This is a genomic window from Planctomycetota bacterium, from assembly GCA_021414025.1.
Lineage (GTDB): Bacteria > Planctomycetota > Phycisphaerae > Phycisphaerales > SM1A02 > SYAC01.
Genome location: JAIOPG010000005.1, coordinates 56,055 through 112,052, shown reverse-complemented (window position 1 = coordinate 112,052; position 55,998 = coordinate 56,055). Strand labels below are relative to the sequence as shown.

Here is a 55,998-nt window from a genome sequence, read left to right as displayed (position 1 = left end):
GCAGCATCTCAAAGCCCTGCGAATAGTCATGCTCAAAGTCGCACTTGCGCAGCTTGCTGGTGGAAACGAGCTGGTCCATCACCGGCTGCAGCTTCTCCATCGCCTGGCGGCCGCGTTCGATCTCCTTCAGTGTGGGTTGTTGGCTGCTCGAAAGCATGGAGATCGCGTCCCAGTCATCGTCGGTCATGTGCAGCGGATTCTTGTCGCCGGAGCGAAGGTTAGGAAAGAGCTCGTTCCACGATGCGGCTGCGTTGTTGGAGGCGCCGGCGGTTTTGGGATTGTCCTTGGCGGGCGCGGTTGGCGGATCAGCGCGCGCTCCTGCATTCATGCTGAAACACAGCAACGCAGCAGCCACCCACCGAGAAAGAAAAAGATGGCCGATTGTGCGTACCGACATGAAGCAAGCCTCTCTTTTGCACAGTGTATCGGCTTATCATTTCTTCCAAGAGTCACGAACCATTCCGAATGGATGGCGAAGAAGCAGACTCCGCCACGCGCTCGAGCGAAACAAACGCAATGCCCAGCCTCGCCTACGACCGTCAAAGCTTCATCTGGAACGGCCGCCGTCTCTGGATGATCGGCGCGAACCTTGAATACACGCTGCTCGCTCCTGAGCGTTGGAAGCCCGCGCTGCTTGCATTGAAGCGGATGGGTTTCAACACGATTCGCACCAGCGTGCCTTGGTGCCTGCACGAGGCGCGCGAGGGCCGGATGGATTTCACCGGCGGCCTGAATGTGGCCGTGTTCATCGATGCCTGCCGCGAGCTGGGATTGCACGTGGTGCTGCGGATCGGGCCGGTGGCGGGCGAGCCCTTTGACGGCGGCGGTTTGCCGGCGTGGCTCGCGGACCAGCCCGACATCAAACTTCGCGTCGCCAACGAAACATTCCTGAAGCATGTCTCCCGGCTCTATCAAGCGGTGGGCAAGGAAGTGTCGAAGCTGCAGGCCACGGTCGAGGCGCCGCGCGGCGCCGGCTTCGCCGGCGGCAGGTCCAACGATGGCGGCGCGCTCTGCGCTGTTCAGATCGAACATGGCTGGACCTGCGGCAATGAGGAAGAGGGGCAGAAGTATCACAAGGAATTGCTGCGCTTCGCCCGCGACAGCGGCTTCACCGTGCCCGTGCTGACCAGCAACGGCCTGTGGATTTCCGTCGAGGGTTGCGTCGAAGTCTGGGAGGGCTGGAACGATCTCTTCGCGAATCTGCGCCAGCTTCAGTCCATCCAGTCCGACGCGCCGCGCCTGGTGGAGATCCGCGAAGAAGCTGCGTGGGCCGCCTGCACCGGATGCGACAAGGATTCGCCGCGATGCGTGAAGCTGGCCGGCGATCTGGTGCGCGACTCGTCCGGCGCTTCCGCAAAGAGGAGCTCCTGGAGCGCCGGCATGGAAGAACTGCGCCGCGTGGGGCAGATCCTCTGCGCCGGAGGGCAGCCCACATTGCCGGGGCTGGCACGCACGGATCGAATCAATGCCGTGCCCGCATTGCTCGACTCGATCGGGCGACCTGATGGCAGCGCGCGTGCAATCCGTCGGCTCGCGAGTTTTGCCAACAGCTTTGGATTCGTGCTGGCCGGCGCCGATGGAACCAAGCAGGCCGCGGTGCAGAATCTCGACGCGCTCGAGCCGGGCTCCTTCGCGGTGGTCACCGTCGAGGGCGCGGGCAACGTCGTGTTCGTCTTCCGCGGTCCAGATGAGGCGGGCAAGCCTCGGCGCGACGCGGCGACCATCATCACGCCCAACGGCGTGCGCATGCCCGTGCATCTGGGCGATGCGCCGGTCGGTTGGTATCTATCAAACGTCAATCTGCAGGGTGCCGGCGTGCTGGACTTCTGCAACCTCTCGCCCTTCGCCTTGATCGAGAAGAAGTTGCTGGTGCTGCAGGGGGCCGCAGGCACCATGGGCGCACTCTCGATCGATGGCGCCGCGATGGAGTTCACCCTGCCCAAGGCGGGCGAGGGCGCCAAGCCGCTGGTGTTCGCGCACCAGAAACTCACCGTGGTGGTGTGCAACCAGGAGCAGATCGACACGGCGCTGATCGAAGCGACCGGCCTGACCCTCGGCGCGGACGATGTGCGCGGCACAAACGCCGTGTTGAGCCCGGGTTTCAACAAGGCGTTTCGCATTTCGCTCTCGGGAGAGATCGCAGAGCTCCGCGCCGCCGCGCCGTCCAAGCCGACGGAGCGCGCGCTCAAGGATTGGCAGGTCGCCGAGTGCCGCGAATACGTCGATGGCAGCAGCGATCGCTTCGCAACGCTTGCCGTTCCACAGAGCCTGGACAAGTGCGGCGTGAATTCGGGATGGGGCTGGTATCGGCTCAGCGTGAAGCCGGAGGGCAAGTCGTCCGAGGCGGTCAGTGCGCACTTTCCGGCGGCGTTCGGATTCATGCAGGCGTGGAGCAATGGAAAGTCCCTCGGCGTGCTGGGCGGCAAGGGCGCGACGCTTCCCCTTGCGATTCCCGCGGAAAAATCCTCGAGCTCCGGCAAGAGCGGCAACTCGCGCACCTTGACGTTGCTCGCCCGGCAGGGCGGTCGCAGCGCCAACGACGCCAGCCGCAATCACTCGGTCGGCATCTCTGGAAATGCGCTGGCGGTGTCGCCGCTGAAAGCCAAGTCAAAGGTCATCGATTCGCCCAGCGTCGATCCCTTCAAGGCGGCGCCGTTCCTGCCCGGAGTCGCACCGGGGCATCTGCTGTCGACGCACGCGGCGCACTTTGCCTTCGACTATCGCGGCAAGGGCGTCATCATGCTCGACGCGCCGGCCACGCGATTGCGCGCTGTGGCGATCCTCAATGGGGCGGTGATCGATTTCCTGGACTGGCACGGCGGCCTCGGCGACGCGCTGGTGCTGCGTCCCGTGCCCAAGGCCTCGAAGGAGAAGTCGAAGAGCGGCGCGAAGGAAAGCCCGCGGTTCGGACTGAAGAACGGCGTGAACGAACTGGTCCTGGTGCCGATCGATCCCGGGACGGAGGAGAAGAAATCTTCGGAGCAGTGCGTGGAGAAATTGGCGAAGGCGATTCGATTCTTCCAATCACCGGAGGCGTCGCTGGGATCCGGCGCCACCTGGAGCTTCGCCCGCTGGGAAATGCCCGGAAGAACATCGCCCGCATGGAAGCCGCTGAAGTTGGCCAAGGCAGCCAAACCCGGCGAGCCGCGCTGGTTCACGACCACACTGGTCAAGCCCGCCGTTGCTGGGGGATCGATCGCCATTCTCTGCAACGGTCTCTCGCATGGGCATGTGCTGCTCGATGGAAAAATCGTCGGCGACTACTGCGCCGCGGAAAAGCGACTTCGCATCGAGCTGCCGATGGAGGCAATCCCGCCCAACGCCACGCTGAGCATCTTCGATGTCGATGGCCGCTCGCCAGCGGGAGTGAAACTGCACATCACGGGGTGAAGCGGGGGGCCGCATTGTCTCCCATCCTCGAAATGTAATTTGGGGCGATCACTCCGCGCTGAGCGGATGCCAGGTGGTCTTGTATTCCACCGAGCCATGGAAGGCGCCGGGACCGTCGCAGGTTTCGCTGGTCCAGTCGCGCTTTGCGTTCAGGATGCGGACGCGCTTCAGATTGTCGGCGCCCTGGTCGCGCAGCACAGTGGCGTGATCGTTGTCCACCGCGGCGATGACGCCGTCGATGTCGCGGTGGCTGCCCAGCGGCTTGAGCAGCTCCTCGCGGAACCCGGTGAGCAGGTTGAAGACGCCCGCGGGCACATCGGAAGTCGGCATGCTCTCCGCCATCAGCAGGGCCGGAAGCGGGCAGCGCTCGCTGGCCAGCACCACCACCGTGTTGCCGGCGCAGAGCGCGGGCAGCCAGAGCGAGACGAAACCAAGCAGCGGCGAATCATCCGGCGCGACGATGCCCAGCACGCCGATCGGCTCGGGCGAAGTGAAGTTCCAGTAGGGGGCCGCCACCGGATTTTGATTTCCCAGAATGCTGACCATCTTGTCGGCCCAGCCCGCGAAGCAGATGGTCCGGTCGATCGTGGCGTCGACCTCGGCGCGGGCGCTTTTGGCGCCGGCGTCTGTGGTCTCGCGCAAAGCCGCGGTGAACTCCTCGGCGCGGCCTTCGATCATCTCGGCGAGGCGATACAAAATCTGCCCGCGCAAATAGGGAGTCGATGCCGCCCACGCCGGCTGCGCGCCCTTGGCCGCCTCGACCGCCTCGCGCAAATCCTTGCGGCTGGCGGTGCAGAGCTGGGCCAGCACGCCATTGTGCTTGTCGCGCAGCGGGTGCGTGCGGCCGCTCTCGCCGCGCGGGAACGCGCCCTTGATGAAAAGCTTGTGGGTCTTCAGAACTGTGAGTCGATCTTCATTCATGGGAAGCCAATGTCATTGCTCGGCGCTCAATGCGCCATGTACTCCATCAAGCCGTGCCGCCCGCCCTCGCGGCCGAATCCGCTTTCCTTCATGCCGCCGAAGGGGCTCGCGGCGTCGAACAGGTTGAATCCATTGCACCAAACCACGCCGGCGCGAAGGCGCCGCGCCACGTCGAACATCTTGGCGCTCTTCTCGGTCCAGACGCCGGCGCTCAGGCCGAAGGGCGTGTCGTTGGCGCGGCTGACCGCCTCGTCCACGGTGCGGAAGGTCATCAGGCAGACGACCGGCCCGAAGATTTCCTCGCGGGCGACGACATTGGCGGGCTGCACCCCGGCCAGCGCGGTGGGCCTGCACCAGAAGCCCTTCTTGGGGATCTCGCCTGTGCCGGACTCGAGCACCTTCAAGCCCTCCTCGCGGGCGATCTTCACATAGCCCTGGATGCGCTTGAGCTGCGGCGCGGAGTTGATGGCGCCGACATCGGTGTTCTTGTCCATCGGATCTCCAAGGCGAAGCGAGGACATGCGGTGCAGCAACTTGGCCTGGAAGATGTCCGCGATCGATTCCTCCACCAGCAGACGGCTGCCGGCGCAGCAGACCTGACCCTGGTTGGAGAAGATGCCCTGCACCGCGCCCTCAACCGCCTGGTCGATGGCCGCGTCGGCGAAGATGAGATGCGCGCCCTTGCCGCCGAGCTCCATGGTCAGGCGCACGGAGCGGCCGGCGCAGCCCTTCACGATCATGCGGCCGACCTCGGTGCTGCCGGTGAAGGCGATCTTGTCGAAGCCCGGATGTTGGGCGATGGCCTTGCCCGCCTCGGGACCACCGGTGATGATGTTCACCACGCCGGGCGGAAAATCGCAGTCGCGGAAAACTTCAGCAAGCCGAATGGCGGTTAGCGGCGTGGTCTCGGCGGGTTTGAGCACGCAGGTGTTGCCGCAAGCGAGGGCGGGCGCCAGCTTCCAGGCTGCCATCATCAGCGGGAAATTCCACGGGATGATCTGTCCGCACACGCCCACCGGCCCCGGCTCATGGCCGCCGGGCACCGCGTAGCGCAGCTTGTCGCACCAGCCCGCGTGGTAGAAGAAATGCTTGGCCGACTCCGGCACGTCCTGGTCGCGGCTCTCCTTGATGGGCTTGCCGTTGTTGAGCGTCTCGAGCACCGCGAATTCGCGGGCGCGCTCCTGCAATTTTCTCGCCACCCGGAAAAGAAGTTTCGCCCGCTCGCGCGGCTTCATGCGCGACCAGCCGCGGAAGGCCTTCTTCGCGGCTTCGCAGGCCCGGTCCACATCGGCCTTGCCCGCCTCGGCCACCTTAGTCAGGTGCTCCTCGGTGGCGGGGTTGATGACATCCATCTTGCGGCCGCTCTTGGCGGGCGTGAACTTGCCATCTATATAGAGGCCGTGCTCGGGAGCGATCGCCGGCTTGAAACTCTCGGGGGCGGGGGCGTAATCCCACTTGGCGGCCTTGGGTGGCGGTACGGCGGTGGACACGCGGGCACTTTACCACGATCAATTGCCAAGTTTCTCTTGACTCGAAAGGTTTTCGGGCTATAGGTGAAGGGCTTGCTTGCCGGATTTGCGGTGGTCCATCCATTGCTGCATGCATGCGATTCAGGTTTTCACTTTTGAATTCAAAGGAGATGAGGATGAAAAGGACTTTGTTTATTGCTGCCTTGGGTATGACCCTGACGGGCGCGGCCAATGCCGACGCCGTCACAACGTGGTCGTATCTCAATTCGGATCTTCGCTATGTCGATCTTTTGTCCGACTCCGACTTACCGGTCTGGAGGGCATACAACCCGGGACCGACCGTGGGTTCCTCTCCGCTTTCAAATGGAATCAAGCTGCATGGAGGAGGAAGTCTCGAGGACAAAATTTTCGCACTTACTGGAGCGGACTATGTCCCAAGCCCCGTCAGTGACCCCGATTTCCGAGGCAATCTGCTCGTGATCTACGGCACGGGCACGATCGATGGCGCGATGTGGACCCACCCCGACGATTTCATTCGCACCTCATTTGGCTTCGGCTTTGATTTCTCGGGTGGCACGCTCGACATCTACAAGGTCGAGACATCCTTCATCCTCTTCGACAGTTCGCACAATCCACTCATCGGAGTTGGCAGCGGTACCGGTCTGGGCATTCACGAGCCAGGCGGTTACGGGTATGGCTTCGCGTTCGAGGATCGCTTCGGATCCAACTACCAAACGGCAACAGCCATCGAATGGCAAGTCACCTTTGGTTTCGACTGGACCGGCATGTCCGCCGAGGACACTTTCAATTTCTACATTCCGCAAAATTCGATCGACATCCAGGCCGTGCCCGAGCCGGTCACGATGTCCCTGCTGACGCTGGGCGGCCTGGCGATGCGGCGTCGGCGGAAATAATTTCCGACCATTGCTTCTTTGAATTCAAGCCCCGAGCCTGCGCTCGGGGCTTTTTCATGTCGCGTCACATGTCATCGATGGCGGCCGCGCGGCGAGTCGGAACCGCGGTGCATGCGCTTGGAAAACCAGGCGCTGCCGGCGGGGTCGGCATTCAAGTCGTGAAGCACGCGCTGCAGTTGTCCGTGCAGCTTCTGCAGATGCAGGTGCGCCAGCGAGTAGACCAGCCGCGGATCGACACGGTCGTATGCGTGGGCCAGCATGTTGCGGAAGTCGACCAGTTCGTCCGCGTGATGGATGCCCTCCGAGAGCTCCGGGTGGAATTTGCGCAGCCGGCCCAGGGCCTCGCCCACGATCATGCATTGGCGCTCGACCATGGATTGCAGCATCCAGTCGCCGATGAATTGCTTCTCAGTGACGTTGCGCATCACCTCGTCAATACGGGCCGCGGCGGTTATGGCGTCGTGCAGCACGACGCGGGCGTCATGCCGCATAGAGCTCCCGGGCGTCGCGGGTCAGGGACTGTTGCAGGTAGGGATTCTCGATACTGCGCACCGAGATCAGGTCGATCTGATGGCCCACCAGCGAGGCCAGCTCGCGCCGCAGCGTCATGTAGGCGCCGAAGTAGTCGAAACCGGGGATGTCCTTGAAGTCCACCAGGAAGTCCACATCGGAATGCGCGGGGTCGAAGTCGTTGCGGGCCGCGGAGCCGACGAGGGCCAGCCGCGAGACATTAGCCCGGGAGCACAGCGGCTTGACCATGCCTGGCAGCAACGCGAGGGGAACCATGGGCGAAGTATATCGGTGCGTGATCGCAGCCATGCCGAGTCGCGTGTCACTAAACTTCGGCTGTGCCCATGCCGATCATCTTCACCGTTGGACACTCCAACCACACTATGGAGAAGTTCATCGGTCTGCTGAAGCGGCACCAGGTCACGGCGATCGCGGATGTGCGCAGCGTGCCGTTCAGCGGCTTCAATCCGCACTTCAACCAGCAGGCGCTGGAGGCGTCGCTGCGGCGAGAGGGCATCAGTTACGTCTATCTCGGCAAGGAACTCGGCGCGCGGCGCGACGAGCCGGAGTGTTTTGTTGGTGGCCAGGCCAAGTACGAGCGAGTGGCGAAGTTGCCGAAGTTTCGCGAGGGGATCGAGCGGTTGAAGAAGGGCGCGCAAGATCAGCGCATCGCGCTGATGTGCGCGGAGAAGGACCCGATCACCTGTCATCGCACGGTGTTGGTGGCGCGGGCGCTGCTGCGCGAGTCGATCGATGTCCAGCACATTCTGGAGGACGGGCGGCTTGAGTCCGCGTCGGAAGCCGAGGAGCGTATGATGGACGCCACCGAGACGCCGCGCAGCGACTTGTTTCAGAGCAGAGAAGATCTGGTCAACACCGCGTATCAGAAGTTGGGCGAGGAACTGGCGTGGGTGAATGAAGGAGACGGCTCTTCAACGCACTGATTCGGTGTCGCTCTCGTCGCGGGCGCCGTCCACGACATCGCCCGGCAGCTCGCGCTTGGTCTTGGCGCCGAGATCACGGATCTCCTGCACTCGCCGCACGAGATTGCCGCGGCCGGTCGAGAGCCGATTCATCGCCAGCGAGAAGGATTCGGAGACCTTCTCGAGACGGTTGCTCGCCTCCTGCATCGCGTCGACAATCAGCGACACCTGGTCATAGATGGCGCCGGCCTTCAGGCCGATCTCCTCGGCGTTCTTGTTCTCCTTCTCGCGGCGCCACACCTGCACGATCAGCTTCAGGGTGGTCAGCAGGGCGTTGGGGCCGGTGATGGTGACGGTTTTCTTGGATTCCTCGATCAGCGAGATGTCCGTGGTCACGGCGGCCTGGTACGCGGGTTCCAGCGGCACGCACATCAGCACGAAGTCGAGCGTGCGGCCGCGCATGCCGTCGAGCTGCAGATAGTCCTTGCCGGACAATTCGCGGATGTGCTTGCGAACTGATTGCACATGCTCGCGCAGCGCGGCCTTGCGATCCTCGGGGTCCGTCGCGTTGCAGTAGCGCACATAGGCGGTCAGCGAAACCTTGGAATCGATGATGACCACGCGATTGTCGGGCAGATAGACATAGAAATCGGGGCGCAGGTGCCCGCCTTCCTCTCCGCGGTCGGATTGCTGCACCTCGTAGTCGCGGCCGCGCTCCATGCCGCAGGTATCGAAGATGCGCTGCAGCGTGAACTCGCCCCAGTCGCCCTGCATCTTGGTGTCGCCCTTGAGGGCGTTGGTCAGGTTTACAGTGTCCTGACTGATGACGGTGGTGGCCAGTTGCAGTGACTGGATGTGTGTGCGCAGGGCGGCGGATTGCTCGACATCGGTCTTATGCACTTCGTTGATGCGGGTCTGGAACGCGGCGAGCTGCTCCTTCAGAGGCTGCAGCAGCGCGTTGAGATTGGTCTGGTTGCCTTCGGTGAGCGTCTTGCCCTTGGCCTCGAAGATGTCGTTGGCGAGTTTGGCGAACTGCAACTTGAGGCGCTCCTCGGAGTCTTTGAGGAACTTCATCTCGCGCTCGTTCGATTCCTTCCATGCTGCCATCTCGCGATCGGCGGTTTCCTGCCGGAGAGCGGCTTCCTTTGTGGTGGCGGAAGCCGCGGCGCGAAGCTGCTCTTCGAGGCGCGCCTTCTCGACTTCGAGGCGCGACTTCTCCTGGGCGAGCAGTACCGCTTCCTGGCTGTTGACGACGGGCGCGCGAAGAAGGCGCAGTGCGACAAAGCCGCTGACCAGCAGGACAAGAATCAAAAGGATGATGATCGCTTCAAGCATGGATTCTGGAACAGGGGAGACTGTTACAGATTAGCGGCAACGACTTGCCGAATTGTCGTTGCGTGCAAGCAGTAAATGCATGATCATTCCGCTACGCTTTCAGCATGCAAAAACCATCTCGTGATGGAAGTATCGGGCACACATCCGCGACGAGCGACACTCGAATCGCAACAATCAAAATCATCGACATCAACGATGCATCCGGCAAGGTGATCACTCCCGAGTGGTTCGCCAAAGCCGAGTCGGTTCACCGCCAGCTTCGCACGCATCTGCCACCGGACTACGCCGCGAAAATGCAGCGAGTCTTCGCGGACGGCGGCCGCATGTGTGTGGCCGTCCGCGGCGATCGGGTCGAGGGCGTCGCGGTTTACCGCATCTACGAGAACACCTTCGACGGCCTGCACATGTATGTGGACGACCTTGTCACCGACGACACCCGGCGCTCGACTGGCGTCGGCAAGGCGCTGATGGACCATCTCCAGGACATCGCGCGCAAGGCCGGCTGCGAGAAGTACACCCTCGACTCCGGCACGCAGCGCACCCAGGCGCACAAGTTCTACTTCCGCGAGGGCATGACCGTGCTCGGCTTCCACTTCGCGAAACCGTTGAAGTAACCTCGGGCCGCATGCCCGCGACTCGCACCGCCAATCCCGCGCCGATTCCGATTCTGATGTACCACCAGATCGAAGTCGCGCCGCCGCGCGACGCGCCCTTTCGCAGCCTGTACGTCTCACCGCAAGCTTTCTGCCGCCAGATGGCCCTGCTGAAATTGCTCGGCTACCGCGGGCTTTCCATGTCCGCGCTCGCGCCCTATTTGCTGGGCGAAATGACCGGCCGTGTGGTCGGCATCACCTTTGACGACGGCTACCTGAACAACCTCATTAACGCCCTGCCGACGCTGCAGGCGCACGGCTTCTCTTCAACCTGCTACGCGGTGAGCCAGCACATCGGCCTGACCAACAAGTGGGACCACTCCGTCGGGGTCAGGTCAACACCGTTGATGAACGAGGCGCAGATGCGGAAGTGGATCGAGGGCGGGCAGGAGATCGGCGCCCACACAATGCACCACGTGCGCCTGACGCAGGCCGACGCCGCGAACAGCGCCGCAGAAATCCTCTCCTGCAAATCGCAATTGGAAAGCGCGACGGGCTCGCCCGTGCGCCACTTTTGCTACCCCTACGGTGACTTCACGCAGGAGCATGTCGCCCTGGTGCGGGCCGCGGGATATGAGTCGGCCACAACCACGCAGCGAAGCCGCTGCCAACCGGGCGAGGACTTCACGCAGCTGCCGCGCATCCCCGTCGTCCGCTCGACCAGTCTGCTGCACCTCTGGCTGAAGCTGGCCACGCGCTACGAAGACCGGCGGCGCGCGTAATGGGTCCGTCGAGCGACAACCCAACCCGTCGCCTTCGCATCGCCGTGCTCAATCGCGTGTTCTCGCCGACCGGCGGCGGAGCGGAGCGTTATTCCATCGCGCTGGTCGAGCAGCTCGCGCAGCGCCACGAGATCCACGTCTTCGCCCAGCAGATCAATCACAAATGGCCGGGCGTGACCTACCACACCGTTTCGTCGCCGCTGAAGAAGTCGAGATGGATGAACCAGCTCTGGTACGCGAACGCCACAAAGAGGGCCACGCAGCACGGCTTCGATGTGGTGCAATCGCACGAAAATTGCTGGAGCGGCCAGGTGCAGACCGTGCATGTGCTGCCGACGCATTACAAATTGTTTCACGGAGTCAGCGGGGGGCAGCGGTTGATGCGATGGCTGAAAGTGTGGACCAGTCCGCGCCTGATGACCTACATCCGTCTGGAGCGCGCGCGATTTGCACCCATGCACAATCGCTGCATCGTGGCGACATCAAAAACTTTGATGTCGCAGATGGCCAGCGCCTTTCCCGACTCCGCGAGCTTGCTGCAGGTGCTGACACCTGGCGTCACGCTTCCCGCTGCGCCATCGACGCCTGTCGCGCGACTCGCCGCGCGGCAGCGGCTGGGTTTGCCGGCAGGGGGGAATGGCCTTCTCTTCATCGGCAACGACTATGCAAAGAAGGGGCTGGACACGCTACTTGCGGCGATGGCCAAGCTCGACGCCGACACCTGGCTCGCCGTCGTCGGCAATGCCGTGCACATCCCGGAGTATCGCGATCACGCGAAGGCGGCTGGCATCGAAGCCCGCGTTCACTTTCTCGGGGCATTGAATGACATCAACGATGCGTATCTCGCCGCGGATTGCCTTGTGCATCCAACGCTCGAAGACACATTCGCCATGGTGGTGATGGAGGCGATGTCGCATGGCCTGCCCGTGGTGTTGAGCGGCGAAAAGTATTGCGGCATTTCAAGCATGCTCGCGAATGAATCCAACGCGTTGATCCTCAAGGATCCACGCGACACCACCGAACTGTGCACCGCACTGAATCGCGTGTTGAAGGATCAATCGCTTCGACAGAAACTGAGTGCCGCCGCTTTGGAATTCGCCTCCGCGCACCAATGGTCGGCGGTCGCCTTGCAGCAAGAACAGATTTATTTCGCGGTCACTGGTGATCGCTGCGCATAGCTACCATCCGCGAATGAACATCCTCTCGATCGACATTGGCGGCACGCATGTCAAGATCCGCGTCCCGACAGACCCGCAGAAGCGCGAGTTCGACAGCGGCCCCACGCTGACGCCGCGCATGATGGTGGATGGCGTGAAGGCGCTGGCGGCGGGCTGGCATTATGACGCGGTGTCCATCGGCATTCCGGCGCCGATCAAGGCGAACCGACCGCTGCACGACCCGGTCAATCTTGGCAAGGGCTGGACCGACTTCGACTACGACAACGACTTCGGCCTGCCCGTGAAGATTCTCAACGACGCCGCCATGCAGGCGGTCGGCAGCTACAACAGCGGGAGCATGCTCTTCCTCGGCTTGGGCACCGGGCTCGGATCCTGCTTCATCGCGGGCCGTCAGATTCTGCCGATGGAACTCGCGCACCTTCCCTACAAGAAGGGCCGCTCTTTCGAGGACTATGTCGGACTGCGCGGCCTGAAGCGTCTGGGGAAGAAGAAGTGGCGCACCGCCGTGGCCGATGTGGTCCACATCCTCAGCGCCGCGCTGATTCCCGATGAAGTGGTGCTCGGCGGCGGCAACTCCAGGAACTTGAAGGAACTTCCGGCGGGATGCCGCCTGGGCGACAACGCCAACGCTTTTGAAGGCGGCTTCCGCTTGTGGGAAAAAGCCTGGGAAAATTCAGTGCCGATCTATCACGACGCCATGCGGCCGAATCAGGGTTAGTTCGTCCGCAGCAACCCGCCCACCGTCGGCATCGCGCGGCGGCTGCTGGCGATGCAGATCACCACGCCGCCCGCCATCATCGCCATGCTCAGGAGCATCGGCAGCGTCGCGGGCCCGATCATGAACACGCCGGGATCAATCTCGCGCAGCTGCTCGGTGGCCAGTCGCAGCGTGCCGTAGCCCAGGAAGAACCATCCCGTGATCACGCCCGGCTTGCGCGGCTTCAGCCACACCAGCGAGAGCAGCGCGAAGAGCACCACGCCGTCGCTGATCGCCTGCAGAAAGTTGTTCGGGTAGTAGGCGACCAGATACTGCGCCACCTTGGCCCGCACGGCCACATCGCCGCCGTAGCACGCCGCGTAGAGCATCTCCGCCGTGTTGCCGCGCTCGATCGCTCCCGTCACCGAAATCGGCGCCACCTGCATGCCCGCCGCGACCGTCGCGCTTGAAGCCGGCACCAGCGGCTTCAGCAGCAGCAGCGTCGACTCGCTGATCACGCCGGGCCGCAGCAGCTCCTCGGGATACTTCACGCTCCACCATGGGCTCTCCGCCTGCATCGAAACCGGCAGCGGCTTTCCCCACAGCTCGCCGTTGATCCAGTTGGCGTAGCGGCCCAAACCTAGACCGATGCAGCAGCTCCATGCCGTCAGGTCGGTGAGATGCGTGAAGTGCATCTGGTTGCGCCGGCACCACCACCAGACCGCGATCACCACGCCGATGATGCCGCCGTGGCTGGACATGCCGCCCTTGTGAATGAACAGCAGCCCCCAGAATGGAAACTCGCTGGTGAATGTCCAGAGCAGGGCGTGGTCATAGAAGATCACGTGGCCGACGCGCCCGCCGACGATCACGCCAAGCACGGCCCAGGTGAGGAAGTCGCTCACCTGCGACCGGCTCATGGGCGAGCGCCGCGTAACGGACATCCAGCGCATTAGCAGCCACGCCACCAGGAAACCCGCGGCATAGGCCAGGCCATACCAGCGGATGCCGAAGCCGCTGCCCATCCGCAGTGCGAACGGAGTGCTGGAGTGCAGCAGGCTTTCGGCGAGCAGGTGGGTCATCGGGGCGCGATCTTATTTCACCCACGCCGCGGGCACTTGGCCGTGGCTGGCGACGATGCGGCTGCGGATTCCGCCGCGGCCCTTCCACTCGGTGATGACCTGCATCCAGCGCGGGCTCATCGCGGTCGCAAGGTCATCGCGTATGCGGTTGGTCACGGCCTCGTAGAAGATCCCATCGTTGCGGAAGCTCTGGTAGTAGAGCTTCAGGCTCTTGAGCTCCACGCACACCGCCGCGGGCTCGTAGCGCAGCGTGACCGATCCGAAATCCGGGTGCCCCGTCTTGGGGCAGACGCTGGTGAACTCGTCGCTCACGTGCTCGATGACGAAGGGCTTGTCCGTGGGAGAGTCGAAGAATTCGAGGCAACCGGGCTTGGGCATGGCAAAATCGTAACGAAAATGCGTGGTGATGGCGCAGAAATCAAAGTGCTATCACCAGGCAAGTTTGACATCCCGCGTCGCGGAAAGAAGTAGCCCCACAAAGCGAGTTTAGCGCAGGGGCGAGTCTGCGAGCCCCGGAGCGTTGTCTGAGCGACTGGGGCTACTTCTTTCCGCAAAGCGCCAATGTCGGCACGGGAATTTCTGCGCCAGACCGTCACGCTTGTTCCATTACGATGCGTCGTGTATCAAACGGTCGGTTACGACATGAGTCCACCCACGGAACAAGAGCAATCCCTTCTCAACGCCGCGCTGCAGCTGGCCACGCCACGGCAGCAAATCGCTTTTCTCAAGGAGGCCTGCCAGGGTGATGACGCGCTTCGGCATCGCATCGAGGCGATGCTCCAGGCCCGCGACAGTGCCGCCACCTACCCCAGGCATTCGCCGGCGCCCGCGGCGAACGCCGATGAAGCCCTGTCTGCCGAAAATTCCGGCGCCCGCATCGGCCGCTACAAGATTCTCCAGCAGATCGGCGCCGGCGGCACCGGCGTGGTCTACCTGGCCGAGCAGGAGGCGCCGAATCACCGCCGCGTGGCCCTGAAACTGATCAAGCTGGGCATGGACACCCGCAATGTCCTCGCCCGTTTCGAGGCCGATCGCGCGGCGCTGACGGCGATGGACCATCCCAACATCGCCCGGATCCTGGATGGCGGCGCCACCGTGACGGGGCGGCCCTACTTCGTCATGGAGCTGGTGCGCGGCGTCAAGATCACCGAGTACGCCGACGCGCACAAGCTCACCATCCGTCAGCGGCTCGACCTCTTCGTGCAGGTCTGCGGCGCCGTGCAGCACGCTCACCAGAAGGGCGTCGTCCATCGCAACCTCAAGCCCTCGAACATCATCATCTCGGTGATCGATGGCGCGGCCGTGCCCAAGGTGATCGACATCGGCATCGCCAAAGCCATTCACCAGAGTCGGGCCGACCCGACGCTTTTCTCCGCCCACGAGCAGATGATCGGCACGCCGGCCTACTTGAGCCCCGAGCAGGTGGGCTTGGGCGGCTTGGACATCGACACGCGCAGCGACATCTATTCGCTCGGAGTTCTGCTTTATGAATTGCTGACCGGACAGACGCTTTTCCCCTCGGGCAAGATGCACCGGACCACTTCCGACGAGATCATCAAGGCGATCCGCGAAAAGGAACCGCCGCCCCCTTCCTACCGCATGCAATCGCTGGCCGAGGCGGAGTTGAACGCCGCCGCCAAGGCCCGGAGCGTCGATGCGGCGAAGCTGCCGGGAGTGCTCCGCGACGATCTGGACTGGATCGTGATGAAGGCGCTGGAGAAGGACCGCGGCCGCCGCTACGAATCCGCCGGCGGACTGGCGGCTGACATCCAGCGATTCTTCATCCACAAGCCGGTCATGGCGCATCCGCCCGACACCATGTATCGATTGCGGAAAGTGGTCCGCCGCCACAAGCTCGCGGTCGCCGCCCTGGCCATCGTCGTGGCCGCGCTGGCGATCGGCCTGGGTTATTCCACCCGGACGCTGCTCAAAGAGCGGGAGGTCCGTCACGCGCAGGTGGATGCATTCGACAAGATGAACACGATCAACAAGCCGGACGAACTCAACAAACCCAGAATGGGAAAGCCATGATTCGATCCCTCTCCATCATTTCGATCCTCGTCGCTTGCGCGATCGCCTTCAACAACGACGCATGGGCGCAACCCCAGGGGCAGTCGTCGGCGCCGGCGAATGCCACGAGCGCGGCGCAAGCTCCGGCCGACCCTTTCATGGTCGTCGGCGAGGTGGTGACCCGGACCTATGCGCTGAAGGTGAAGACCGGGCCCGTGGTCTCGCTGTGGCGGCCGCCCTCCGCGAACGACTACCGCGCCTATGTGACGGCGATCCAGGTTCCCGCGGAGTACCGGCCCTCCTTCGACGAGCTCTTCGTCGAGAGCGCGGTCGCGGATCAGAAGTTGATCGATGACTCGGCTCCCGGCATGGGACCGCCGATGCGAAAGCAAATCACGCCGGACATGACGGACGCGCAGAAGGCCGCCATCTACGCGCCGGATCCGCCCGGCGTGCAGCTGGCGATGCGTCAGGCCGTCCATCAATTCCTGATTGCCCGCGACAAGGCCGAGCGGGACACGCTGGACAAGATCGACGCCCGCTGCGGCGAGCTGGGGATCACGCTGGATCCGGCAGCGCGCGAAAGCGCCAGGCGCTCCTTCGAGGCCGCGCGGTGGAGGGCTCGCTGCTCGGATGTCTCCTATCCCGTCACCGCGTGCATGATCGACATCGGGTTACTCGCGATGCCGGTCATCGACTCCATGAAGGAGGGCGGTGATCCGGCGAAGCGCGTCCTTCAGCAATATTGGCGGGAGATCACGCCGACTTCCAAGGAGGCCGTCGAATTGAACTCCCTGATGTCGATGGAGATCCTGAGTCTGCGCGACAAACTGGAGAAGGGCGGGGACAAGGCGACACTGGGGGCGGAGATTCGCAAGTGCGAAATGCGAAAGGGGGCGCCGCTCTTTCAGCGCGCCGAAGCGAACTTCAAGTGGCTGCCCATGATCGCGGCGGCGCTTCCCGAGGCGGAGCGCCGGGACTACATCGAGAAGGCGCGCGACTTGATGTTCCCGCAGGTGCCCTCGGAGAAGGGAGTCGGGCAGGACGCGGTCCGGTTCGCGGTCAATCTTCCAAGCGTGGGCGAAGCCGAGAAGGCGAAGATCGCCGCGCTGGGCCGGGAGCGCTCCGATGCGATCGGAGCCCTCGATCAGAAGTTCGACGCCCTGTTAATGACCTATTGGAGATCCCAGTTCTCCGGCGGGAACAAGCAGGAATTCGAGAAGGGCAAGGCCGAATACAAGGAGCTCCTCGTTCAGCGCGAGAAACTTGAGGAGAAGACCTACAACGCCGTCCGCGGAATCCTGACCGCGGAGCAGGCCGCCAATTTCCCCGAGTACAAGCCGCTGAAGATCCCATCGAATCCCTTCACCGCCCGGCCGCTCCCGGCGCCGCCATCATGAAGCCACCAATCTCCATCATTCCGTTCATCCTCAGTTGTGCTGTTGCCTACGGCGATGACGCAAGGCCGCAAGTTTCGAATAAGCCAGCATCGCCACCTGATACCGCGACCGTGACGGATGACGCGACAGCGCCGAGCGATCCTTTCATGGTCATCGGAGAGGTGGTAAGCAGACCGTATGTCATGATGGTGAAATTTGGAGGCGTTCAATTTACGTGGAGACCAGCGTCTGCACGGGACTATCGCGAATACCTGTTGGCGATTCGAGTACCTGAGGAAAACCGATCCGCTTTCGACAAGCTCATCGAGGAAAGCATGGAGAAGGATCGGATGCTTGTAGAAGAAGCAACTCCCAGCATCGGCCCTCGAAGCAACAGAGTGATGTCTGCTGGAATGTCGGAAGCGGAAATGGAGGCAGTCAGATCGGCGCCGCGTGATTCGGCGAGCGTGAAAGCAACTATGTATCAGGCGATCCGCCAGTTCTTAAAACTGCGCGATGAGACGGAGAAAGCAACATTGGGCAAAATCGACGCGAGATGCGATGAGATTGGTGTTGCGATCGATTTGGAGGTTCGCGCAAAGGCGAAAACTCTCTTCGAAGCCGGAAGGTGGAGAGCACGATGTTCGGATGTTGTCCCCTTTTTCGTGGCGGCCAGAATTGACATAGGGTTATTCGCATTGCCCTACATCGAAGCCATTGAAGCGAATGAATTGCGAGAGGAGGCGAAGCAAGTAGTTCAGCAATATTGGAGTGAGATCACTCCTTTTTCCAAGCGCTTCACAGAATCGCTCCTTGAATCACGCATCGAGGCCGCCATCCTGCAGGAGAAAATGGAGGCGGCAAAAGATCCTGATTCGAATCAAACCATTCGAGATGAACGAACGACTTTGGAAGCGAAGAATGAAACGTCACAGTTCCTACGTGCCGAGTCGAGTCTCCGCTGGCTGCCAAAAATCGCCGCATCCCTGGCCGAAGACAAGCGGCAAGATTTCATCTGGAGAGCTCGCGAGTTGATGTTTCCGCAAGTTCCGACGGAGCGGGGTTCCGGGTTGGATGCATTGGAAGTTGCTCGACATCTCCCCGATCTTGGTCAAGCCGAGGCAGCGGTGGTTGTGTCATTAGATGTTGAGAGGGCCGAGGGAGTTGAAACGCTGAATCGCGCGTTTGAAGAATTGATGATGAAGCATTGGAAGCTCACCTCAACAACGTTCACCGGCGAGGACTTTGATAAAAATGTAAATGACTTCAAGGCGCTGCTTCATCGGAGGGAAAAGGTTGAGGAAAAAACAGTCATGGCCATTCGCGGAATCCTGACCGCTGAGCAGGCCGCAAAACTTCCTGAGTACAAGCCTCTGCCCATACCTTCAAATCCATTCACCCTTCGTGGTGGACCTCCCCGTACCCGAAAGAGTCCGGAAAACTCGGACGGAGTGCGCGTCCCCGTTCCATGAGTCGGGGCGAAATTGTTTGTGCGCAGTGAGTGGGTTGCTATCACCAGGCGATCTGGAATTCCTGCGTCGCGAAAAGAAGTAGCCCCACAAAGCGAGTTTAGCGCAGGGCGAGTCTGCGAGCCCGGAGCGTTGTCTGAGCGACTGGGGCTACTTCTTTTCGCAAAGCGATTTGCTCTGAGCGACTGGGGTCACCGCTTTCTGCAAAGCGATCAAATCACGGAGCAATCGTGACGATCGAGTTCGGCTCAGTCAGCAGCTCGTAGACCACCTCGACATCCTGCGGGTACATGCGGATGCACCCCATGCTCGCCTGCTGGCCGATCGACCCCGGGTCGATCGTGCCGTGGATGCCGTAGCCCTCGAAAGCCTTGTTGTGCGGCTCGATTCCCTTGAGGCCGATCCAGCGCTCGCCGATCGGGTTCTTGGGATCGTTGCTCTGGAAATGCTCGCCGGTGCGCGGATTGCGCCACTCCGGATCGATGAGCTTGCTGCGAGGCCGGATCGCAAACGCACCGGTCGGCGTGCTGTTGAACTCGCCCAGCGAAATCGGATAGCTCGCCACCATCACCCGCTTGGGGCCGTCGCCCTCGAAGATGTTCAGGCGGAACTCCGCTTTGCGCACCTCACCGTGGAAGGCGTCCTTGGGAGCCTTGAGCACCTGGCCGACGCGGATTGACCGCTCGGTGGCCAGATGGTTGATCCGCTGCAGGAAGCGCCACTCGCAGTCCAGGTTCAAAGCCTTGCGGATGTTGGAGAGCGAGTCGCCCTCCTTGACCGTGTATTGCTGCGCGTAGGGATCGTTGGCCAGCACGCGCTCGCTGAAGGTGAGCACTGCGTTGACCTTGTTGATGCCTTCGTATCCCTTGAGCCGATCCGCCGGCGAGATGGCCGAGCCTTCGAGCAGGCGCGTGAGCGCGTCGCGGGCGCGGACGGGATCGCTGTCGATCTGGGCCAGTGCCGCCTGCAGCGCGGAGTTCACCGCGGCCGTGTCGTCCGGTGCGTTCACCTCAGGCTGCGTGGTGGTGGCCGGCTCCGCGGAATTCTTCGTTTCCGCCGGCGCGGGATTCGCGGCGGGCTTCTCCTCGCCGATCACGGCGTTGGAGAGCGAGGGGGTGGTGCTCGTCGAGGACTTGTTCTCCAGCGGAACCTCCCCGGGCTTGGGCCCCTGGGAAATCAATGTCTTCGAAGTGTCGTCGTCATGGCGAACCTCCGACGCGGGAATCTCCGGCGACGATCCGAGGTAGCGCCAGCCCAGCCAGACGCCGACACCGACGATCGCCAGCAGCGCCAGGAACTTCCATCCACGGCCGCGGCCGCGCCGCCCGTCGCTTGACATCAACCGACGACTGTCCGAACGAATGCTTTGACTGGAGAGGACCATTTGGGAATCCTATATCGGCAGGCCGGGCTTGGTTTCCGCAACGCCCTCGGCGTCGCTGACCAGCCATTTCACGCGGCGATCGTGAGGCTCCACGGGCACGCGGTCGACGATCCGCCGAGCGTCGGCCACGCCCACGGTCGTGGTGCGCGCCGCGAGCTGCGCCAGGAAGCGGTCGTAGTGTCCGCCGCCGCGTCCAAGGCGAGCGCCGCTGCGGTCGAAGGCCACGCCCGGCACCAGCACCACATCGATCGCGCCGATCTCGATCGGCGTCCAGGCGCTCGGGCTGCGCACTCCCATGGCATCCACCTTGAAGTGTTCGTCGCTCATCGACGCCACCGCGCCGGGCTGGATCGACTCGCCATCGACGATCGGAAAAGCGATCTTTGCCCCGCGCGCGAATGCCTCCCGCAGTGCCGGCATGACATCGGGCTCGCTGCCCATGGCCATGAATCCCATAATCACCTTTGCGGTTTTCCACGAAGGCCATTCCAGGAGACGACGCGCGATCTGCGCCGAGATCTCCGGATTCGACGCGAGGCCCCTGAGCTGCTGGCGAAGTTTTGATTTGAGTTCGGGATTCACTTCAAGAGCCGCCCCATTTGGTCCGATGTTCCCCAAAGTTCAAGATCGCTTTGAACCCGTTTCGCCTGCTACTCTAGTAGTTCGATTCCCTGCTCGCCGAGCAGATTCCCGCCCCGTGGAGGTTCGTTTATGTGTGGCATTGTTGCTTATATCGGTCGCCGTCCCGCGCTTCCCATCCTTCTGGAGGGGCTGAAGCGGCTCGAGTACCGCGGGTATGACTCCGCCGGCATCGCCATCATGAACGGGAAAATGGAGATCGCCAAGAGCATTGGTCGCGTTCGCAAATTGGAGGAGCTGGTCGAGCGGACCGGCGGCTTCAAGGGCACGATCGGCATCGCCCACACCCGCTGGGCCACCCACGGCGGCGTGACCGACGTCAACGCCCATCCCCACAACGACGACAAGAAGCTCGGCCACGGCATTTCCATCATTCACAACGGCATCATTGAAAATTACTCCAGCATCAAGAAGTACCTGGAGGACAAGGGCCACACCTTCCAGAGCGAGACCGACACCGAGGTGCTCGCCCACTTGATCGGCGAGCTCTACAAGGGCGACCTGGAGAAGGCCGTGCAGGCGGCGCTGCGCGAGGTCACCGGCGCCTACGCCATCGCCGTCATCTGCAAGGAAGAGCCCGATGTCCTGGTCGTGGCCCGCAAGGGCAGCCCGCTGATGGTGGGCGTGGGCAAGGACGAGTACGTGGTGGCCAGCGACTCCAGCGCCATCGTGGCCCACACCACGCAGGCCTTCACGCTGGCCGACTACACCGTGGCCAAGCTCACCCGCGACAGTTTCCGCACCTCGACCGTCGACGATGTTCCGGTCAACGCCCAAGTGAAGGAGCTCGAGTTTGACCTGGCCGAGATCGAGCTGGGCAACTTCGAGCACTTCATGCTCAAGGAAATCTACGAGCAGCCGCGGGCGCTGCGCACCTGCCTGCAGGGCCGGGCTGACACGCGCGGCGGGCAGATCGTGCTCGGCGGCGTGATGCAGAACGCCAAGATGCTGGCCACGGCGCGGCGATTCATCTTCGTCGGCCAGGGCACGGCGCTGCACGCCTGCATGATCGCCTCCTACCTGATGGAGGAGCTGGGCAAGGTGAACTCGGACTGGGACTACGCCAGCGAGTTCCGCTACCGCAATCCGATCGTCGAAGAGGGCACTGTGGTCGTGGCGATCAGCCAGTCGGGCGAGACCGCCGACACGCTCGCCGCGCTCCAGGAAGCCAAGCAGCGCGGAGCGTTCTCGCTCGGCGTGGTCAATGTCGTCGGCTCGACCATCAGCCGCGAGACCGACGCCGGCGTCTACCTGCGCGTCGGCCCCGAGATCGGCGTGGCCAGCACCAAGGCCTTCGTCGGCCAGGTGATGGTGGCCTCCATGCTGGCGCTCTTCGTGGGCCGCCGCCGTTACCTCGCCAACGATTTCGTCTCGAATTTCCTGAAGTCGCTTGAGCAGATCCCCGACGCGATCGAGCGCACCCTGCTGGTGAGCGACAAGGTCAAGGACTCCGTCTCCAAGTACATCGACCGCGAGAACTGGCTCTTCCTGGGTCGCGGCCTCAACTGGCCCGTCGCCCTCGAGGGCGCGCTGAAGCTGAAGGAACTCTCCTACATCCATGCCGAGGGCATGCCCGCCGCGGAGATGAAGCACGGGCCCATCGCGCTGATCGACAACGGCATGCCCTGCGTCTTCATCGCCACCAAGAACAGCCAGTACGAGAAGGTCCTCTCCAACATCCAGGAAGTCCGCAGCCGCGGCGGCCATGTGATCGCAATCGCCACCGAGGGCGACGACCACATCCGCACCATGGCCGAGGAAGTCTTCTACGTGCCCAACGTGCCGGAGCTGCTGCAGCCGCTGGTGACCGTGATTCCGCTGCAGATGCTGGCCTACCACGCCGCGGTGCTGCGCGGCAAGGATGTGGACAAGCCGCGCAATCTCGCCAAGAGCGTCACCGTCGAGTGACTCGACTCATTTCGATCCGACGGTGAAGCCGCGGCGAGAGTTGTTGCTTTGTCGCGCGACGATCGCTTAGGGAACATCCCCGAAGTTCAGCAGGATCAGGCCGATGTCGCCGCCGTCCACCTCGCCGGAACCGTCGAGATCCGCCGGGCATCCCGGGCAGGGTCCGAAGTCCAGCAGGCAGAGGCCGATGTCGCCACCGTCCACTTCGCCGCTCAAGTCCAGATCGCCGTAGGCGTACTGGCACCAGTCGGGAACGCCGTTGCTGTCCATGTCGTCCACCTCGCCCATGGCGATGGCGCAGACGTCGCCGAAGCCGTCGCCGTCGCAGTCGGTCTGATCGGCGTTGGCCGTCAGCGGGCAGTTGTCCAGGTAGCCGATCACACCATCGCCATCCTCGTCGTTCTGGTTGAACATGCCGATGGTGAATTCAAAGCCGGCTGAAATGGACTCGGCGCGGTAGCCCGCGGGCGAATTGCACTGGCCCGAGGAGTTGTAGCCCCAGGAGCGGATCAGGCCATTGGTCTGCCGCACCACGGTGTGCTTGCCGCCGCCCGAGATTTCCGCGACTTCCGTCAAATCACTTGGGACGATGGATTGACCGTAGTTGTTGCTCGAGCCGGTGTTGGTGGTGCCCGCGCCCCAGCACACGATCGAGCCATCGTCCTTCAAGGCGATGCTGTGATAGGCGCCCGCGGCGATCTTCACGACATGGTCAAGTCCGACCGGCACCGTGGTCTGGCCGTTGAAGTTGTAGCCCCAGGCCCGCACGGTTCCATCCGTGAGCAGCGCGAGGGTGTGGAAATATCCCGCGGCGACCTGCGCCACCGGGGGCAGACCCACTGGAATGGTGCACTGGCCCTGCAGGTTGCTGCCCCAGCAGACCATGGTTCCATCGGACTTGCGGGCCAGGGTGTGGAAACCGCCCGCGGCGATCTGCGTCACGCCGGTCAACCCCGCGGGCACGATGGACTGGCCGTAGTTCGGGCTGCTTCCGGAGGTGGTTCCTGCGCCCCAGCACTGCACGGTGCCGTCGGCGAGCAGGGCCGCGCTGTGGCGGTAGCCCGCGGCGACCTGCAGAGCGCCGGCGATGCCCGGCTGCGCGGCGGTCTGTCCGTTGGCGTTGTTGCCCCAGCACTGCACGGAGCCGTTCTTCTTCAGGACGATGCTGTGGTTGTAGCCGGCGGCGATCTGCTTGCCGACCAGACCCACGGGAACCGTTCGCTCGCTGAAGGTGTTGATGCCCCAGCCCATCAGGTTGTCGATGTCGTTGGAGCAGATTGCGGCGCCGATCGCGATGTCGCTCATCATGCCCGTCGCGGATCCGGTCGGCGACGTGGTGTAGTTGGCGCGAACGTAGTACTCATAGTTCTTGCCGCAGACCATCGAGGCGTCCACCTTGGTGGTGCCGACCACCGTGCCGATCGCCACGGGAAGGTTCAAGTCCTTCGGCGAGGTGGTGTCGGGCAGGCGGCGGAAGACGGTGTAGCTGATCGCGCTGGGATCGGAAGTCCAGGAGAGGCTCACCTGGTCGGTCTGGTTCTGCGTGGCGCTGATCGTCATGGATCCGCAGCCGCCGACGCAGGGCCTTCCCGCGACGTAGGAGATCATGCTTCCGGTCTGGCCGAAGTGGAAGATCAGATTGATGTTGGTCATGCCGCTGGGGCACAAGTGGCAGTAGCTCATGATGGTGCCGCCGATCGGCGGATAGTTGCCGTCGGGAGCTACGCAGGAGCCCAGGCCCGAGCCGGTGTAGCAATTGTCCAGGCCCTGATCATGGGTGTGCGGAGCGCTGAAGTTGTGGCCCATCTCGTGGCAGAAAACCATGATGTCCCAGTTCTGCGAATTGCGCAGGCTGAGCGGGTAGGGGAAGGCGCCGTCCAAATTGCCGCACATGGAGTAGTCGAATGAGGTCGAGCAAATCTGGCCCACCCATGCAACGCCGCCGCCGGTGTTCTGCGAGGTGAGATAGGAGACCAGGTTGCGGCTGTAGCCGGTGTAGGGGCTGGATTGCCACTTGCTTCGGACGGCATTGAGAGCGCTGCTGCCGTCGTTGGTGTAGGTGCCGAAACCGTCCGCCGCGTCGGAGGTGTAGATGAACCAGCCCGCAAGGCGCAGGTCGACCTTGAGATCCTTGTAATAGATGATGTTGGCCGCGCCGGCCATCTGCAGGATGTAGTTGGTCAGTGCAGTCGAGTTCGATCCCAGCTTGCCGTACAGCTGGAAGTCGGTCTCGACATAGACTGTCACCACCTTGCAGCCGGCGATGGCGTTCATGATCGAGCCCTCCTGGGTGTCGTCGATGTCGCCGTCCTGGGGGATCACGTTGGTGTCAGTGCCGCAGGAGAAGGGCTTCCAGTTGATGATGTTGGGAGGAAGCTCCGTCATGCTGGTGATGACGATGGGACCGCGGTGGTCGACTTCGCCGTCGCTCATGATCCAAGTCGCGCCGTCGGAGCCGACCAGGATGCCCGCGTTGGCGGTGCTGGAGAAGCTCAGGAAGGCCTTGGAGCCCTCGTCGCCGATGATGCCTCCGCGGAACTGCACGACATCGCCCAGGTTGAAGACCGATTGCGTGACGATCTGGTTCTTGGAGTTGACGGAGGAGACCTCGGCGTGCGCGCCGGCCAGTTCCACATGGAAGCGCTCGAGTTCAAGGTCGACGGTCTGTCCGTTGCCGATGGGGAAGCCAAGCAGCGTGAAGGGGCCCGACTCCGGAAGTTGTGCCAGCAGCGCGGGGTCCAGGGCAACTTCGGTGACGCCGGGGATCGGATGGTTCTGACCCAGTCCGCCGCCCCCATGAGCGGCCGCCGGTTGCAGCGGCGAGGCGAAGTCCGAGGCGAAGGCGCCGGGAACCGCGAACCCGATGGCGACGATGGCAAGGCGAAGGAGAGTGATCAAACGGACAGGCTTGGTCTTCATGAGGATCTTTCGATATGGGTCAAAATGTGGGTCACCGAACCGCTCGCCTCATTGTGGATGACAAACGCCATCAAGGCAAAGGGCAATCCGGAAAAAAAGGCCAGATTGTCCCTTTCCAAAGGGGTTTTTTCACCATTCCACGCGCGTATTTTCCAGCCCCGCCCGGAGGCGATTTATGCGGACTTCGCGACCTGTGCGGCGGCCTTCCCCGCGAAGGTGAAGCTTTGCCCGTTGAAATCCACCTGCACGGTGTCGCCATCCTGGAAAGCTCCCTGCAGGATCTTTCCGGCGATCGCATTTTCAAGCCGCTGCTGGATGACCCGCTTCAGCGGCCGGGCTCCGAACGAAGGGTCATAGCCCTCGCTGGCCAGCGCCTCGATCGCCTTGGGCGAGATGGCCAGGTCCAGTCCGCGCGACTTCAGCCGTTTCTGCAGCAACTTCACCTGGATCTCGACCACGCCGGCGAGCTGCTTCTTGGTGAGCTGGTGGAAGACGATGGTCTCGTCGATCCGGTTGAGCAGTTCGGGGCGCAGGTGCTTCTTCAGTTCGCCGCGGACATGCGCGTCGATGATGGAGTCGGGCTGGCCCTGCTCGGCCATTTCCAGGATGGCCTGGGCGCCGATGTTGCTGGTCATGACGATGATCGTGTTGGTGAAGTCGACGGTGCGTCCCTGGCCGTCGGTGAGGCGGCCATCGTCGAGCACCTGCAGCAGCACGTTGCTGACGTCGGGATGAGCCTTCTCCATCTCGTCGAAGAGGATGACCGCGTAGGGGCGGCGGCGCACGGCCTCGGTGAGGCGACCGCCCTCCTCGTATCCCACATAGCCGGGAGGCGCGCCGATGAGCCGCGCCACCGAGTGCGACTCCATGAACTCGCTCATGTCAATGCGCACCATGGCGTCCTCGGTGTCGAAGAGGAACTCCGCCAAGGCTTTGCACAATTCAGTTTTGCCGACGCCCGTCGGCCCCAGGAAGAGGAAGCTGCCGATGGGTCGGTGCGCCTCGCCCAGGCCGGCGCGGCTGCGGCGCACGGCGTCGGCGACGGATTTCACGGCGTCGCCCTGGCCGACCACGCGCTTCTGCAGCTGCTCCTCCATGCGAATCAGCTTCTCGCGCTCGCTCTCGATCAGGCGGCTCACGGGAATGCCGGTCCACTTGGCGACGATCTGGGCGACCTGCTCGGAGTCCACTTCCTCGTGCACCAGCGCGGCGCCGGTGGCGATCCGCGCGTGCAGTGCGTCGGATGCCTTCTTCAGGCGCACCTCCAGCTCGCGCATCTCGCCGTACTGGATCCGCGCCGCCTTCTCCAGCTGGCCGGCGCGCTGCGCCTGCTCCAGCTCGGTGTTCTTGCGGTCCATCTCCGACTTGCAGGCCTTGATGGCGTCCAGGTCCTTCTTCTCCAGCTCCCACTGCGCGGTGAGCTTGCGGTTCTGGTCCTGCAGTCCGGCGAGCTCCGCTTCGATGGCGTCCCGGCGCTTGCGGCTGTCGGCGTCCTTCTCGATCTTGAGCGATTCGCGCTCGATCTGCAGGCGCATGATCTCGCGCCGGATCACGTCCAGCACCGCGGGCATGGAGTCGTTCTCGATGCGCAGGCGGCTGGCGGATTCGTCGATCAGATCGATGGCCTTGTCGGGCAGGAAGCGGTCGGCGATGTAGCGGTGGCTCAGCGTGGCGGCGGACACGATCGCGCCATCCTGGATGCGCACGCCGTGGTGCGCCTCGTAGCGGTCCTTCAGGCCGCGCAGAATGGTGATGGTGTCCTCCACGCTCGGCTCGCCCACGAAGACCGGCTGGAAGCGCCGCGCGAAGGCCGCGTCTTTTTCAATGTGCTTGCGATATTCCGCCAGCGTGGTGGCGCCGATGCAGCGCAGCTCGCCGCGCGAGAGCGCGGGCTTGAGCAGATTGCCGGCGCTGGGAGATCCCTCGGTCTGGCCCGCGCCGACAATCGTGTGCAGTTCGTCGATGAAGAGAATGATCGAGCCCTCGGCGGCGGCGACTTCGCGCAACACGGCCTTGAGGCGCTCCTCGAACTCGCCGCGGAATTTGGCTCCCGCCAGCAGTGAGCCAATGTCCAGCGAAAGAATGCGGGCATCCTTCATGCTCTCCGGGCAGTCGCCGTTGACGATGCGCAGAGCCAGCCCCTCGGCGATGGCGGTCTTGCCCACGCCCGGCTCGCCGATGAGCACGGGATTGTTCTTGGTGCGCCGGCTGAGCACCTGCATGCAGCGGCGGATCTCCTCGTCGCGGCCGATGACCGGATCAAGCTTTCCGGTTTGCGCGCGCTCCGTCAGGTCGATGGCGTATTTCTTCAGGGCCTCCATGCCGCTCTCGGCGTTGGGGTCGTTGGCGCCGCTGCTGCCGCTGCTCTTGCGGATCGCCTCGATGGACTGCAGGATCCGCGCCCGGGTCACGCCCACCGTGCTCAGCACCTCCTTGGCGGCGGTCTTGGTCTCGGCCAGCGCCAGCAGCAGATGCTCGGTGCTGACGTAGGCGTCCTTCATGCGCTGCGACTCGCGCTCGGCGTCGGTCAGAACCTGCATCAGCGCGCTGCCCGGTGCGGCGTTGGCGCCCTGCACCTTGGGAAGCCTTCGAAGCTCGGCCTCGGTGACATCGCGCACCCGGCTGGAGTCCACGCCCGCCCGCTGCAGAATGCTGCCGGCGATGCCGTTCTTCTCCTCCAGAACCGCGAGAAGCAGATGCAGGGGGCTCAACTCTCCGTGGCCGGCGAGATTCGCCTGGCTCTGGGCATTCTGCAGGGCCTCCTGGGCCATCGTGGTCAGCTTGTCGGTTCGCATGGTTTCGTCTTCCTTTCAGGTGATCCCGACATGAAGCAATCGGCATGCCAGCCGTGCGGGTTAAATTAAGGTCATCAGGCGGGAAATCTGGGCGGAATGCCGGGTTGAGAAGTTCGCCGAGCCATGAGGTCGCGCCGCCTGCCAAAAGTGCCGGTGCATCACTGCGAGTAGCGGACGGGAAAATCCGGCGGCATCACTTCGGGGCGATCGTTGAGCCAGGCCACCAGCCATCGAAAGGCGTCCACCAGCCGCGGCCCGGGCCGGTTGAACATCTGATTGCCGTCCACCACCGCGATCGCGCCGGGCTTGCGATCCATCACCGCGGGCAGCATCGGCCACCAACGGGTCTTTCGCAGCACATCGAGTTCCTGCCAGGCCCTTTCCAGCGGGAATCCGCAGGGGCAGACCACCACGCGTTCCGGCGCGGCGGCGATGATTTCCTCGGCGCTCACCACGCGGCTCTTCTTGCCCGCCGATTGCAGCGAGTGGCGACCGCCCGCGGCCTGGATCAGCTCCGGCGTCCAATGCCCGCCGCAGAAAGGCGGATCGCACCACTCCAAAAAGAGCGTTTCCGGCCCGGGAATGTAAGGGTTCACATAGTCGACCGCGCTCCAGTACTCGCCGCGCAACTCCACCATGGCGCGCTCGGCGGAGGCCTCCAGGTGCGCCGCCTCGCCGATCCGCAGCGCGTCGTCGAAGACCTGCCAGATGCTGGCGGGATTCAGGCTCAGCACGCGCGGCCGCGGCGACATGTCGCCGGCGATCCGCTCAACGGTGCGCAGATCGATCGAGCAGACATCGCACAGGTCCTGGGTCAGGATCAGGTCGGGCTTGAGCGATCGAAGCATCGGCTCGTCAAGTTCATAAAGGCTGGCGCCGCCGCTGCCCGTGGCCAGCGCCGCCCGCACCTGCGAGTCGATCTCGGCGCTGCTGATCGCATGGGTGATCTGCCGGGTCAACACCGGGCGATCCTGGATCTGGGCGGGAAAGTCGCACTCGTGGCTGCGCCCTACGAGCGAGCCGGCGCCGCCGATCCGGCAGAGCAGTTCGGTGGCGGAGGGGAGCAGGCTGACGATGCGCATCGCTGCATGCTAAGAATGAACGCGCGAAGCGCGTGGGAAACAAAAATGCCCCGGTCGACGGGGCATTCTTCGCTTGGTATCTCAACCAGAAATTGGGGATCCTAGATTCGAACTAGGACTAACTGAGTCAGAGTCAGTCGTGCTACCGTTACACCAATCCCCAAGCGGGCGGGCATTCTAGCAGGAGTTTCGCGGCGATTTTCCGCATCATCATCGCAAGATCAGGACTTGGTTTCCGCGGCCTCAATGGGCCGGGAGGACCCCAGAAGTTGCGAGGCCAGAATGCCGGCCAGCATCAGCGCGCAGCCCAGATATTGCCGCTGCGACAGGCGCTCCGAAAGCAGCCATGCTCCGGTCAGGGCCGCGAAGGGGCTCTCCATGCTCAGGATGATCGCCGCGTGGGTTGGCGGAGCGGTCCGCTGTCCGATCACCTGCAGCGTGAAGGCGATGGCGACGGCCAGCGCCCCCAGGTACATCAGCGACATCCACACCGCCGAGATGTTCGACCATTCGGGCAGCGGGTTGCGCATCATGAACACCGCGGCCACGCCTCCCGTGACCAGGAATTGCACCGCCGCCAGCTCGATCGGATCGCAGCGCGGCGCATAGCGGCCGATGACCAGCACGTGAACCGCCCAGAGCACCGCGCAGGCCAGGACCAGCGCGTCGCCCTGGCTCATGTGGAACTCCGCGGTGACGCTCAGAAGGTAGAGGCCGACGGCGGCGAGCGAGACGCCGAGCCATGCCGACCAGCCGACGCGCCGCCCGAAGATCAATCCGATGAGCGGCACGAAGAGCACATAGAGCCCGGTGATGAAGCCGGCGTTGCTGGCGGTCGTGGTTTCCAATCCCCGTTGCTGCAGGTAGGCGGCGACCACCATTGCCAGCCCGGCGAAAATCCCGCCGCTCCACAGCAGTCTTGCCGGCGAGGCGATGCTGGTGCGGCGTTTTCTTCGCGCCACGATGATGGGCAGCAAAATGGCGGCGCCCATCAGGAAGCGGATCGCCAGGATGGAAAGCGCGTCCAGGCTTTTCGAGGCGTTCTGCTGAGCCACGAACGCCGCTCCCCAGATCGCCGAGGCCAGCAGCAGCAGCAGGTCGGCCCGGATGGTCTCTCGTCGGGACGTCACGGTTGATGGTTCGGGCAAGCCACCTTGGCCGTGGTCTTCAGCAGGGTCCCAAAGCCCAGGTTCACATCGGCCTCCACATTCAGGTGCAGGTCGCCGGCGCAGTGGAAACCCGAGGGAATGGGCACGAGGAAGCGGTAGCACTTCATCACGGAATCCCAGTACTTGTAGTTCTGGACCAGGTCGGAAAGGTCGGCCTGGAAGCTGCTGACCGCCTTTGACTGGGGATCCTGCACCTCCAGATAGAAGACACCCGGTGTGCGCGTCGCCTGCCCATCCTGGTCGAGGCATTCGACGTAGATCTCGATGTTGGTGATCTCCGGCTGGCTCGAAGTCCAGTTCGGCTCGGGGAAGTAGCTGAGGGGATGAATGGCGATCGAGTAGGGCCGGAATGGCCACGCGTCCACGGGAAGCGGCTTTGCGGGTTCGTTGATCCGCAGGGAATTCGGGAAGGTGTGCACCGGCGTGCAGGCCAGGATCAGGCAGCACAGGGCGGAACCCAACGCGGACAGCGCTCTCATGCGTTCAGGATAACGCCCGGATCGAAGGCATGAGAACGGTAGACTGGAGGCTATGAAATCTTCGCAACGGATTCGGCTGGGCGCACTGTTGATGACTTCCGCGCTGGTGTGGGGATGCGCTTCCACGAACGCTTCCAAGAACACGACCGCCACTCCCGCCGACGCCAAGACTGGCCAGACTCCGACTCCCGCGAGCGGCACCACTCCGGCGGCGAATCCCTCCGCGCCCGGCGCCGCCTCGAACGAGGGACCGCGGCCGGCGTTCCTCACGCCGCGCACCGACGGCACCTACGTCGACAAGAAGGGAAACGTCCTGGTGCCGCCCAAGGTCATGATGGGCGTCACGATGGAGCAGCCCGGAGCCGCACTGTGCAAGCATCTGAACCTCAATCCGGCCCGCACCACGCTGCTGGTGGACATCATTCCCGGCCTGCCCGCGGACAAGGCCGGGCTGGTGGATCATGACATTGTGATCGCCGTCGACGGCTCGGGCGACGCCAGCGCCAACGACATCCGCAACAAGCTGAAGAAAATGAAGCCCGGCGACAAGATGACATGGACCGTGCAGCGGGGCAACGCCAAGGAGACCGTCACGCTCACCGCCGTTCCCTGGGTCGCCGAGCACATGGTCCGTCCGCTGCATGCGGGATCCTTCAACACTCCCGGCCTCTCGACGGACGCGGATCGGGACGAGGTTCCGCGCGAGCTCATGCCGGTCATCGACCGCCTGAACCACATTGAGCAGCAATTGAAGGAGATCCAGGCGGAAATGAAGAAGTCCCAGTCGATCGGGCCGCGCTGAGATGACCGCGAAGCGCTGAGGCGGTCGTCGGACCTACGCGGCGACCAGTTCGATCACGCTGTACTGGTCCAGATTCAGCGTGACCAGCTCGCCGTCATCCTTGCGAAGCTCAAGCCGGTCCAGCCACACCTTGTCATCGCGCGCGTGGGCGAACCATGAGCCGGTCTTGGCCTGCTGGTAGCGAACGACGACTCCCTCGATCACGGTGGTCCAGACATCGTGGGTCTGCGCGTACTGCTGGGTGACACGGACCCGGGTACCGGCGGACATGGCGGGGGCTTCGAGTGACATAGGGGCGCCAGTGTAGCGGACTCAACCTGGAGGAGGCTGTTTCGGATCCGGGCCGACGGTGGCGCGGCTCATGGTGGCGCGCCAGGCCGAGGACATTCTTCGCTTGATGACATCATTCACGCGATCGAGGGTCCACGCGTCCAGCGCCTGGGTCAGCTCGTCCAGTGTCCGCGCCCGACCAATCTTGTAGAGGTCCCCGGTGATGGTGCTGCTGCGGGCCAGGGCACTTTCGCCCTGCATGACCATGCGGCTCTTGAAGCCGATCTTGGCGCGGTCGAACTCGGTCTGATTCACTCCCAACTCGAAGCGCTCCAGCTCGTCCAAGATGCACTTGACCGTGGTGGCGGCGCGCTGGGGGGTGCTGCCCGCGTAGATCTGCAGCACGCCGCGGTCGCGGCCATTGGCCACGCTGGCCCCCACGCTGTAGCAGAGGCCGCGCTTTTCACGCACTTCGGTGAAGAGGCGGCTGCTGGCCTCGCCGCCAAGGGTCACCGCGGCGATCCGGAAGCCGAAGGAGTCGGGATCGCCTTCGGTCGGGGCGTCGAAGGCAAAGGCCATGTGGGTCTGCGAGCTTTCCAGCGGATAATGCTCGACGCCGCCGACGCGCGCTCCCAGCGGTTTGGCCTCCACATTGGTCCCGCCCCACGCTTCGAAGAGTTCGCGGGCCCGGGCCAGCGCCGCCTCGGGCGAGACCGCGCCGGCGATCGAAAGAATGGAGCCCTGCGCCACGGCCCGCCGCTTCCAGACCGACCTCAGTCCCGCGGTGGTCAGGGATTTCAGTCCCGCCTCGTCGCCGTAGCCCGATCGGTTGAAGGGGGGCGGCAGATGCAGCCGCGCCAGCCGGAGCATGACCAGATGCTGCGGATCGTCGGGCAACGCATGCAGCGATTGCAGCGCGAGCTGGCGAACGGGTTCGAGATGCTCCTCGTCGATGCGCGGGCGCAGCGCCATGTCCGCGACCAGCCCCAGCGACGCGTCCAGGCGCGACGCCAGCATGGTGGCCGAAATCAGCACGTGGTTGGCATTGACCGTGGTGTTGCGCTCGCAGCCGAGGGCGTCCATCGCCTCGCTGAAGGCGCGGCTGTCGCGCGAGCCCGAGCCGCGCACGATCAGCTCGGAAAGCAGCGTGCTTTCCCCTTCTCCGGCCGCGCCATCGGGATCGCCGGCCGTGCCCGCGGGGATCGCGAAGGAGAGCGATGCGGTGGCCATCCCGGAGATGGGCTCGATCGCCACCGTGAGGCCATTGGGGAATTTTTCAACCGTGATGCTCATGCCTTGCTCGAACGCAAGAGTAGATCGGAAAGCCATTGGTCGACACCATGCATGCCGGGAGGCTGGTATCGCAGCCAATCGGCAATGCGAATGGCGCCCAGGGCGAAAAGGTCGCGGCGGATCGCGCGGTGCTCCAGGACCAGGAGCTCGTCCTCCATCGCGAAGGTCACGCGATGCTCGCCGACCACCTCGCCCTCGCGCAGACTCTCGATGGCATCCGCGCCAAGGTTGCCGCCCGCCTTGCCCAGCGCCTTCGTCAGCGCCTCGGCCAGCGCCAGCGCCGTGCCCGATGGCGCATCCTTCTTGTGGACGTGGTGTGTCTCGCGAATCGAAATCACCGCCTCGGTGCCCAGGAGGGTGGCGGCGAGAGCCGCCAATCGCGTCAAAATCGCGATTCCGAGCGAAGAATTTGAAATTTTTATCGCGGGGATCTTTTGCGAGGCTTTTTCGATTGCCAAAACTGTTTTTGGAGTCAATCCCGTCGTGCCCACGAGCAGCGCGGCGCCCATCTCTGCGGCAATGTCAACGGCGCGCATCGCGCCCTCGACGGATGAAAAATCCACCACAACATCGGCGTTTTTAGGCGTTTGCGGCGCGAGGTCCACCGCGCTGACGATCGTGACCGTCGCCGTTTTCGACGCCGCAAGCTGGATCGATCTCCCCATTCGTCCGTCGGCGCCGACCAGCACGAGACGGAGAGGTTTGGATGGTTGGAAGGGCGTCAAATTGGAACGATTTTGGAAATGTTTGCAAAAGATGTGTAAAGGTACTTCACATTTTATGTCGATAAAGGTACAAGTATGCGTGGAGTCGCTACTGTTACGCAGCGACTCCTCACTCCGACAACCTAGCGTAACGCATGGGAGCCATACAATGGCTAAGAAGAAGAAGGCTGCTAAGAAGAAGGCTGCTAAGAAGTCCTCCAAGCGTCGTAAGTGACGCCGGACTGAAGTACCTTACTGAACAGTTCCAAAGGAGCCGGCTTGAAGCCGGCTCCTTTGGCTTTTATATTTTTGAATGAGCGGACGGCGTTCGTCCGCATCGGCTTGAGAAAAAGAATTCCTGCTATGATTTCGCGCCGCACGACGCGAGCCAAACGCCATGACCCATGTGATCGCCGAACCCTGCATCGGAACCAAGGACAGCTCCTGCGTGGACGTCTGCCCCGTGGACTGCATCCACCCGGTGAAGGGCGCGGAAAAATTCCCGGATGCGACGCAGCTCTACATCGATCCCGACACCTGCATCGACTGCGGCCTCTGCGTGGACGAGTGCCCGGTCCGGGCCATCTTCCCCAGCGAGGATTTGCCCGCGGAATGGCAGAAATACGTGCAAATCAACGCGGATTGGTACAAAAAGAAGTAGTCGTCGCGGGGCCTTTCCAGGCCGCTCGGCGCAGTGCCGCCCCTTTATTTCAACGATCGACATTCAGCCCCCAACGTGGCGGTGTCAGTCCTTCTGCTCGTGGGCCAGCTTGTTCACGCCGATCGCGGCGGTCGGGCTTTCGGTCCAGTCCACGGCGCGGGAGCCCAGCTCGATCTCGCTCTTGAGCGTCTTGCGATAGCCCAGCTTGCGGACGATCTCCAGCACGTCGGTCCAGGTCGGAAAGGCCTTGTGGTTGACGCGCTTGAAGGTGTCCAGGGCGAGCAGGAAGAGGAACTGCTCCTTGTTCATCTCGCCCTCCTCGGCGCTCTTCACGAAGTCCGTGAGTCGCCGTCCCGGTCCGCGCCGCCGCTCGAGGTTGGACGCCTTGGAGACCTCGTGGTCGCGCCGGTCGATGCCGATGCGGCGATCGGTGACGTCGTTGGCTCGTGGTATGTGGTGCGGATCGGGCTTGGGTGGGTTTGAAGTCATGGGAGCTTTGGGTTGGGGAGGAGCGAGCGGTCGCGCGTCGGGTCGACCGATATACTGTACCAATCCAGTCGGGGCAATTTCGCCGCCGGCCAACAGCGATCGGGCATGGAATGACAGAAGACATCGAGGATCGACCCTTCAACATCACGGCCGCGATCCTGGGATGGATCCTGCCCGGACTTGGGCACTACAAAGCCGGTGAAAAGGCGCGGGGAAAGCTGATTTTGCTCGGCGTAGGAGGACTTTTCCTGCTCGGTGTGCTTGTCGGCGGCGTGGACTGCGTCGATCGGCGCGAGGATGGCATGTGGTTCGTCGCGCAAGCGGGCGCGGGCGGCCTGGCCTTCGCCACCGACCTGCTCAACTCGAGCCTGCTCAAGAGCGGCGAGGTTGGCGAACTGCTTCCGCTGGCGGTCCAGGGCGGCAAGATCATGGTGAGCAGCTACAAAGGGGCCGGACCCTCGAACGAAATTGGCACGCTGCTCTGCGGCCTGGCGGGAATGATGAACGTGGTCGCCGTGCTGGACGTGCTGCATCGCGGCGGCAAGCGGGAGGGGATCGTCTGATGCTCGAGCTCGCCTACATCCCGTTCCTGCAGCCCTTGCCCACCGTGGCCAACTGGTGGTGGCTGCTCCTCATCCCATGCTGCGCGGGTGTCAGCGTGACCTGGAAGGCCGTCCGGCTGGAGTCGCTCGAGCATTTTTGGCGCGAGGCGGTCACCATGACGGCGCATTCGATTCTGGTGATGGCGGCGCTGGCCGCGGGGCTCATGGTGCTGCTGCGGGTGGTGATCCCGCTGCTGCCTTCGTCCTGAGAGCGGGCCTTTGCGGACCGTGGCCTCGGTAGAGCCGCAGGCTGACGAAGAACATCGCGAACCACGGAATCACATCAACCACGACCGCGACCGGCACGAATGAAAACGTCCGTGGTTCCTCCCACAGGCGGTTCCGGCCCATGTCCAGACAGGCGCCGCTCACGTCGAACTCCGCGCTGGGCGGAAAGAGCTCGTCGTTGCGCGTCTGCACCCACACGCGCACTACCTGGACCATCGGCCAGCCTGCGCCCAGCGCGGCGACGCGCGTGCCGCGCTCATACTGATCCATGGGTGCCATGGCATTCACGGCCCAGGAAGGCGGAGCGCCGGCCGCCTCGACCGGAGAGAGCAGTGGCGCGTAGATCTTGGAGCAGTTGACCCAGTCGACTCCGAAGCCTTCGTGGTGAGAGACGGTCCATGGGTCGCGGCCATTCACGACCCACGTGTCGATGTCGACCAGGTGGGTGCCGAAAAGGATGTTGACGCACCACTCATTGACGCACCATGCGGCGATGCACAGCGACACCACGACCGCGCTCACCAGGGCCAGCAGGGCATCGGGGATCCATCCGCGCATCACCGCCCTCCCGGTCCGGGCCGGATGCCCTTGCCCACGGCCGACTTGGGATTGATCGGCTTGTTGGATTGCTTGCCGCGCAGGCGGCCCTTGCGCACCGCGGCATTTTCCCGGGTGGTCTTCTCCACCTTCAACCGGCCGCGCAGGGCGAGAATCACCTTGGTGCTGCGGCGCAGGGGGCGGTTCACGCCGGTCGCCTCGGACTTTCCGGCCGGGCCGGCGGCATGGGCGCCGCGCTTCCTGGGGGCCAGTCGCGCGGCCTCGGGATCGGGGAGCAAGTCCGGCGGGATCTCCAGGGCCTGGGCGACGCGCTCCCAGCGGGTCCGGTCCTGCGTGTCGACGAAGACGAAGGATTCCGCGAAATCGCTGGCATGGCCGGCGCGGCCGATCCGGTGGATCACATCGTCATCCATCGGGGGCAGATCATAATTCACCACGCAGCGGATGGCGGGCACATGCAATCCGCGCGCCGCCACGTCGGTGGCAACAAGAACCCGGTTCTCTCCTGTGCGCAGTCCATCCAGTGCCGCTTCGCGCTGCTTCTGCGAGCGGTCGCCGTGCAGCAGTCCGGTGGGAATGTCGTTGCGCCGCAGAGCCGTGGCCACCCAGCCGGCGCGGCGGCGGGTGCGGGTGAAGACCAGCACGCCGGTGCGCTTGGGGTCCTTGAGCAGGTGCAGCAGCAGCGGCGTCTTGGCGGCGTCGCGGCAGTCGTAGGCGGTGGGAACGGTGCGTGCCGCAGTGGAGCTGCCGCCGTAGCGGAAGGGCTCGCGCACGATCTCGCCGGCGAGCGACTCGACCGCGGGCCGCAGCGTGGCGGTGAAAAGATAGGTTTGCCGCTGGGCGGGCACGCGCTCCATCAGCGCGCGGACCTGCGGCGCGAAGCCCATGTCGAGCATGCGGTCAGCCTCGTCGATCACGACCATCTGGATCCAGGCGAGCGAGCAGGCGTCGATCTCCAGCAGCTCGCGCACGCGCCCCGGGGTGCCCACCAGCACATCCACGCCGGCCTTCAGCGCCGCCGCCTGCGCCGCGATGGAGCTCTTGCCCCACACCACCGCACAGCGCAGCACGGTGCCGCCCAGCAACTGGGTTGCCTCCTTGCCGATCTGCTGGGCCAGCTCGCGCGTCGGCGCCAGCACGATGGCCCGCAGCCGCGCCCGCGGATCGGTGAAATGTCGATTGTCTTCGGTGGGGCGGTCGGCGCGAAGCCGCGTGGCGATGGGCAGCAGGTAGGCCAGCGTCTTGCCAGTTCCCGTGGGGGCCACGGCAACGATGTCGCGGCCCGAGATCGCCGCCACGATGGTGCCCGCCTGCACCTCGGTCGGCGCGGTGATCTTCAACCGCGCCAGGAACGAAGCCAGCAGCGGGTCGACGCCAAGTGTCTTGAAGTCCTGCACCGCCACAGGCTAGCGGGGGACCGGGGCGGGGTGCGCCGGCGGCTTCTCGGCGGGCAGCAGACCCATGCGCCGATATTTCTCGCGGTACTTCACGTCGAGACGCTTCTGGCGGTCGCCGAAATCTACGCGGCGGCCCTCCGAGAAAATCAGGACCGGCTCGGTGGTCATTTCCAGGGGCTCGCCGTCGACGATCTGGAGCGTGGCCAGCTTGCCCGGCGCGATCGAGCCCAGCTTGTCGCCGACTCCGGCGATCTGGGCGGCGCCGCTGGTCACGCTTTGCAGGGCCAGGTCGCGCGACAGTCCGTAGGCGACGGCGGTGGCGGCGTGGTCGGGCAGATGGCGATCGTTGCTCGGATCGCTGCCGGTGGCGATGCAGAAGGGAATGCCCGCGTCGGCCAGCTTCTTGGGCAGCGCGTAGATCGCGTCGACCGAGTCCGCCCGCCGCGCGGGAAGGCGGTGCGTGCCCGCGATGACCACGGCGGCCTTGGCATCCTTGAGCAGGGGAATGCAACTGGCGGCGCCCGCGCCGCCCCAGATGATTGGCCGCAGGTTTCGGCTCTTCGCCCAGAGCAGCGCGCCCTCGATCTGTCCCGGCGAGTTGGCCACGAAATACACGGGCTCCTCGCCCTTGAGCACGGCGATCATGTTCTCGAAGCGAAGGTCGCCCTCGGTCTTCGGGTCCTTCTCGCGGGCCAGCATCCAGGTCTTGGCCTTGTCGAAGAAGGCGTCCAACTCCTTCAGATTCTTCGCGGCCTCCTTCTTCTGGTCATCCACGCTCTTGTCCATCCACGGCGCAACGATGGGCTCGCTCATGGGCCAGCGCACGATCAGCCCGGCGCGAGGCACCAGGGTCTGGTCCTCGCTGGTCCAGCCGTCGACGCGCATCACGCTGGCGTGGCCGGCAACCACTCCGCTCTGCGGAAAGACCACGGTGTTGAGCACGCCGCCCGAGCGGGCCACCGGGATGAGGTCGCTGTCGGGGTTCACCGCCACGCAGGCGCGGATCTCCGGGTGGTACTGGCCGAACTCATTGCGGTCATCGGTGGCGTTGACCTGCTGGACTTCCACCAGGCCAAGCTCACTGCCCACATGGATGAATCCCGGCATCACGGTGAGTCCGGTGCAATCGTATTTGGCGCACTCCGCGGGAAGGTCCGGCGTCTCGCCGGGGCCGATCGACACGATGACGCCCTTGTCGAAGATCACGTAGCCGCGCTCGATGATTTTCATACCGGGCTCCGCCGTGAAGATGCGCGCGTTCACCAGCGCCACCGGTTTCGCCTGCGGCGCGGCGGGAATCTGGGCGCTTTGGGCGAAGGCCGCCGCAGCGAGTCCCAGCGTGGCGGCGAAGCATCGCACGATGTTCATGGAATGGTTCATTGGCGGCCCTCCTCCAGCAGAATGCGCCAGCCTTCGCTCGAGCCTCCGCATCCGCAATCACCCGGCCCCATGGATTCGGGGTCGCGTCCGCGGCGGACCTGCTCGACCAGCGCCTCACGACGCAGATCCATCATTCGGGTTAGCAAAGTGGTGGGCGCCGGCTTGGCGTCCTTGGCCGGCTCCGCCTTCGGTGGTTCGATCGTCTTCAGGTTGCCGGTCTTCTCGCCTTCGGCGACAGCCAGTTCGAGCAGGCGCGCCCGCAGCTTGGCGTCGCGCTCGCGCATCGCCTGCTCCTTGGCGCGGTCGAAGTAGCAGGCCCCCTCGATCCAGGTGCTCTCCGCCAGGGTGAATCCGCTCAGCGGCTCGCCCGACCAGACGACAAAGTCACCATCCTTGCCCGCCTCGAGGCTGCCCATGTGCTGGTCGATCTTGAGTTGCTTTGCCGGGTTGATGGTGACGAATTTGAGCGCCTCGACCGGATCGCACCCGCCATACTTCACGGCCTTGGCGGCTTCCATGTTCAGTCGCCGCGCCATCTCGTCGCTGTCGGAGTTGAAGCTCACCACCACGCCGACGTCATGCATCAGCGAGCCGTTGAAAGGCACCGCGTCCATCACCTCCATCTTGTAGGCCCACCAGTCGCTGAAGGTGCTCGCCCCCGCGCCGTGCTTGGCGATGAGGTCGGCGACCTTGTAACCCTCGAGCACATGCTGGAAGGTGCCCACGCGGAAGTTGAACTCCTCAGCCAGCCGAAGCAGCATCAGGATCTCGTCCTGTCGGTAGCTGTGGCAATGCACCAGGCGCTTGCCCTCCAGGATCTCCGCCAGGGCCTCCAGCTGCAGGTCGCGCCGCGGCGGCATGGTTGAGGCCTTCGCATCCTCGGTCAGCGCCGCGTAGTCGCGCTGCTTGGCGGCGTACTCACGGGCCTCGCGGAAGCTGTCGCGCAGCAGCGCCTCCACGCCCATGCGGGTGTTGGGGTAGCGGCCGCGCGGGCGCGTGACGTTCTCGCCCAGGGCGAACTTGATGCCGGGGATCGCGCCGGGAATGCGGAAGTCATTGGCGCTGTTGCCCCATTTCAGTTTCACGACGCTGTTCTGGCCGCCGATGGGATTGGCGCTGCCGTGCAATTGGTTGGCCGCGGTCAACCCGCCCGCCAGTTCGCGGTACCAGCCGATGGCATCGGGGTCGATGCAGTCGTTGATGCGGCACTCCGCAGTGTCGTTCTTGGTGCCCTCGTTCACGCCGCCTTCGATGCCGGTGTGACTGTGGCAGTCGATGAGGCCGGGCGTGACATGCTTGCCGGTGCCGTCGATCACCAGGGCTCCCGCGGGAACGTTCGCCACGTTGCTTCCGACCGCCTTCACCTTTCCATCCACCACCAGAAGGTCGGCACTTTTGAGCGTGCCGGCCGGTCCGCAGGTCCAGATGGTCGCGTTCTTCACCAGCACGGCCTGGGATGCTGGCGGCGCTTCAAGGCCATATTCGCCCAGCGGCGTGACGGCGGGCAGGAACGCCAGCGGATCCTCCGTCTTCTTGGCGGGAGCAGCGGCGACCGCTTCGGCGGGTTTGGCATCACCGGGTTTCGCGTCGGCCGCCTTGGGATCCGCAGGCTTCGCGTCGGCGGGTTTTGCATCAGCCACCTTCGCATCCGCGGGTTTGGGAACATCGCGCTTGGTCAGCGTGAAAACAAGAGTCTTCCCGTCACGCGTCTGGGCCACGCCTTCAACGCGATCGCCGATGCGGACGGCGGTGCAGCGGAGCAGGCCCTCGCTTGACAGGGCCTCGCCCGGCAGCGTGAAGCCGACGCGGTCCAGATCAAAGTCGACATGCTCCGCGGTGAATTTCTTGGGCTCGAAGGGTTTGGCGGGCGCCGCGGCGACCGCCTCGGCAGGCTTGACCTCCGCAGGTTTCGCATCCGCCGCGGATGGAACGGGTGCCGCTGCAGGCGCGGCGGCAGGTGGTGCAGCAGGAGCAGCCGGGGGCGCAGTGGGCGGGACCGGAGCAACCACCTGCGCCAAAGTCTCGAAGTTGATGGCCTTGGTCTCCGGATCGAAATTTCCCGCCAGCTCGATCGCGTCGCACTTGAGCGTGCAGGGACCCTTGAATCCAAAGATGACGGGCTCGTACACGTTGGTCGAATCTCCGGCCACGAAGGTTCGCATCACATGCGTCTTCTCGCCGAAGAGCGGGCCATCCAGCAGCACCAGGTTCGCCATGCGGCCGGGTTCAATCGTTCCTGCGACGGCAGAGAGTCCAAGCTGCTGCGCCGGCCGCGTGGTCAGACACGAGAGCAGCTCGTCCTCCGAAAGTCCGCCGAGCATGGCGCGGCGCGCCCGCGCCGGAAAGTCTCCGCGGTTCTTCAGCTTCGCGGTGCCCACGCTGACATCCACGCCCGCGTCCAGCAGCCGCTTCACATTGCGCGGCGCCAGCGCCCAGGTCTCCAGGTCGCGCAGCGAAACCGACTCGTCCTTGCGCGGATCGCTCACGTCCGGGGTCTTGGGAAACTCAAAGGTCGCCACGATGGGAAGGTGCGTCGCCGCCACTTCGTTGAGCCGGCGGAATTCATTGCCTGATCCGATGATCCGGGCCTTCAGGCCGAACTCGTTCGCCAAAGCGGCGGCGCGAAGCAGATCCTGCTCGTTGTTGGTGTCGAAAATCACCATTGATTTGCCCTGAATCGCCGGTTCCAGCGCCGCCAGCGCCGCGGAGGCCTTGGGCGGATCGTTGCCCTGTGGGTGGGATTTCCAGACCGCGTTGGAGCGAGACAACCACTGCGCGTCCAAGAAGGACTGGCGGATCACCGCCATGGTTCCCATCAGCGCGGCGGGATAGCGGCTCGAGTCGGGACCTTCGTCGCCGACATGGGCGAAGGAGATGTTCTGGCCCGCGCTGGGCACGAGCTGCTCGACCTTGCGGTCGTCATTGGCCAGCAGCACCACCGCGCTCTCGCCGCGCAGGATTCCCGAATTGGGATGGACCGCCGCGATCGTGAATCCCATGTCGCGCAGTTCCTTGCGAATGCTCGAGGCCAGGGTCGCCATGTTGGCAACGCGCACCTGCGGCGTGACCTTGTCGTTCCAATAGCCCGTGGCGTCGGCGGCCGCCTCACGTGCCGCGGCGGCGCTGTCGATCATCAAGCCCGCGTCGATCAATCCCGGATAGAGGGTCAGACCCTTGGCGTCGATGACATGCGTACCCGCCGGAGCCGTCACGGCGCCGCTCTTGCCGACCGCTTTGATCCACCCATCCTCAACCAGCACCGCGCCATCCTCGATGCGCTCGCCGGGCTTCACCACCACCGTCGCATGCTCGATCAGGTCGCGCCTCACGTCCGAGGGACGCATCGCCACCGGTGGCGGATTTTGCGCGAAGAGGGTGGCGGCACAGATCAGGAACGCAAAACCAATGACGTGGGTGGCTCGGCTCATGGGAACTCCTGCAGGAACCGCGATGGTAGAGGGCGGAGCCCCATCTTTTAAATGAAACAGCCCCTGGAAATTCAAATTCCAGTCAGGCGGCAGGGGATTGAACCGGCTTCAGGCCTGGCTCGGATCGATCTCGTCGAGCAACCGCAGCAGGGCCGCCCGAAGCCGGTCCGGCGTTTCGTAGGTGCCCTGGGCGATTTCAGTCCGGGCGGCGTCGATCTTGGCCTGCCGCACGTCCGGGGTCTGGCGAAGCTTTTCGAGATGGCGGGCGTGCTCCGAAATTTCCACGCGATCATGGATCTCGGCCCGCTTGGGCGTGGCCGCGGCTGGGGCATCGATCTGCGCCCGCTGGATCGAAGCGGGGACAGAACCACCCTGCAAACTGTTGATCGGGGAAATATCAGGCATGAGAAACTCCTTGTCGTCTTCGGGTCAATCCTTTGAGCCGATTCAGACAGGTGTGGCGAACGCTTCCTGCGTCTGTAAACATGGTCGCGGCAATCCGCTCCCGTGAGGATAGAATCGACCACTTCCGCTTCCAATCTTGAACGAATTTCGATGCAAAATAAATTCTTTAACTTGCCGCGAACACTGCCCTTGAGACGCCTTTCAAAGTGCGTTTTCACTGTCAAAATGGCGGTCATTTTGTGCCTTCTCTCGGCGCCGGTTTTAGCCGCGTCGAGCGCTCCTCCGTCAGCGCCTCCAACGACACCGCCTGCCCCGCCGACCGGCGCCCCCAAAGGCAGCAGCGGCAAGCCCGATCCCAACAACGAGCTGATGAACGAGGGCGACGAAGTGGATGGGAACGCCTCCGCCCCCAGGGGCAACGCGAAGAAAAAGACCGCCGGCAAGGGAGCAGTCGCAGTTCCGGCGACGCCCGTCCCGCCGCCCTCCGATGGGAAGAATGCCGCCGCCAATGACGAGCAAAAACCCGAGTGGTCCGTGCTGCTGATGACCTTCACCGAACAGGGACACGCCGCCGCGGCCGGCGCCATGCGAGAAGCCATCGTCACTCGTTATCCCAAGCTTTCCGCCGCGCGCGTCTGCGCGCTCGACAAGGGAAGCGCCATTGTCTACGGCAGCTTCGCCGGCCTCGATGATTCCGAGTCAAAGCCCGCGATCAAGATGGTGAAGGAGATCGAGGAGAACGGAGTGCGACCTTTCGCCCGCGCCTATCTGGTCCGCATGCAGACCACGTCGCCGCAATCGCAGGCAAAGCAATATGACCTGTCCAAGGTGCGGGCGCGCTTCCCCAATGTGGTGCCGCTGTTCACCGTCAAGGTCGCCACCTGGAGTGATTTCAAGAGCGGTGAGATACCCTTCGCGGACATCCAGAAGAAGGCCGAGGCCTACTGCGCGGAGCTGCGCCTGCAGGGGCTCGAGTCCTATGTGAAGCACGACGCCGACGACCGCTCGAGCACCGTCACCATCGGCGTCTTCGATTCGACGGCCTACGACGCGCGGAGCACGCTCTTCCATCCGGATGTCGAGCGCATCATGAAGAAGTTTCCCGTGATGCTGGTCAACGGCGAGCCGCTGCTGGAGCCGCCGCCGCGCGGGCTGCCCAACGCGAAACCCACTCCCAAGCCCTGTGTCTTGATCGAGATTCCGCGTTGACCCATGGAGGTCCGAGTCCGCTGATCGGCCAGCCGAGGGCGATCGCCGCCCTGACGCGGGCCTTCGCCCGAGATCGGCTGCATCACGCCTGGATCCTGCACGGCCCGATGGGCGTTGGCAAATCGCTGGCCGCCCGCCTTTTTGCGGGCCTGGTGCTCGACCCCGAAACAGCGCCCGCCGACATCGCGGCGTTCGCGCCGCCCGAGGGCACGGAGGACGCGACGCTGCTCGACGCGGGAACCCACCCGGATTTCATCGTGATTCGCAAGGAACTGGCGGCGGTGAGCCAGAGCCGCGAGCTGCGGGAGCGCAAGCAGCTCAACATTCCGGTGGACCTTCTGCGTGAAACGCTCATCGGCGGTGTGGATGGTGAGGGTCGCATGTTGGATTCCGCGGTGCAGCGCACGCCGGCCCGCGGCCGGGCCAAGGTGTTCGTGATCGACGAGGCCGAGCTTCTTGAAAGCGAGGCGCAAAATGTCCTGCTCAAGACGCTCGAGGAGCCGCCGCTGGGGACCTATCTCTTCCTGGTCACCTCGCGCGAGGACCGCCTGCTGCCCACCATTCGCAGCCGTTGTCATAGGGTGGGGTTCGGCCCGCTCTCCGATGAGGCGATGCGGCAGTGGGAGTCGCGGCAGGATTGGAAGGCCGGCGACGCCGAGCGCGCCTGGCTCCGTTCCTTCGCGGCGGGCAGCCCCGGGCTGGCTCTGCTGGGTGCGAAGTTCGGATTGCATCGATGGTGGCAATCGCTGCATCCGCAATTCAAGCAATTGGATCAGGGTCAGTTTCCGCCAACCCTGGCAGAAGAAATGGCCAAGTGCGCCGAGGAGTACGCGGAGCTTCTGGTGAAGGAAAACGAGAACGCGAGCAAGGACGCCGCGAACCGCCAGGGGGTCAGCATGCTGGTCCGACTTGCCGGACTTCATCTGCGGCAGAAGTTGCACGCCGCGGCAAACGCCGGCGATCGCGAGGCACTCGACGCGACGCAGCGAGCCATGCTCACCTTGGACAACTTCGAGGAAGCGGTGCGGGCCAATGTCAATCTGAAGCTGGTGCTGGCGTCGCTGGTGGCGGCCTGGAGCCAGGTGGGCGTTGCCGTCGCGTCGCGTTGAGCATCCATGGGCTCCGCACAGGAAATCGAACGGGTCTGGATCCTTCGGGCGATGCCTCGCCTGCCGGACGGCGCCGTGGTCTGGAAAATTCACCAGGGCTATCTGCCCCAGCACTCGGTGGACGACGCCGAATTTCGCGAAGGAAGGATTCGCTCGGTCGAGCATGCCGACGGATCCGCCGAATTCTTTCACACGGTCAAGCAAGGCAGCGGCGTGGTGCGTCAGGAAATCGAGCGCGCCCTGGACCGGGCCCAATTCGAGCGGCTCTGGCCTGAGACACTTTCCAAGCGCATCCGGAAAATTCGCTCTCGCGTGGCCGAGGCGGGACTGATTTGGGAAATTGACCAGTTTCTCGACCTGCCACTGGTCATGGCCGAGGTTGAACTCCCCAGCGAAGGGGCGCCCTGCGTCTTTCCCAAGTGGCTTGCGCCGGAAATCCTCCGCGAGGTTTCGCACGACCCGCGCTACCGCAATCACGCCCTGGCGCTGCATGGAATGCCCAAATAGCCCGGCCAAACCCTGCTAACATCCCCGCCCCGGAGTTCCACCCATGGCCACAAGCATCCATTGCACCGTCGTGACCCCCAACGCCATCAGCCTCGATGAAAAGGCGACCTACGTCTCGTTTGAAGCGTGGGATGGACAGGTCGGAGTGATTGCCGGGGCGAGCCCCTTCCTCACGAAGCTGGGAACCGGCGTGCTGACCGTGACCACCGGCAACGGCTCGAAGCGACAGCTTCTGGCCGATGGGGGCTTCGCCCAGATGCAGGGGGAGAACCTGACCCTGCTGACCGACAACACCCATGAGATCGCCAGCATCGACGCCAAGCAGGCCGCGGCCGCGCTGGCCGACGCGAATCAAAAGGCGATCGCACCGGGATTCACTTCGCCCGCGGCCCGCGAAACGGTCGAGCGCGCCCAGCGCGTCGCCCAGGCCAAGGTCAACGCCTCGCGCCTACGCGCCGAACAGCGCTCCTGACCGCTGCAAAGTGGTAGATTCGGCTGCCGCCCGTTCCCTTCCCAGAGCGGCACAAAGGTGATGCATGGAAATCCAAGAAATCGCTGAGCAACCCGAAGCCGCCGCGTTCGCACCCGAGCCCGCCGAAGTTCCTTGCGCCGATCAGACGCTTGAGTCGCGGGTCGAGGCCGTGCTGCTTTCCGTCAGCCGCCCGGTGAGCGAGGCCAAGCTGGTCGAATTTCTGGGGCTTGAATCCGCCGGATCAAAGGACAAGGCCGCCACTGCGCTGGTGCGCCAAGCCATCGACAAGCTGAATTCCGAGTACGCGGCCTCCGCCCGAAGTTTTCGCGTCGAGCGCCTGGCCGGCGGCTGGCAGTTGCTCACCTTGGGCAAGTTTGCGCCACTGCTCACCCGTGTGCACGGCGACCGCCAGCAGGGGCGCCTTTCGCCCGCGGCGCTGGACACGTTGGCGATCATCGCCTACCGCCAGCCCGTGCTGCGCTCCGAGCTCGAAGCAGTGCGCGGCGTCGCGTGCGGTGATGTGCTGCGCGGCCTGATGGAGCGGCGCCTGGTCCGGATCACGGGACGCGCGGAGGAACTTGGCCGCCCGATGCTCTACGGAACCACGACGGAGTTCCTGCGGGTCTTCGGCATTTCACGCATTGAGGACCTGCCGCAGGCGCGGGAACTTCGAAACCCCAACGTCTGAAAGTCCAACCCTAAAAACGATACGAGTCCCTTTGAGAGGACTCGTAACGCAATCGGGGGAGTGACCTGAGCGGGTTGGCCGGAAAAGTCTCACGGCGCGCCCGCAATAGTTGCAACGGTCAGAGCGAACGGCGCCGCTTTCGAAGACCGATTCCGGCGATGCCGACCAGGGCGAATGAGCCCGGGGTTGGAATCGGAATCGAGTCGGCGCCCCAGATTCCCGTGAAGGCGACCGTGGATTTTCCGGTCATGTCAAACTGGAACTGGTAGCCCAGGCTCGGACCCAGCGGGCCAGCCACGGGATATGGAGTGATCACGACGCCGGGGATGATCGAAGAGGTGGAACCCGGGCTCGAGAACGAGAAGAACTTCATCAGCTCGGAGTTCGTGCCCGGCGATGTGCCGCCGCGCAGACCCTGCCAAAGCGGATTGCTTCCGTAGGAGGAGATGGTCGATGAGGCTCCGGAGTCGCTGGTCAAAATGCCGCCGATGTTTCCGTAGAAGCTCCAGTTGACTCCGCCCGGATCGGTGTCCAGCACTTCCAAGGAGATGTTGAAGCGCTTGGTGGAGCTCGAGAAGTTGGTGATGGTGAATCCGTTGGTCACGAAGGCCGACGCGGCGGACTCGGAGGCGATGTCCCATCCCACGGCCCATGTGGTCCCGGGGAACTTGTCGCTGAACGCACCCACATAGCTGTAGTCCCCAAAACCCGTCGCGGTTCCGTTTTGGGTCACGAGCGATTGACTGCCGTCCACATCGAAATTGATCTTCAGAACCGGAACCGCGAGTGCGGTTCCGCTGAGAGCCGCGGCAGCCAGTGACATCATTGCGAACTTAAACATCTTGTCTTCCCTCTCCTGGTATGGATTCCCGACACTGCGCCGGGAATTTTCAAATCGTGATTCCACTCATCATTTCAAAGTGCTCGCGTTCAAACGGGAGCACGGATATTTTCACAAAAGTTTCAGTTATGTTCCCGACGACGGCCGCGCAGACCGATTCCGCACGCCATGCAGACCAGAGCCGCCGCGCCGGGCGCAGGAATGGGCTCGGACGAGATCACCTCGAACGTGCCCGAGATGGCCGCCTGGTCGCCGGCGGAAAGAACAAACTTCAATTCCATCGCGATGGTGTCGTTGACATTGCCCACCAGGCCGAAGCTCGGCTGGGTGAACGATTGTGCGTACGACGCCTGGCTGCGATGCCCCGCGGAAATGACCAGCGGCGATCCGTCGAATGCAACGGCCGTCGCAAGCTGAGCCACCATGTTGGTGCGGACAAAGCTGGAATAGATGGAGCTCGAGCCGACGCTCTTGACGTAGGCGCCGCCTCCCCGGAGATCCGAGACCACGATTGAAATCGAGCCCGAGCCGCCGGTGTTCCCCAGGGCGCTGGTCAACTCCAGCGAATTGCTGAAGTCATAGAGCTTGTCCTGCAGGGTGTTGTTGGTGACCACGGTTGTGAAGGTCACCAGTGCGGCGTTGGCCGCGGACGCGGCAAGCATGGTTCCGAGCCATGACACAACCGCTAATCCTTTTCCATTCCCTCTTTGAAAATGCATAACTTCCCTTTCCTCGAATCTTCATTTTTCCGAAACGTGTTGCCGTGAACGGCAACTTTCCCTCTGTCCCCATATCCGGCCCGCTTTCGCTTGCCGGTGTCTCTTCAAAGGCCCTTACGGATTCAATCCCTTGCCTGTTGCAGCGCTTTGGAAAGGTTCCTGTCTTTGAGCGAACACATTTCAGCGCCCGTGACCCTGCCGAACAGCGGGATCGTCGAATTTCATGTCAAAAACACCATGGAATTGCTTTCCTGCATTGCCAAGCGGGAGATTGGATATTGGGAAGAATCGCCGAGTTATCAGGCTCGACCAAGCCTACGAATGTTGCGATTGACTTCGCGCGGGTCCCAGGGAGTCCCCGGGCATTCGGGAGGAATGGATCATCGGCATCAAAGAAAGAAGCCCCGCATGGAGCGGGGCTTCGTGTGAATCAATTGAATTTCGGATCCAAACTCACCAGGTGCGTCGCTGCTTCAAGCCGCAGACGCAGCCGCACAGCACCAAGGCCAGCGCTCCCGGCGAAGGAATCGCCCCGGCTCCGGCATTCCAGGCGCCGATGAAGCTGACATCGGAATTTCCATCCAAGGTGAACTTCATGTGGTATCCCAGGGTCCCGCCAGAGCCTTGCAGCAATTCAAACGGGGGGATGGTGTCGCCGAATCCGCCGTCGGTCGCCGAGTACTCCGGGAACAGGTCCACCACCGCGAAACCGCCCAGATAGCCCTGCCACATCGGCGTGGACGACGTGACGGTTCCATTCACGGCTCCAAAGAGGTTGCCGAAGCAGTAGGTCGGGCCGTCCCAATTGGAGATGTCGAAGGCGACCAGGATGTCGAAGGTTTTGCTGGAGGCGCTGGTGTTGGTGATGGTGAATCCGTTGGAAATGAGGCTGGGCGTGCTGACGGAATCGCCCAGAAGATCCCACTGGATGGACCAGTCATCGCCGCTGCGCGAGTCGATGAAACTCAGGCCCGCCTCGGTCAGGGTTCCGGCCGAAACCACGGGTGAGCCCGCCAAACCATCGACGGAGTAGTTGATGGTCAGATCGGCAAAAGCCGTGCTTGCCAGGATCATTGACGCCGCTGTGATGAACGATTGCTTGAACATAATTCCCATCTCTTTCAAATGAATGAACCGAAGTTTGTGTGCGGATCCAACAGATTTGTACGAATGAATTGATCGAACGATGAATGGCCGGACTTAGAAGGCTCTTCGGCGGCTTGAGCCGATGATGCCGGCGAGTGTCAGGAGCGGCAGCGTGCCGGACATCGGCACGACGGTGAAATTGCCCGAGACCACGGCTTGGTCGCCCGCCGAAACCACGAGCCGGATTTTCACGCAGATTTGGTCGCCAAGATTGATGAATGTCTCGCTCGCCGGGAAGCTGCCCGCAAATGAGGCGCTGGCATTGCTCGCGGCGAGCGCGGTCAGCACATAGGGAGCCCAGAGTTCCCTTTCGGGAATTGGTGTGGGACTGGCGAACTTCAGCATCGGAAGGAAGGAGTCGCCCTGCTGGAAGCCGCCGGTGTAAATCGAGTCGAATCCGACCGACGAGACGCTGGCGCCATCCGATCGCAGGTCGGTGACTCCAAGAGTCAAACGCCCCGAGCCCGACAAAAACCCGGAGCTCGTGGTCAGGGTCACGAATTTCTCGTAATAAAATTCCTTGGCCTCATTGGTGGTGTTGGTGAAGACCTTCGAGAAGGTCACCACTTCCGCGGCAGCGTTTGAGGCTGCCAATCCCAATGCCAGAGACGCCACAGCGGCGAATCCTTTTCCAATTCCCTCTACTTTTGGCATGATGCCACCTTTTCCAGAAAATGAAGATCAAGACACAGATCCCGGGGAGGATCCTGAAGAGAAACAAGTTTGAAGAGACCTTTTCCGACGCCTACCTAGGTTGACCGTCCCATGGGGATGAAACGATCAACAGGGGCACAATGCGCTGTAATTTTGCCCTTTCAAATGAAAGGTTCCATATTTCTAAAATTTTTTGAATTATGGTTATTGGCCCTAGCTGAGGGTCGCAAAAGGCGGTTCCACCCGGACCGATAGGATGGCTCACGATGCAAAGCATTTCACCATCGCGTGAGCCTCTGATCCTTGCGGTCGCATTGGCGGTCGGGCTTCTGATCGGGTTGGCGCCGCTTCAGCAGTTCGCGATCCAGCTCTTCGGCAAGCCGGGCATTGGCAATGCGATTGCTGTGAATCTCATGCTTCCGGCTGCTGCCGTTGTGATGGCGGCCTGCTTTCCCAAATTGCGAACGGCGGCAGCAAGCGGAATTCTTGTGGTTTTGGGTTTCACTCTGGCTCGCATGATGCATTTCGATCTCAGACCCTGGGCTTGGAACATGGAATTCGTGAAGAGTCACACGAGTCCGATCCTGGTTGGCGCCGCGATTGGCTGCTCGGTGCTGGCGGTGATTGCGGCGTTGATTGCGGGCAATTTTCGGCGGGTCGGTGCGCCGCCGCACTCTCCAAGCTGCGCCGCATGCCGGCATGCGTTGGCGGCGCATGCAGAGGCTCCCGTGCCGAGCCATTGTCCGGAGTGCGGAATACGGCTGAAATAAGCCCGAATTCACAAAAAGAACAACCCCGGATTTCTCCGGGGCCGTGAAATTTCAGTTGGCAATCCCAGCGGATTGCGCGTCGATCAATCGCCGCGCCGTCGCCGTGCCAGCAGTCCGACGACTCCCAGCAGGGCCGCCGCACCCGGGGCTGGAATGAGTTCCAGTCGCGAAGGGGCGTTGGCGTCCGGAATCCAGGTTTGGCCGCCGTCGATCGAGAGTTCCGAGTAAATGTCAAAATAGGAATCGATCTCGTAGAAACCATCCCCGATGTCCGTGATGGTCGTCGATCCCAGAGATCGCAAGGTCGGGCTTTCCCGGATCATCAGCGGGCCAAAGACGGTGTCGCTGGACATGCTCAGGGAAACCATTTCGGTGGCAAAGGTGCCGATCGCATTTTCCTGCTTGTCGAAGGCCAGGGTGGTGAATGACCCAAATCCCGAGACGACGCTCCGGCTGAAGTATTCACCGTTCTGGAAGACATTGACATGACCGAAGACCTGCGAGTCGAACTGCCCAACTTGGTTCGCGCCCTCCTGCTGCGTGGTGAACGAAGCATTGGGAATCTGCTTGATGCAGGAGAGCACCAGCTGAAGCGAATAGCCGCCGTATTTGGGGTTGACCGGCGACGCCCCGATGTACACGCCGTCCGAGGGCAGGTTGGGGTTCGTCGTGATGAACGAGGCCGAGGCTGAAGCGGCAAGGGTTGCAAGAGCCAAACCCATCGGAACAACGCGATAATTCATTTGAAACATCTCCAGTACTTTCCGGGGCTTTTGCCCCATTTTTGCCTCAATTGGAGGCTCCGACCATCAAGATGAAACAACCGCAAAGGGAATCTTGAAGAAACGAAATCAGATCAAAGCACTTGGCGGATCACGCGCCGCGCCGACGGCCTGAAAGCAGGCCAAGCAGACCCAGCATGGCTGCGGCTCCTGGTGCTGGCACGAGCTCCATGTGGACCGGGCCCCCAAAGTCGGGCATCCAGGTCTGCCCGCCGTCGATGGAGAGCTCCGTGAACACATCGAAGAAGGAATCGATCTTGAACAGGCCCCCGCCAATGTCCGTGATGGTCGTTCGACCCAGGGACTGCAGCGTGGGGCTCTCTCGGATCATCATCGGGCCAAAGAGCGAATTGCCGCTGAGATTCATGGCCAGCATTTCGGTGTCGAATGTGCCTGTGGTGTTGCCGATTTTGCCGAAAACCATGGTGGTGACCGGCCCCAGTCCCGTCATCGGCCCGGCACCGGAAAAATCGCCGTTCACATAGACCTCCACGTCTCCGAAGGCTTCCGAATCGAATTGCTCCATCTCGTCCGGCCCAATAGGGGTACGGATGGCTGTGGCCGCGAAGGGGTGATGCCGGATGTTTCCCAGAACGATTGTGAGAGCGCCCGCGCCGTACATCGCGTGAACCTGTTCCGCGCTCATGTAGACGCCGTCAGGTGGAAGATTGGGATCGTTCGTGATGATGGACGCCGAAGTGGTCGAAACGACTGTGGTCAGAACCATTCCCGAAACCATTCCCAATGTGTTCATGTGCTTCACGTGCCACCTTTTCCCGGGTTTTGAGCCCAATTTCCCATAGAAACCGAATCCTGCACAAGCAGAAAAACAGCGATCGCCTTGCAATCTCGAAGAACAATATTTTCAGATCCTTTTCAACCTACCTGCACTGCCTGCGCCATCGAAATGGAGCGAGCGGGGACACTTATGCGCCGGATTTTTGCGCTTTCAAATGAAATGTTCCAAATATTTCAAATATTTATTTCATTTCACAGCAGAACGGCTTCTGCGTTGCGATTTCGCCACTCGGCGATGACATGGCGCATTTGAGCGGTGGTCTCGGCGGTGCGGATGCCTTCCTTGAGCGGCTTCACGTGCCCCATGTTCTTGCCATACCAGCTGATCCGCTTTCGCATGCACTCCACCGCATGGCGGCCGGGGTTGTAGAGATCGAGCAATTGGAGGTGCCGGTCGATGACCAGGCACTTTTCATCGGTGGTGGGCTCGGGAAGGAGCTCGCCGGTGGCGATCAGATGGGCGGCGCGGCGAAAGAGCCAGGGGGTGCGCAGCGATCCGCGGCCAATCATCACACCGCGGCAGCCAGTCTGCTTCATGAGTTCCACCGCATGCTCGGGCTCGGTGACATCGCCGTTGCCGATGACGGGAATGCTCTTTACGGCCGCGACCACTTCGCCGATCTTGTTCCAGTCGGCTGTTCCGGCGAAAAACTGGCAGGTGAAGCGGCCATGCACGGTGACTGCGGCGATGCCGACATCTTCGAGCTGGCGAGCGAGGGTTGGCCCGACGAATCGCTCGGGATCCCAGCCAAGTCGGATCTTTGCGGTCACAGGAACGCGGCCGCTGGTGTGCTTTTCCACTGCTTTGACGATGCGCTGGGCCAATTGCACCGTGTCGCCCACCTGGCAGAGCAGCAGCGAGCCGCCGTGCTTCTTGGCGACCTTGTCCACCGGGCAGCCCATGTTGATGTCGATGAGCTGGGCGCCGTGGTCGACGGCCCAGATGGCGGCTTCGGGCAGGGGGTCGGACCAGTTGCCGTAGAGTTGCATGCCGCAGGGCTGATCGAATTCATTGGTCGCGGCGAGCTCCAGGGAGCGCCGCGCACCGCGCAGCAGGGCGTGGCTGTTCAGCAAGTCAGTGCTTGCCAGGCCGACGCCGCCCTGCTCGCGGCAGAGAATGCGAAAAGCGAGGTCGCAGTGGCCCGCCATGGGAGCGAGCAGAACCGGCGTTTGAAGTGTGAGGGCGCCAATGCGAAGCATGGGGCGAGTCTATTGCGGTGAGACCCGGGGACGAAGCGGGATTCGTCGCGGAATCACGGGTTTCATGGAAAAAGCAATTTCCTCGATTTGCCGGCGAGTGTTGCCGTGATACTTTGATTCCCTGTCGGAGATGCGGTGAAGGGGCGTCGTGCCGCGCGTTGACCAGCGGCCTGGTTGGAGCCCTTCCCATGAAACACTTCAAGTCCTTCGCGATCTTCATCGCCATGGCGATCGCCGGCAGCGCCGCCGCGGGCTACGTCAATGTCGGAAAAATCGTGGTCGACAAATACGAGCTTTCCTCCGGCACCCGGACCAAGGGTCCCGGCGCCAACATGATCATGCATTGGGAGACGAACGCGGCGTTCGCCGATCAAATGTGCTTCACGGAGCCAAACCTGCGCTGGCTGCAACTCCTGTCCTGCAGCGACGCGGTGGGAGGCGTGACGCCCCGGCCAAACCGGCCGTTCATTGATCTGCGAGAGGGCCAGATTGCTCCCGGGCACCCCGACGGTGTGGGCGACGGTCTTCCGTTCTACGACTTCAGCTATCCATCACTTGGCGACGCACAAGGAAATACCAACATCAAGATCAATGGAAGCGGGAAATACATGCGCGACGACCCGCGGGCGCAGGTCGGCCAGTACCCGATCAATTTCAGCTTCATCACGCTCGTGGTAGGCATCATGCCGGACAACCAGCTCGCGGCTCTCGGAGGGGTGAAGTGGGGATTCGACGTCGACAAGGACGGCAAACACACGCTGCTGACGCTGGAGGCGCTGAGCGCCGAGACCATTGCACTGGGCCGATTCACCAACTTTAATCAGGCATTGAAACAGGACTTCAAGGACTGGGTGCTGCCTTCACAGAAGACGTTCTGCCCCGACACGCAGTACTACTTTGACCTGGCACCAGAGCCCTCGTCATTGGGAGGCTTTACCGCATTCCTGCTCTCCGTCGCCCGTGGGCGGCGGCGGGTCGGGCTTGCGGAAGCGGCTTGACGATTGGCTGCTGACCGAGTTTGGCGCAGAATCTGAACCTTCCGGCAAATTCCGGCGGGGTCGGTGCGTGGTATGGAAGCCCCATGCGTCCTCCCCGCGCCATTCGAGTTGGTCACATCGAACCCGTGTTGCGAAGTCTTTCAAGAATTGCGGGCTTGAGCTGCAACTTGAAGGAAATTGCGGTGTCTTCCCCGTAGGCCGCGCCCTCCAACGAAACAAAGGTCCACCGCATGTCACCCATCCAGCTTCTCCTCGCCGGCGTCTGCTTTCTCGGTCTCTCCGCGTCGACTTCGATGATCGCGCCGACGGAACCAGTCGCCATGCCGATCCGCGCATCGGGAACTTCGGCGATTCTTCCGGACACGCCGCAGGGCCGCTGCGCCGCCGCCTGGATCAAGCTGGTCCAGGATGGCGGGCCGGAGGAGGCCCGCACCTTTGAGAAAAACTGGCGCGCTGCCAAGCGACTCTCCGAGACGCCGCTTGAACAGCGCGTTGCAAGGCTTCCCGAGTTGCGCAAGGAATTCGGCGCACTCACGCTGATGGAGGTCGGCCCGCCGTCGGCGTCCTCGCTGCCGACGAAGATCAATTCATCGATTCGCGGCGCGATCGATGTGGTGTTCGAGTTCGACGACCAGGGCAAGCTCGACGCCATTCAGATCACCTCCGGCGGCCCGATGGTGGCGAGCCAGCCTCTCAATGCGGAGCGTCGCACAAAACTGGTGGATGCCGCCGTCACGGCCCTGCGCGACGAGTACGTCTTTCCCGAGAAGGGCGCCGCGATGGCCGATGCGATCGCGAAAGCCAATGCCGCAGGCGCCTATGACGCGATTGCCGACGAGCGGGCTCTGGCCGAGCGTTTGA

Annotated in this window: 54 protein-coding genes and 1 tRNA gene (2 of these 55 running past the window's edge); 23 read left to right on the top strand and 32 right to left on the bottom strand. The window is 63.3% G+C overall.

Features of this window, described 5'->3' with window-relative positions; translation table 11 throughout:
* Positions 1–328: the beginning of a hypothetical protein gene (locus K8R92_06700; protein ID MCE9619580.1), read on the bottom strand. Its footprint begins 1,682 nt before the window's first position; the window shows 328 of its 2,010 coding nt (coding positions 1–328); its start codon is at positions 326–328; the stop codon falls past the left edge of the window.
* A 188-nt stretch (positions 329–516) separates the two neighbouring features.
* On the opposite strand from K8R92_06700, the gene K8R92_06695 reads away from it, so the two are divergent.
* The gene (locus tag K8R92_06695) at positions 517–3,390 is read left to right on the top strand and encodes a beta-galactosidase (protein ID MCE9619579.1); all 2,874 of its coding nucleotides are present in this window, start codon (positions 517–519) and stop codon (positions 3,388–3,390) included.
* A 48-nt stretch (positions 3,391–3,438) separates the two neighbouring features.
* Here K8R92_06695 and K8R92_06690 read toward each other — a convergent pair whose 3' ends face one another.
* Together K8R92_06690 and K8R92_06685 are read right to left on the bottom strand one after the other, a co-directional pair.
* Positions 3,439–4,311: an aldehyde dehydrogenase family protein gene (locus tag K8R92_06690; GenBank protein MCE9619578.1), complete on the bottom strand. Its 873-nt coding sequence runs from the start codon at positions 4,309–4,311 to the stop codon at positions 3,439–3,441.
* A 26-nt stretch (positions 4,312–4,337) separates the two neighbouring features.
* Positions 4,338–5,801, bottom strand: a complete 1,464-nt coding sequence (locus tag K8R92_06685; protein ID MCE9619577.1) for an aldehyde dehydrogenase family protein — start codon at positions 5,799–5,801, stop codon at positions 4,338–4,340.
* Positions 5,802–5,956: 155 nt separating this feature from the next.
* On the opposite strand from K8R92_06685, the gene K8R92_06680 reads away from it, so the two are divergent.
* On the top strand, positions 5,957–6,694 hold the full coding sequence (locus K8R92_06680; GenBank protein ID MCE9619576.1) for a PEP-CTERM sorting domain-containing protein: 738 nt from the start codon (positions 5,957–5,959) through the stop codon (positions 6,692–6,694).
* Positions 6,695–6,765: 71 nt separating this feature from the next.
* Here the strand turns inward: K8R92_06680 and K8R92_06675 are convergent, their stop codons facing one another.
* Positions 6,766–7,185, bottom strand: coding sequence for a DUF86 domain-containing protein (locus K8R92_06675; GenBank protein ID MCE9619575.1), 420 nt, complete (start codon positions 7,183–7,185; stop codon positions 6,766–6,768).
* The gene (locus K8R92_06670; GenBank protein MCE9619574.1) at positions 7,175–7,480 is read right to left on the bottom strand and encodes a nucleotidyltransferase domain-containing protein; all 306 of its coding nucleotides are present in this window, start codon (positions 7,478–7,480) and stop codon (positions 7,175–7,177) included. Before K8R92_06670 ends, K8R92_06675 begins: the two co-directional genes overlap by 11 nt.
* A 68-nt stretch (positions 7,481–7,548) precedes the next feature.
* Here K8R92_06670 and K8R92_06665 point away from each other — a divergent pair, with 68 nt between their 5' ends.
* Positions 7,549–8,148 carry a DUF488 domain-containing protein gene (locus K8R92_06665; GenBank protein ID MCE9619573.1) on the top strand — a complete coding sequence of 200 codons (600 nt, stop codon included), beginning with the start codon at positions 7,549–7,551 and terminating at the stop codon, positions 8,146–8,148.
* On the opposite strand, the gene K8R92_06660 is transcribed toward K8R92_06665, so the two are convergent.
* Positions 8,137–9,462, bottom strand: a complete 1,326-nt coding sequence (locus K8R92_06660; protein ID MCE9619572.1) for a DNA recombination protein RmuC — start codon at positions 9,460–9,462, stop codon at positions 8,137–8,139. The two genes, K8R92_06665 and K8R92_06660, sit on opposite strands and share 12 nt — an antisense overlap.
* A gap of 104 nt (positions 9,463–9,566) precedes the next feature.
* Here K8R92_06660 and K8R92_06655 point away from each other — a divergent pair, with 104 nt between their 5' ends.
* From K8R92_06655 to K8R92_06640, 4 genes are read left to right on the top strand one after another with little or no spacing between them, the layout of a single operon-like run.
* Positions 9,567–10,076 (top strand): GNAT family N-acetyltransferase, encoded by a 510-nt coding sequence (locus K8R92_06655; protein ID MCE9619571.1) that lies wholly within the window; start codon positions 9,567–9,569, stop codon positions 10,074–10,076.
* An 11-nt stretch (positions 10,077–10,087) separates the two neighbouring features.
* Positions 10,088–10,837 (top strand): polysaccharide deacetylase family protein, encoded by a 750-nt coding sequence (locus tag K8R92_06650; GenBank protein ID MCE9619570.1) that lies wholly within the window; start codon positions 10,088–10,090, stop codon positions 10,835–10,837.
* On the top strand, positions 10,837–12,015 hold the full coding sequence (locus tag K8R92_06645; protein ID MCE9619569.1) for a glycosyltransferase family 4 protein: 1,179 nt from the start codon (positions 10,837–10,839) through the stop codon (positions 12,013–12,015). The genes K8R92_06650 and K8R92_06645 overlap by 1 nt, the downstream gene beginning before the upstream one ends.
* 13 nt (positions 12,016–12,028) lie before the next feature.
* Positions 12,029–12,733 carry an ROK family protein gene (locus K8R92_06640; protein ID MCE9619568.1) on the top strand — a complete coding sequence of 235 codons (705 nt, stop codon included), beginning with the start codon at positions 12,029–12,031 and terminating at the stop codon, positions 12,731–12,733.
* On the opposite strand, the gene lgt is transcribed toward K8R92_06640, so the two are convergent.
* Together lgt and queF are read right to left on the bottom strand one after the other, a co-directional pair.
* Positions 12,730–13,794 carry a prolipoprotein diacylglyceryl transferase gene (lgt, locus tag K8R92_06635; GenBank protein ID MCE9619567.1) on the bottom strand — a complete coding sequence of 355 codons (1,065 nt, stop codon included), beginning with the start codon at positions 13,792–13,794 and terminating at the stop codon, positions 12,730–12,732. The two genes, K8R92_06640 and lgt, sit on opposite strands and share 4 nt — an antisense overlap.
* Positions 13,795–13,806: 12 nt before the next feature.
* Positions 13,807–14,172: a preQ(1) synthase gene (gene queF, locus K8R92_06630; protein ID MCE9619566.1), complete on the bottom strand. Its 366-nt coding sequence runs from the start codon at positions 14,170–14,172 to the stop codon at positions 13,807–13,809.
* 264 nt (positions 14,173–14,436) lie between these two features.
* On the opposite strand from queF, the gene K8R92_06625 reads away from it, so the two are divergent.
* The 3 genes from K8R92_06625 to K8R92_06615 are packed head-to-tail and all read left to right on the top strand — an operon-like array spanning position 14,437 to position 18,655.
* The gene (locus K8R92_06625; protein MCE9619565.1) at positions 14,437–15,825 is read left to right on the top strand and encodes a serine/threonine protein kinase; all 1,389 of its coding nucleotides are present in this window, start codon (positions 14,437–14,439) and stop codon (positions 15,823–15,825) included.
* Positions 15,822–17,204 carry a hypothetical protein gene (locus K8R92_06620; GenBank protein MCE9619564.1) on the top strand — a complete coding sequence of 461 codons (1,383 nt, stop codon included), beginning with the start codon at positions 15,822–15,824 and terminating at the stop codon, positions 17,202–17,204. Before K8R92_06625 ends, K8R92_06620 begins: the two co-directional genes overlap by 4 nt.
* Positions 17,201–18,655, top strand: a complete 1,455-nt coding sequence (locus K8R92_06615; protein ID MCE9619563.1) for a hypothetical protein — start codon at positions 17,201–17,203, stop codon at positions 18,653–18,655. The genes K8R92_06620 and K8R92_06615 overlap by 4 nt, the downstream gene beginning before the upstream one ends.
* 214 nt (positions 18,656–18,869) lie before the next feature.
* On the opposite strand, the gene K8R92_06610 is transcribed toward K8R92_06615, so the two are convergent.
* On the bottom strand, positions 18,870–19,991 hold the full coding sequence (locus tag K8R92_06610) for a L,D-transpeptidase family protein (protein MCE9619562.1): 1,122 nt from the start codon (positions 19,989–19,991) through the stop codon (positions 18,870–18,872).
* 54 nt (positions 19,992–20,045) lie between these two features.
* Positions 20,046–20,618: a 5-formyltetrahydrofolate cyclo-ligase gene (locus K8R92_06605; GenBank protein ID MCE9619561.1), complete on the bottom strand. Its 573-nt coding sequence runs from the start codon at positions 20,616–20,618 to the stop codon at positions 20,046–20,048.
* 129 nt (positions 20,619–20,747) lie between these two features.
* On the opposite strand from K8R92_06605, the gene glmS reads away from it, so the two are divergent.
* Complete coding sequence (gene glmS, locus K8R92_06600) at positions 20,748–22,583, top strand: glutamine--fructose-6-phosphate transaminase (isomerizing) (GenBank protein ID MCE9619560.1); 1,836 nt, start codon at positions 20,748–20,750, stop codon at positions 22,581–22,583.
* A gap of 66 nt (positions 22,584–22,649) precedes the next feature.
* Here glmS and K8R92_06595 read toward each other — a convergent pair whose 3' ends face one another.
* The 6 genes from K8R92_06595 to K8R92_06570 all read right to left on the bottom strand — a co-directional run bounded on the left by K8R92_06595 (position 22,650) and on the right by K8R92_06570 (position 31,027).
* On the bottom strand, positions 22,650–25,502 hold the full coding sequence (locus K8R92_06595) for a hypothetical protein (protein ID MCE9619559.1): 2,853 nt from the start codon (positions 25,500–25,502) through the stop codon (positions 22,650–22,652).
* Between the two features lie 173 nt (positions 25,503–25,675).
* Positions 25,676–28,297: an ATP-dependent chaperone ClpB gene (clpB, locus tag K8R92_06590; GenBank protein MCE9619558.1), complete on the bottom strand. Its 2,622-nt coding sequence runs from the start codon at positions 28,295–28,297 to the stop codon at positions 25,676–25,678.
* Positions 28,298–28,455: 158 nt separating this feature from the next.
* Positions 28,456–29,379 (bottom strand): cobalamin-binding protein, encoded by a 924-nt coding sequence (locus K8R92_06585; GenBank protein ID MCE9619557.1) that lies wholly within the window; start codon positions 29,377–29,379, stop codon positions 28,456–28,458.
* 92 nt (positions 29,380–29,471) lie between these two features.
* Positions 29,472–29,542 (bottom strand) — tRNA-Gln (locus K8R92_06580).
* A 58-nt stretch (positions 29,543–29,600) separates the two neighbouring features.
* Positions 29,601–30,509 carry a DMT family transporter gene (locus tag K8R92_06575; GenBank protein ID MCE9619556.1) on the bottom strand — a complete coding sequence of 303 codons (909 nt, stop codon included), beginning with the start codon at positions 30,507–30,509 and terminating at the stop codon, positions 29,601–29,603.
* Positions 30,506–31,027: a hypothetical protein gene (locus tag K8R92_06570; GenBank protein ID MCE9619555.1), complete on the bottom strand. Its 522-nt coding sequence runs from the start codon at positions 31,025–31,027 to the stop codon at positions 30,506–30,508. The genes K8R92_06575 and K8R92_06570 overlap by 4 nt, the downstream gene beginning before the upstream one ends.
* 52 nt (positions 31,028–31,079) lie before the next feature.
* Between K8R92_06570 and K8R92_06565 the strand changes: the two genes are divergently transcribed.
* Complete coding sequence (locus K8R92_06565) at positions 31,080–31,829, top strand: PDZ domain-containing protein (GenBank protein ID MCE9619554.1); 750 nt, start codon at positions 31,080–31,082, stop codon at positions 31,827–31,829.
* A 33-nt stretch (positions 31,830–31,862) separates the two neighbouring features.
* Here K8R92_06565 and K8R92_06560 read toward each other — a convergent pair whose 3' ends face one another.
* The 3 genes from K8R92_06560 to dapB are packed head-to-tail and all read right to left on the bottom strand — an operon-like array spanning position 31,863 to position 34,318.
* On the bottom strand, positions 31,863–32,120 hold the full coding sequence (locus tag K8R92_06560; protein ID MCE9619553.1) for a hypothetical protein: 258 nt from the start codon (positions 32,118–32,120) through the stop codon (positions 31,863–31,865).
* A 21-nt stretch (positions 32,121–32,141) separates the two neighbouring features.
* Positions 32,142–33,392 (bottom strand): insulinase family protein, encoded by a 1,251-nt coding sequence (locus tag K8R92_06555; protein MCE9619552.1) that lies wholly within the window; start codon positions 33,390–33,392, stop codon positions 32,142–32,144.
* Positions 33,389–34,318, bottom strand: a complete 930-nt coding sequence (gene dapB / locus K8R92_06550; GenBank protein ID MCE9619551.1) for a 4-hydroxy-tetrahydrodipicolinate reductase — start codon at positions 34,316–34,318, stop codon at positions 33,389–33,391. The genes K8R92_06555 and dapB overlap by 4 nt, the downstream gene beginning before the upstream one ends.
* A 175-nt stretch (positions 34,319–34,493) precedes the next feature.
* On the opposite strand from dapB, the gene K8R92_06545 reads away from it, so the two are divergent.
* Positions 34,494–34,757 (top strand): ferredoxin family protein, encoded by a 264-nt coding sequence (locus tag K8R92_06545; protein ID MCE9619550.1) that lies wholly within the window; start codon positions 34,494–34,496, stop codon positions 34,755–34,757.
* Positions 34,758–34,841: 84 nt separating this feature from the next.
* On the opposite strand, the gene K8R92_06540 is transcribed toward K8R92_06545, so the two are convergent.
* Positions 34,842–35,246 (bottom strand): hypothetical protein, encoded by a 405-nt coding sequence (locus K8R92_06540; protein ID MCE9619549.1) that lies wholly within the window; start codon positions 35,244–35,246, stop codon positions 34,842–34,844.
* 110 nt (positions 35,247–35,356) lie between these two features.
* On the opposite strand from K8R92_06540, the gene K8R92_06535 reads away from it, so the two are divergent.
* Both K8R92_06535 and K8R92_06530 read left to right on the top strand, forming a co-directional pair.
* Entirely contained in the window at positions 35,357–35,809 is a 453-nt protein-coding gene (locus tag K8R92_06535; GenBank protein ID MCE9619548.1) for a hypothetical protein, read from the top strand.
* Positions 35,809–36,057, top strand: a complete 249-nt coding sequence (locus K8R92_06530; protein MCE9619547.1) for a hypothetical protein — start codon at positions 35,809–35,811, stop codon at positions 36,055–36,057. The genes K8R92_06535 and K8R92_06530 overlap by 1 nt, the downstream gene beginning before the upstream one ends.
* On the opposite strand, the gene K8R92_06525 is transcribed toward K8R92_06530, so the two are convergent.
* From K8R92_06525 to K8R92_06505, 5 genes are all read right to left on the bottom strand, one after another.
* Positions 36,011–36,634, bottom strand: a complete 624-nt coding sequence (locus tag K8R92_06525; protein MCE9619546.1) for a hypothetical protein — start codon at positions 36,632–36,634, stop codon at positions 36,011–36,013. The genes K8R92_06530 and K8R92_06525 overlap by 47 nt on opposite strands.
* Positions 36,634–38,031 carry a DEAD/DEAH box helicase gene (locus K8R92_06520; GenBank protein MCE9619545.1) on the bottom strand — a complete coding sequence of 466 codons (1,398 nt, stop codon included), beginning with the start codon at positions 38,029–38,031 and terminating at the stop codon, positions 36,634–36,636. Before K8R92_06520 ends, K8R92_06525 begins: the two co-directional genes overlap by 1 nt.
* 9 nt (positions 38,032–38,040) lie before the next feature.
* Complete coding sequence (locus K8R92_06515; GenBank protein MCE9619544.1) at positions 38,041–39,411, bottom strand: amidohydrolase family protein; 1,371 nt, start codon at positions 39,409–39,411, stop codon at positions 38,041–38,043.
* The gene (locus K8R92_06510; GenBank protein ID MCE9619543.1) at positions 39,408–41,627 is read right to left on the bottom strand and encodes an amidohydrolase; all 2,220 of its coding nucleotides are present in this window, start codon (positions 41,625–41,627) and stop codon (positions 39,408–39,410) included. Before K8R92_06510 ends, K8R92_06515 begins: the two co-directional genes overlap by 4 nt.
* Before the next feature lie 1,320 nt (positions 41,628–42,947).
* Positions 42,948–43,244 (bottom strand): flagellar biosynthesis anti-sigma factor FlgM, encoded by a 297-nt coding sequence (locus K8R92_06505; protein ID MCE9619542.1) that lies wholly within the window; start codon positions 43,242–43,244, stop codon positions 42,948–42,950.
* Positions 43,245–43,469: 225 nt separating this feature from the next.
* Between K8R92_06505 and K8R92_06500 the strand changes: the two genes are divergently transcribed.
* The 5 genes from K8R92_06500 (at position 43,470) to scpB (ending at position 47,229) form a co-directional block, all read left to right on the top strand.
* The gene (locus K8R92_06500) at positions 43,470–44,453 is read left to right on the top strand and encodes a hypothetical protein (GenBank protein MCE9619541.1); all 984 of its coding nucleotides are present in this window, start codon (positions 43,470–43,472) and stop codon (positions 44,451–44,453) included.
* A complete protein-coding gene (locus tag K8R92_06495; protein MCE9619540.1) occupies positions 44,450–45,562 on the top strand; it encodes an AAA family ATPase in 1,113 nt (370 codons plus the stop codon). Before K8R92_06500 ends, K8R92_06495 begins: the two co-directional genes overlap by 4 nt.
* 6 nt (positions 45,563–45,568) lie before the next feature.
* Positions 45,569–46,069, top strand: a complete 501-nt coding sequence (locus tag K8R92_06490; protein MCE9619539.1) for a hypothetical protein — start codon at positions 45,569–45,571, stop codon at positions 46,067–46,069.
* 43 nt (positions 46,070–46,112) lie between these two features.
* Positions 46,113–46,541 (top strand): F0F1 ATP synthase subunit epsilon, encoded by a 429-nt coding sequence (locus tag K8R92_06485; protein ID MCE9619538.1) that lies wholly within the window; start codon positions 46,113–46,115, stop codon positions 46,539–46,541.
* A 64-nt stretch (positions 46,542–46,605) separates the two neighbouring features.
* Positions 46,606–47,229, top strand: a complete 624-nt coding sequence (gene scpB / locus K8R92_06480) for an SMC-Scp complex subunit ScpB (protein ID MCE9619537.1) — start codon at positions 46,606–46,608, stop codon at positions 47,227–47,229.
* A gap of 118 nt (positions 47,230–47,347) precedes the next feature.
* Here the strand turns inward: scpB and K8R92_06475 are convergent, their stop codons facing one another.
* From K8R92_06475 to K8R92_06460, 4 genes are all read right to left on the bottom strand, one after another.
* Positions 47,348–48,070 carry a hypothetical protein gene (locus tag K8R92_06475; protein ID MCE9619536.1) on the bottom strand — a complete coding sequence of 241 codons (723 nt, stop codon included), beginning with the start codon at positions 48,068–48,070 and terminating at the stop codon, positions 47,348–47,350.
* Between the two features lie 122 nt (positions 48,071–48,192).
* Entirely contained in the window at positions 48,193–48,732 is a 540-nt protein-coding gene (locus K8R92_06470) for a hypothetical protein (protein MCE9619535.1), read from the bottom strand.
* A gap of 510 nt (positions 48,733–49,242) precedes the next feature.
* Positions 49,243–49,896 (bottom strand): hypothetical protein, encoded by a 654-nt coding sequence (locus K8R92_06465; GenBank protein MCE9619534.1) that lies wholly within the window; start codon positions 49,894–49,896, stop codon positions 49,243–49,245.
* 93 nt (positions 49,897–49,989) lie between these two features.
* Positions 49,990–50,550 carry a hypothetical protein gene (locus K8R92_06460; protein MCE9619533.1) on the bottom strand — a complete coding sequence of 187 codons (561 nt, stop codon included), beginning with the start codon at positions 50,548–50,550 and terminating at the stop codon, positions 49,990–49,992.
* Positions 50,551–50,927: 377 nt separating this feature from the next.
* Here K8R92_06460 and K8R92_06455 point away from each other — a divergent pair, with 377 nt between their 5' ends.
* Positions 50,928–51,359, top strand: coding sequence for a hypothetical protein (locus tag K8R92_06455; GenBank protein ID MCE9619532.1), 432 nt, complete (start codon positions 50,928–50,930; stop codon positions 51,357–51,359).
* Between the two features lie 83 nt (positions 51,360–51,442).
* Here K8R92_06455 and K8R92_06450 read toward each other — a convergent pair whose 3' ends face one another.
* The 3 genes from K8R92_06450 to dusB form a co-directional block, all read right to left on the bottom strand.
* The gene (locus tag K8R92_06450) at positions 51,443–52,102 is read right to left on the bottom strand and encodes a hypothetical protein (GenBank protein MCE9619531.1); all 660 of its coding nucleotides are present in this window, start codon (positions 52,100–52,102) and stop codon (positions 51,443–51,445) included.
* A gap of 130 nt (positions 52,103–52,232) precedes the next feature.
* Positions 52,233–52,868, bottom strand: a complete 636-nt coding sequence (locus tag K8R92_06445) for a hypothetical protein (protein ID MCE9619530.1) — start codon at positions 52,866–52,868, stop codon at positions 52,233–52,235.
* 263 nt (positions 52,869–53,131) lie between these two features.
* Positions 53,132–54,139, bottom strand: a complete 1,008-nt coding sequence (gene dusB / locus K8R92_06440) for a tRNA dihydrouridine synthase DusB (GenBank protein ID MCE9619529.1) — start codon at positions 54,137–54,139, stop codon at positions 53,132–53,134.
* Between the two features lie 188 nt (positions 54,140–54,327).
* On the opposite strand from dusB, the gene K8R92_06435 reads away from it, so the two are divergent.
* Both K8R92_06435 and K8R92_06430 read left to right on the top strand, forming a co-directional pair.
* Positions 54,328–55,137 (top strand): hypothetical protein, encoded by an 810-nt coding sequence (locus K8R92_06435; GenBank protein ID MCE9619528.1) that lies wholly within the window; start codon positions 54,328–54,330, stop codon positions 55,135–55,137.
* Positions 55,138–55,367: 230 nt separating this feature from the next.
* Positions 55,368–55,998, top strand: partial view of a S41 family peptidase gene (locus tag K8R92_06430; GenBank protein ID MCE9619527.1) — the 5' portion only. The gene runs 737 nt beyond the window's last position; the window shows 631 of its 1,368 coding nt (coding positions 1–631); its start codon is at positions 55,368–55,370; its stop codon lies off the right edge, out of view.

Excerpts from the sequence above, each read along its gene's own strand:
- K8R92_06640 (MCE9619568.1), top strand. The coding sequence starts at position 12,029 with ATGAACATCCTCTCGATCGACATTGGCGGCACGCATGTCAAGATCCGC.
- K8R92_06485 (MCE9619538.1), top strand. The coding sequence starts at position 46,113 with ATGGCCACAAGCATCCATTGCACCGTCGTGACCCCCAACGCCATCAGC.
- K8R92_06645 (MCE9619569.1), top strand. The coding sequence starts at position 10,837 with ATGGGTCCGTCGAGCGACAACCCAACCCGTCGCCTTCGCATCGCCGTG.
- K8R92_06560 (MCE9619553.1), bottom strand. The coding sequence starts at position 32,120 with ATGTCACTCGAAGCCCCCGCCATGTCCGCCGGTACCCGGGTCCGTGTC.
- K8R92_06470 (MCE9619535.1), bottom strand. The coding sequence starts at position 48,732 with ATGCTTGCCGCGTCCGCGGCCAACGCCGCACTGGTGACCTTCACAACC.
- clpB (MCE9619558.1), bottom strand. The coding sequence starts at position 28,297 with ATGCGAACCGACAAGCTGACCACGATGGCCCAGGAGGCCCTGCAGAAT.
- K8R92_06595 (MCE9619559.1), bottom strand. The coding sequence starts at position 25,502 with ATGAAGACCAAGCCTGTCCGTTTGATCACTCTCCTTCGCCTTGCCATC.
- K8R92_06675 (MCE9619575.1), bottom strand. The coding sequence starts at position 7,185 with ATGCGGCATGACGCCCGCGTCGTGCTGCACGACGCCATAACCGCCGCG.
- K8R92_06490 (MCE9619539.1), top strand. The coding sequence starts at position 45,569 with ATGGGCTCCGCACAGGAAATCGAACGGGTCTGGATCCTTCGGGCGATG.
- glmS (MCE9619560.1), top strand. The coding sequence starts at position 20,748 with ATGTGTGGCATTGTTGCTTATATCGGTCGCCGTCCCGCGCTTCCCATC.
- K8R92_06660 (MCE9619572.1), bottom strand. The coding sequence starts at position 9,462 with ATGCTTGAAGCGATCATCATCCTTTTGATTCTTGTCCTGCTGGTCAGC.
- K8R92_06435 (MCE9619528.1), top strand. The coding sequence starts at position 54,328 with ATGAAACACTTCAAGTCCTTCGCGATCTTCATCGCCATGGCGATCGCC.
- K8R92_06565 (MCE9619554.1), top strand. The coding sequence starts at position 31,080 with ATGAAATCTTCGCAACGGATTCGGCTGGGCGCACTGTTGATGACTTCC.
- K8R92_06570 (MCE9619555.1), bottom strand. The coding sequence starts at position 31,027 with ATGAGAGCGCTGTCCGCGTTGGGTTCCGCCCTGTGCTGCCTGATCCTG.
- K8R92_06650 (MCE9619570.1), top strand. The coding sequence starts at position 10,088 with ATGCCCGCGACTCGCACCGCCAATCCCGCGCCGATTCCGATTCTGATG.
- K8R92_06540 (MCE9619549.1), bottom strand. The coding sequence starts at position 35,246 with ATGACTTCAAACCCACCCAAGCCCGATCCGCACCACATACCACGAGCC.
- K8R92_06680 (MCE9619576.1), top strand. The coding sequence starts at position 5,957 with ATGAAAAGGACTTTGTTTATTGCTGCCTTGGGTATGACCCTGACGGGC.
- lgt (MCE9619567.1), bottom strand. The coding sequence starts at position 13,794 with ATGACCCACCTGCTCGCCGAAAGCCTGCTGCACTCCAGCACTCCGTTC.
- K8R92_06585 (MCE9619557.1), bottom strand. The coding sequence starts at position 29,379 with ATGCGCATCGTCAGCCTGCTCCCCTCCGCCACCGAACTGCTCTGCCGG.
- K8R92_06695 (MCE9619579.1), top strand. The coding sequence starts at position 517 with ATGCCCAGCCTCGCCTACGACCGTCAAAGCTTCATCTGGAACGGCCGC.
- K8R92_06655 (MCE9619571.1), top strand. The coding sequence starts at position 9,567 with ATGCAAAAACCATCTCGTGATGGAAGTATCGGGCACACATCCGCGACG.
- dusB (MCE9619529.1), bottom strand. The coding sequence starts at position 54,139 with ATGCTTCGCATTGGCGCCCTCACACTTCAAACGCCGGTTCTGCTCGCT.
- K8R92_06510 (MCE9619543.1), bottom strand. The coding sequence starts at position 41,627 with ATGGCGAACCTGGTGCTGCTGGATGGCCCGCTCTTCGGCGAGAAGACG.
- K8R92_06530 (MCE9619547.1), top strand. The coding sequence starts at position 35,809 with ATGCTCGAGCTCGCCTACATCCCGTTCCTGCAGCCCTTGCCCACCGTG.
- K8R92_06465 (MCE9619534.1), bottom strand. The coding sequence starts at position 49,896 with ATGTTCAAGCAATCGTTCATCACAGCGGCGTCAATGATCCTGGCAAGC.
- K8R92_06665 (MCE9619573.1), top strand. The coding sequence starts at position 7,549 with ATGCCGATCATCTTCACCGTTGGACACTCCAACCACACTATGGAGAAG.
- K8R92_06615 (MCE9619563.1), top strand. The coding sequence starts at position 17,201 with ATGAAGCCACCAATCTCCATCATTCCGTTCATCCTCAGTTGTGCTGTT.
- K8R92_06475 (MCE9619536.1), bottom strand. The coding sequence starts at position 48,070 with ATGTTTAAGTTCGCAATGATGTCACTGGCTGCCGCGGCTCTCAGCGGA.
- K8R92_06690 (MCE9619578.1), bottom strand. The coding sequence starts at position 4,311 with ATGAATGAAGATCGACTCACAGTTCTGAAGACCCACAAGCTTTTCATC.
- K8R92_06450 (MCE9619531.1), bottom strand. The coding sequence starts at position 52,102 with ATGAATTATCGCGTTGTTCCGATGGGTTTGGCTCTTGCAACCCTTGCC.
- K8R92_06525 (MCE9619546.1), bottom strand. The coding sequence starts at position 36,634 with ATGCGCGGATGGATCCCCGATGCCCTGCTGGCCCTGGTGAGCGCGGTC.
- K8R92_06610 (MCE9619562.1), bottom strand. The coding sequence starts at position 19,991 with ATGTCAAGCGACGGGCGGCGCGGCCGCGGCCGTGGATGGAAGTTCCTG.
- K8R92_06620 (MCE9619564.1), top strand. The coding sequence starts at position 15,822 with ATGATTCGATCCCTCTCCATCATTTCGATCCTCGTCGCTTGCGCGATC.
- K8R92_06505 (MCE9619542.1), bottom strand. The coding sequence starts at position 43,244 with ATGCCTGATATTTCCCCGATCAACAGTTTGCAGGGTGGTTCTGTCCCC.
- K8R92_06515 (MCE9619544.1), bottom strand. The coding sequence starts at position 39,411 with ATGAACCATTCCATGAACATCGTGCGATGCTTCGCCGCCACGCTGGGA.
- K8R92_06555 (MCE9619552.1), bottom strand. The coding sequence starts at position 33,392 with ATGAGCATCACGGTTGAAAAATTCCCCAATGGCCTCACGGTGGCGATC.
- K8R92_06500 (MCE9619541.1), top strand. The coding sequence starts at position 43,470 with ATGGCGGTCATTTTGTGCCTTCTCTCGGCGCCGGTTTTAGCCGCGTCG.
- queF (MCE9619566.1), bottom strand. The coding sequence starts at position 14,172 with ATGCCCAAGCCCGGTTGCCTCGAATTCTTCGACTCTCCCACGGACAAG.
- scpB (MCE9619537.1), top strand. The coding sequence starts at position 46,606 with ATGGAAATCCAAGAAATCGCTGAGCAACCCGAAGCCGCCGCGTTCGCA.
- K8R92_06535 (MCE9619548.1), top strand. The coding sequence starts at position 35,357 with ATGACAGAAGACATCGAGGATCGACCCTTCAACATCACGGCCGCGATC.
- K8R92_06545 (MCE9619550.1), top strand. The coding sequence starts at position 34,494 with ATGACCCATGTGATCGCCGAACCCTGCATCGGAACCAAGGACAGCTCC.
- K8R92_06625 (MCE9619565.1), top strand. The coding sequence starts at position 14,437 with ATGAGTCCACCCACGGAACAAGAGCAATCCCTTCTCAACGCCGCGCTG.
- K8R92_06445 (MCE9619530.1), bottom strand. The coding sequence starts at position 52,868 with ATGGTTCTGACCACAGTCGTTTCGACCACTTCGGCGTCCATCATCACG.
- K8R92_06670 (MCE9619574.1), bottom strand. The coding sequence starts at position 7,480 with ATGGTTCCCCTCGCGTTGCTGCCAGGCATGGTCAAGCCGCTGTGCTCC.